Annotated in this window: 52 protein-coding genes and 1 other RNA gene (2 of these 53 cut by a window edge); 29 read left to right on the top strand and 24 right to left on the bottom strand. The window is 68.6% G+C overall.

Annotated features, from left to right (window positions below; genetic code table 11):
• Window positions 1–299, bottom strand: partial view of a LysR family transcriptional regulator gene (locus QTI20_RS22875; RefSeq protein WP_286554101.1) — the 5' portion only. The gene continues 586 nt to the left of window position 1, outside the view; 299 of the gene's 885 nt are visible here — the first part of the coding sequence; its start codon is at window positions 297–299; its stop codon lies beyond the left edge, outside the window.
• A gap of 109 nt (window positions 300–408) precedes the next feature.
• Between QTI20_RS22875 and QTI20_RS22870 the strand changes: the two genes are divergently transcribed.
• Window positions 409–1,167 (top strand): SDR family oxidoreductase, encoded by a 759-nt coding sequence (locus tag QTI20_RS22870; RefSeq protein ID WP_286554103.1) that lies wholly within the window; start codon window positions 409–411, stop codon window positions 1,165–1,167.
• A 19-nt stretch (window positions 1,168–1,186) separates the two neighbouring features.
• On the opposite strand, the gene QTI20_RS22865 is transcribed toward QTI20_RS22870, so the two are convergent.
• The 3 genes from QTI20_RS22865 to QTI20_RS22855 all read right to left on the bottom strand — a co-directional run bounded on the left by QTI20_RS22865 (window position 1,187) and on the right by QTI20_RS22855 (window position 5,367).
• Complete coding sequence (locus QTI20_RS22865; RefSeq protein WP_286554104.1) at window positions 1,187–3,574, bottom strand: TonB-dependent siderophore receptor; 2,388 nt, start codon at window positions 3,572–3,574, stop codon at window positions 1,187–1,189.
• 123 nt (window positions 3,575–3,697) lie between these two features.
• Entirely contained in the window at window positions 3,698–4,771 is a 1,074-nt protein-coding gene (locus QTI20_RS22860) for a FecR family protein (RefSeq protein WP_286554106.1), read from the bottom strand.
• A 74-nt stretch (window positions 4,772–4,845) separates the two neighbouring features.
• Window positions 4,846–5,367 carry a sigma-70 family RNA polymerase sigma factor gene (locus tag QTI20_RS22855; protein ID WP_286554811.1) on the bottom strand — a complete coding sequence of 174 codons (522 nt, stop codon included), beginning with the start codon at window positions 5,365–5,367 and terminating at the stop codon, window positions 4,846–4,848.
• Window positions 5,368–5,613: 246 nt separating this feature from the next.
• On the opposite strand from QTI20_RS22855, the gene QTI20_RS22850 reads away from it, so the two are divergent.
• From QTI20_RS22850 to QTI20_RS22815, 8 genes are all read left to right on the top strand, one after another.
• Window positions 5,614–6,291, top strand: coding sequence for a TetR/AcrR family transcriptional regulator (locus QTI20_RS22850; RefSeq protein WP_286554108.1), 678 nt, complete (start codon window positions 5,614–5,616; stop codon window positions 6,289–6,291).
• Window positions 6,292–6,364: 73 nt separating this feature from the next.
• A complete protein-coding gene (locus QTI20_RS22845; protein ID WP_286554109.1) occupies window positions 6,365–8,161 on the top strand; it encodes an acyl-CoA dehydrogenase C-terminal domain-containing protein in 1,797 nt (598 codons plus the stop codon).
• 49 nt (window positions 8,162–8,210) lie between these two features.
• Window positions 8,211–8,645: a DUF2147 domain-containing protein gene (locus QTI20_RS22840; RefSeq protein WP_286554111.1), complete on the top strand. Its 435-nt coding sequence runs from the start codon at window positions 8,211–8,213 to the stop codon at window positions 8,643–8,645.
• 121 nt (window positions 8,646–8,766) lie between these two features.
• Entirely contained in the window at window positions 8,767–11,166 is a 2,400-nt protein-coding gene (locus QTI20_RS22835) for a 3-hydroxyacyl-CoA dehydrogenase/enoyl-CoA hydratase family protein (RefSeq protein ID WP_286554112.1), read from the top strand.
• A gap of 51 nt (window positions 11,167–11,217) precedes the next feature.
• Complete coding sequence (locus QTI20_RS22830; protein WP_257624617.1) at window positions 11,218–11,643, top strand: endonuclease domain-containing protein; 426 nt, start codon at window positions 11,218–11,220, stop codon at window positions 11,641–11,643.
• The gene (locus tag QTI20_RS22825) at window positions 11,640–12,836 is read left to right on the top strand and encodes an acetyl-CoA C-acyltransferase (protein WP_286554114.1); all 1,197 of its coding nucleotides are present in this window, start codon (window positions 11,640–11,642) and stop codon (window positions 12,834–12,836) included. Before QTI20_RS22830 ends, QTI20_RS22825 begins: the two co-directional genes overlap by 4 nt.
• A 43-nt stretch (window positions 12,837–12,879) precedes the next feature.
• A complete protein-coding gene (locus QTI20_RS22820) occupies window positions 12,880–13,713 on the top strand; it encodes an acyl-CoA thioesterase (RefSeq protein WP_286554115.1) in 834 nt (277 codons plus the stop codon).
• A 4-nt stretch (window positions 13,714–13,717) separates the two neighbouring features.
• A complete protein-coding gene (locus tag QTI20_RS22815) occupies window positions 13,718–14,482 on the top strand; it encodes an enoyl-CoA hydratase (protein ID WP_286554117.1) in 765 nt (254 codons plus the stop codon).
• Between the two features lie 12 nt (window positions 14,483–14,494).
• On the opposite strand, the gene QTI20_RS22810 is transcribed toward QTI20_RS22815, so the two are convergent.
• From QTI20_RS22810 to QTI20_RS22785, 6 genes are all read right to left on the bottom strand, one after another.
• The gene (locus tag QTI20_RS22810; protein WP_219210796.1) at window positions 14,495–15,310 is read right to left on the bottom strand and encodes an ABC transporter ATP-binding protein; all 816 of its coding nucleotides are present in this window, start codon (window positions 15,308–15,310) and stop codon (window positions 14,495–14,497) included.
• Window positions 15,307–16,374, bottom strand: a complete 1,068-nt coding sequence (locus QTI20_RS22805) for a dihydrodipicolinate synthase family protein (protein ID WP_286554121.1) — start codon at window positions 16,372–16,374, stop codon at window positions 15,307–15,309. Before QTI20_RS22805 ends, QTI20_RS22810 begins: the two co-directional genes overlap by 4 nt.
• Before the next feature lie 28 nt (window positions 16,375–16,402).
• Window positions 16,403–17,263: a GNAT family N-acetyltransferase gene (locus QTI20_RS22800; protein WP_286554123.1), complete on the bottom strand. Its 861-nt coding sequence runs from the start codon at window positions 17,261–17,263 to the stop codon at window positions 16,403–16,405.
• Window positions 17,250–18,317 carry an NAD-dependent epimerase/dehydratase family protein gene (locus QTI20_RS22795; RefSeq protein WP_286554125.1) on the bottom strand — a complete coding sequence of 356 codons (1,068 nt, stop codon included), beginning with the start codon at window positions 18,315–18,317 and terminating at the stop codon, window positions 17,250–17,252. The genes QTI20_RS22800 and QTI20_RS22795 overlap by 14 nt, the downstream gene beginning before the upstream one ends.
• A complete protein-coding gene (locus tag QTI20_RS22790; RefSeq protein WP_183028839.1) occupies window positions 18,314–19,147 on the bottom strand; it encodes an ABC transporter permease in 834 nt (277 codons plus the stop codon). The genes QTI20_RS22795 and QTI20_RS22790 overlap by 4 nt, the downstream gene beginning before the upstream one ends.
• Before the next feature lie 124 nt (window positions 19,148–19,271).
• Window positions 19,272–19,949, bottom strand: coding sequence for a TetR/AcrR family transcriptional regulator (locus tag QTI20_RS22785; protein WP_286554126.1), 678 nt, complete (start codon window positions 19,947–19,949; stop codon window positions 19,272–19,274).
• Window positions 19,950–20,042: 93 nt separating this feature from the next.
• Between QTI20_RS22785 and QTI20_RS22780 the strand changes: the two genes are divergently transcribed.
• Window positions 20,043–21,038 (top strand): ABC transporter substrate-binding protein, encoded by a 996-nt coding sequence (locus QTI20_RS22780; protein ID WP_286554127.1) that lies wholly within the window; start codon window positions 20,043–20,045, stop codon window positions 21,036–21,038.
• A gap of 10 nt (window positions 21,039–21,048) precedes the next feature.
• Here the strand turns inward: QTI20_RS22780 and QTI20_RS22775 are convergent, their stop codons facing one another.
• Window positions 21,049–21,477 carry an acyl-CoA thioesterase gene (locus tag QTI20_RS22775; RefSeq protein WP_286554129.1) on the bottom strand — a complete coding sequence of 143 codons (429 nt, stop codon included), beginning with the start codon at window positions 21,475–21,477 and terminating at the stop codon, window positions 21,049–21,051.
• A gap of 38 nt (window positions 21,478–21,515) precedes the next feature.
• Here QTI20_RS22775 and QTI20_RS22770 point away from each other — a divergent pair, with 38 nt between their 5' ends.
• From QTI20_RS22770 to rnk, 11 genes are all read left to right on the top strand, one after another.
• Window positions 21,516–23,351: an ABCB family ABC transporter ATP-binding protein/permease gene (locus tag QTI20_RS22770; protein WP_286554812.1), complete on the top strand. Its 1,836-nt coding sequence runs from the start codon at window positions 21,516–21,518 to the stop codon at window positions 23,349–23,351.
• 134 nt (window positions 23,352–23,485) lie between these two features.
• On the top strand, window positions 23,486–25,156 hold the full coding sequence (locus QTI20_RS22765; RefSeq protein WP_286554130.1) for a hypothetical protein: 1,671 nt from the start codon (window positions 23,486–23,488) through the stop codon (window positions 25,154–25,156).
• 12 nt (window positions 25,157–25,168) lie between these two features.
• Window positions 25,169–25,891, top strand: a complete 723-nt coding sequence (locus tag QTI20_RS22760) for a hypothetical protein (RefSeq protein WP_286554131.1) — start codon at window positions 25,169–25,171, stop codon at window positions 25,889–25,891.
• A complete protein-coding gene (locus QTI20_RS22755) occupies window positions 25,888–26,373 on the top strand; it encodes a hypothetical protein (RefSeq protein WP_286554132.1) in 486 nt (161 codons plus the stop codon). The genes QTI20_RS22760 and QTI20_RS22755 overlap by 4 nt, the downstream gene beginning before the upstream one ends.
• Window positions 26,374–26,573: 200 nt before the next feature.
• Window positions 26,574–27,512: a 2-hydroxyacid dehydrogenase gene (locus tag QTI20_RS22750; protein ID WP_286554135.1), complete on the top strand. Its 939-nt coding sequence runs from the start codon at window positions 26,574–26,576 to the stop codon at window positions 27,510–27,512.
• An 11-nt stretch (window positions 27,513–27,523) separates the two neighbouring features.
• Window positions 27,524–28,504 (top strand): LysR substrate-binding domain-containing protein, encoded by a 981-nt coding sequence (locus tag QTI20_RS22745; protein ID WP_286554136.1) that lies wholly within the window; start codon window positions 27,524–27,526, stop codon window positions 28,502–28,504.
• Window positions 28,505–28,868: 364 nt separating this feature from the next.
• On the top strand, window positions 28,869–29,768 hold the full coding sequence (locus tag QTI20_RS22740) for a transporter substrate-binding domain-containing protein (protein ID WP_286554137.1): 900 nt from the start codon (window positions 28,869–28,871) through the stop codon (window positions 29,766–29,768).
• A 107-nt stretch (window positions 29,769–29,875) separates the two neighbouring features.
• Complete coding sequence (locus tag QTI20_RS22735; protein WP_286554138.1) at window positions 29,876–30,607, top strand: amino acid ABC transporter permease; 732 nt, start codon at window positions 29,876–29,878, stop codon at window positions 30,605–30,607.
• 1 nt (window position 30,608) lies between these two features.
• Complete coding sequence (locus tag QTI20_RS22730; protein WP_286554140.1) at window positions 30,609–31,298, top strand: amino acid ABC transporter permease; 690 nt, start codon at window positions 30,609–30,611, stop codon at window positions 31,296–31,298.
• A gap of 75 nt (window positions 31,299–31,373) precedes the next feature.
• Entirely contained in the window at window positions 31,374–32,111 is a 738-nt protein-coding gene (locus QTI20_RS22725) for an amino acid ABC transporter ATP-binding protein (RefSeq protein WP_183028859.1), read from the top strand.
• 353 nt (window positions 32,112–32,464) lie between these two features.
• Window positions 32,465–32,908, top strand: a complete 444-nt coding sequence (gene rnk, locus QTI20_RS22720) for a nucleoside diphosphate kinase regulator (RefSeq protein WP_286554142.1) — start codon at window positions 32,465–32,467, stop codon at window positions 32,906–32,908.
• A 69-nt stretch (window positions 32,909–32,977) separates the two neighbouring features.
• Here rnk and QTI20_RS22715 read toward each other — a convergent pair whose 3' ends face one another.
• The 3 genes from QTI20_RS22715 to QTI20_RS22705 all read right to left on the bottom strand — a co-directional run bounded on the left by QTI20_RS22715 (window position 32,978) and on the right by QTI20_RS22705 (window position 36,043).
• The gene (locus QTI20_RS22715) at window positions 32,978–34,012 is read right to left on the bottom strand and encodes a DctP family TRAP transporter solute-binding subunit (protein ID WP_286554143.1); all 1,035 of its coding nucleotides are present in this window, start codon (window positions 34,010–34,012) and stop codon (window positions 32,978–32,980) included.
• 175 nt (window positions 34,013–34,187) lie between these two features.
• Window positions 34,188–35,486: a TRAP transporter large permease gene (locus tag QTI20_RS22710; RefSeq protein WP_286554144.1), complete on the bottom strand. Its 1,299-nt coding sequence runs from the start codon at window positions 35,484–35,486 to the stop codon at window positions 34,188–34,190.
• Entirely contained in the window at window positions 35,483–36,043 is a 561-nt protein-coding gene (locus QTI20_RS22705) for a TRAP transporter small permease (RefSeq protein ID WP_286554146.1), read from the bottom strand. Before QTI20_RS22705 ends, QTI20_RS22710 begins: the two co-directional genes overlap by 4 nt.
• Before the next feature lie 207 nt (window positions 36,044–36,250).
• Here QTI20_RS22705 and pyrC point away from each other — a divergent pair, with 207 nt between their 5' ends.
• From pyrC to htpX, 4 genes are read left to right on the top strand one after another with little or no spacing between them, the layout of a single operon-like run.
• Complete coding sequence (gene pyrC / locus QTI20_RS22700; RefSeq protein WP_286554148.1) at window positions 36,251–37,291, top strand: dihydroorotase; 1,041 nt, start codon at window positions 36,251–36,253, stop codon at window positions 37,289–37,291.
• Window positions 37,288–38,160 carry an NYN domain-containing protein gene (locus QTI20_RS22695; protein WP_286554149.1) on the top strand — a complete coding sequence of 291 codons (873 nt, stop codon included), beginning with the start codon at window positions 37,288–37,290 and terminating at the stop codon, window positions 38,158–38,160. Before pyrC ends, QTI20_RS22695 begins: the two co-directional genes overlap by 4 nt.
• Complete coding sequence (locus tag QTI20_RS22690) at window positions 38,157–38,930, top strand: DUF3025 domain-containing protein (RefSeq protein ID WP_286554151.1); 774 nt, start codon at window positions 38,157–38,159, stop codon at window positions 38,928–38,930. Before QTI20_RS22695 ends, QTI20_RS22690 begins: the two co-directional genes overlap by 4 nt.
• A 54-nt stretch (window positions 38,931–38,984) precedes the next feature.
• Window positions 38,985–39,863: a protease HtpX gene (htpX, locus tag QTI20_RS22685; protein ID WP_286554153.1), complete on the top strand. Its 879-nt coding sequence runs from the start codon at window positions 38,985–38,987 to the stop codon at window positions 39,861–39,863.
• 70 nt (window positions 39,864–39,933) lie between these two features.
• Here the strand turns inward: htpX and QTI20_RS22680 are convergent, their stop codons facing one another.
• The 5 genes from QTI20_RS22680 to QTI20_RS22660 form a co-directional block, all read right to left on the bottom strand.
• A complete protein-coding gene (locus tag QTI20_RS22680) occupies window positions 39,934–40,872 on the bottom strand; it encodes a ProQ/FINO family protein (RefSeq protein WP_286554154.1) in 939 nt (312 codons plus the stop codon).
• Between the two features lie 55 nt (window positions 40,873–40,927).
• Window positions 40,928–41,554, bottom strand: coding sequence for a flavin reductase family protein (locus tag QTI20_RS22675; protein WP_286554155.1), 627 nt, complete (start codon window positions 41,552–41,554; stop codon window positions 40,928–40,930).
• A gap of 20 nt (window positions 41,555–41,574) precedes the next feature.
• On the bottom strand, window positions 41,575–42,129 hold the full coding sequence (locus tag QTI20_RS22670; protein WP_286554157.1) for a VUT family protein: 555 nt from the start codon (window positions 42,127–42,129) through the stop codon (window positions 41,575–41,577).
• Entirely contained in the window at window positions 42,129–43,796 is a 1,668-nt protein-coding gene (locus QTI20_RS22665; RefSeq protein ID WP_286554159.1) for an NAD(P)/FAD-dependent oxidoreductase, read from the bottom strand. Before QTI20_RS22665 ends, QTI20_RS22670 begins: the two co-directional genes overlap by 1 nt.
• Window positions 43,797–43,952: 156 nt before the next feature.
• Entirely contained in the window at window positions 43,953–44,564 is a 612-nt protein-coding gene (locus QTI20_RS22660; RefSeq protein ID WP_353507297.1) for a TetR/AcrR family transcriptional regulator, read from the bottom strand.
• 162 nt (window positions 44,565–44,726) lie between these two features.
• On the opposite strand from QTI20_RS22660, the gene QTI20_RS22655 reads away from it, so the two are divergent.
• Together QTI20_RS22655 and QTI20_RS22650 are read left to right on the top strand one after the other, a co-directional pair.
• Window positions 44,727–45,947, top strand: a complete 1,221-nt coding sequence (locus tag QTI20_RS22655; protein WP_286554161.1) for an MFS transporter — start codon at window positions 44,727–44,729, stop codon at window positions 45,945–45,947.
• Window positions 45,948–46,006: 59 nt separating this feature from the next.
• Window positions 46,007–46,624 (top strand): hypothetical protein, encoded by a 618-nt coding sequence (locus QTI20_RS22650; RefSeq protein WP_286554163.1) that lies wholly within the window; start codon window positions 46,007–46,009, stop codon window positions 46,622–46,624.
• A gap of 5 nt (window positions 46,625–46,629) precedes the next feature.
• On the opposite strand, the gene cysK is transcribed toward QTI20_RS22650, so the two are convergent.
• Complete coding sequence (cysK, locus tag QTI20_RS22645; RefSeq protein ID WP_219210733.1) at window positions 46,630–47,559, bottom strand: cysteine synthase A; 930 nt, start codon at window positions 47,557–47,559, stop codon at window positions 46,630–46,632.
• Between the two features lie 14 nt (window positions 47,560–47,573).
• Window positions 47,574–48,500 (bottom strand): DMT family transporter, encoded by a 927-nt coding sequence (locus QTI20_RS22640; RefSeq protein WP_286554164.1) that lies wholly within the window; start codon window positions 48,498–48,500, stop codon window positions 47,574–47,576.
• 108 nt (window positions 48,501–48,608) lie between these two features.
• Here QTI20_RS22640 and QTI20_RS22635 point away from each other — a divergent pair, with 108 nt between their 5' ends.
• Complete coding sequence (locus QTI20_RS22635; protein WP_286554165.1) at window positions 48,609–49,394, top strand: AraC family transcriptional regulator; 786 nt, start codon at window positions 48,609–48,611, stop codon at window positions 49,392–49,394.
• Window positions 49,395–49,412: 18 nt separating this feature from the next.
• Window positions 49,413–49,751, top strand: an RNA gene (rnpB, locus tag QTI20_RS22630) — RNase P RNA component class A.
• A 42-nt stretch (window positions 49,752–49,793) separates the two neighbouring features.
• Here rnpB and QTI20_RS22625 read toward each other — a convergent pair.
• The 3 genes from QTI20_RS22625 to QTI20_RS22615 form a co-directional block, all read right to left on the bottom strand.
• Window positions 49,794–52,115, bottom strand: coding sequence for a TonB-dependent siderophore receptor (locus QTI20_RS22625; protein WP_286554813.1), 2,322 nt, complete (start codon window positions 52,113–52,115; stop codon window positions 49,794–49,796).
• 172 nt (window positions 52,116–52,287) lie between these two features.
• Window positions 52,288–53,586 (bottom strand): sigma-70 family RNA polymerase sigma factor, encoded by a 1,299-nt coding sequence (locus tag QTI20_RS22620; RefSeq protein WP_286554166.1) that lies wholly within the window; start codon window positions 53,584–53,586, stop codon window positions 52,288–52,290.
• 955 nt (window positions 53,587–54,541) lie between these two features.
• On the bottom strand, window positions 54,542–55,724 hold the 3' portion of the coding sequence (locus QTI20_RS22615; RefSeq protein ID WP_286554168.1) for an ATP-dependent Clp protease ATP-binding subunit. The gene runs 1,646 nt beyond the window's last position; 1,183 of the gene's 2,829 nt are visible here — the last part of the coding sequence; its start codon lies beyond the right edge, outside the window; it ends in the stop codon at window positions 54,542–54,544.

The following is a 55,724-nucleotide window of genomic DNA, read 5'->3' as shown; positions in this document are numbered from 1 at the left end:
GCCGTGACCCGCACCGTGCCCGTGTGCTGCGACAGCGCGCGCCGGTCGATGCGGTGGAAGAGTTCGTCGACGCCGCCCACCGCCACGCGCGCGCGTTCGGCGAGCTGGCGCCCGAAGTCGCTGAGCTGCACCCCGCGCGTGCTGCGGTGGAACAGCGGCTCGCCCAGTTCGTCCTCCAGTTCGCGCACCGCGCGCGTCACCACCTGCGGCGAGACCGACAGGCGCACCGCGGCCTCGCGGAAGTTGGCGGCGTCGGCGGCGGTGCAGAACACGCGCAGGGCTTCGAGGCGGTTGGACATGGGTGTTCCTTTGCGAGGAATTCTGAAGGCGTGATGTCTTCATTTACGGGAATGCCTGGATTTTCCACACTGCATGCACTTCTTCATCCATGCAAGCAAAGGAATTCCCATGACATCCGTTCAAGACAACATCCGCGGCAAGGTCGCGATCGTCACCGGCGCGAGCAGCGGCATCGGCGAATCGATGGCCCGCCACCTGGCGGCCCGCGGCGCCAAGGTGGTGCTGGCGGCGCGCCGCACCGACCGTCTCGACAAGGTGGTGGCCGAGATCCGCGAGGCCGGCGGCGAGGCCATCGCGGTGGCCACCGACGTGGCCAGGCGTGCCGACCTCGAAAAGCTCGCCACCGCCACGGTGGAAGCCTTCGGCCGCATCGACGTGCTGGTGAACAATGCGGGCGTGATGCCGCTGTCGCCCATCGAGCGCCTCAAGGTCGACGAGTGGGACCGCACCATCGACGTCAACATCAAGGGCGTGCTCTACGGCATCGCCGCGGTGCTGCCGCGCATGCAGGCGCAGGGCAGCGGCCACATCCTGAACGTGGCGTCGATCGCCGGCTTCAAGGTGTTCACGCCCATCGGCACGGTCTACAGCGCAACCAAGCATGCGGTGCGCGCGATCTCCGAAGGCCTGCGCGTCGAGATGGGCCACAGCGGCGTGCGCGTGACCGTGGTGTCGCCCGGCGCGGTCGAGTCCGAACTGAAGTTCGGCAGCACCGATGCCGACGCCGCCGCGGGCGTGAAGGCCTTCTACGAGGCCAACCAGATCCCGGCCGACGCGGTGGCGCGCGCCGTGGTCTATGCGGTGGAGCAGCCGGCCGATGTGGACATCAACGAGGTGGTGGTGCGGCCGGTGTCGCAGGACTTCTGACCGGCCGCGGGCGCTCAGCTCAGAACTGCATCTGCGCCGAGAAGGCCACGCTGCGCGGCGCGCCCACGTAGTAGCTGTTGAGCCAGTAGCTCTTGTCGGCGAGGTTGGCCACGTTCAGGCGCAAGGTGAGCGGCTTGCCGGAAACCCGGGTCGCGTAGCGCAGGCCGACGTCGGCGGTGGTCACGGCCGGCAGGCGGTCGGTGTTGGGGCCGTCGGCCCATTGCCGCCCGGTGTAATAGACGCCGCCGGTCAGGCTCAGGCCGGGCACGGGCAGTTCGTATTCGGCATACACCTTGGCCAGCACCTTCGCCACGTTCACCGGCGCCTTGCCGTCGAGCTCGGAGCCCTTGACCTTGGCGTCCAGCGCCGTGATGCCGCCCACCACGGTCCAGCGGGCGCCGAGCCTGCCCGAGGCGTTGAGCTCGAGGCCGCGGTGGTTCTGCCGGCCGCTCTGCGTGTAGACGTTGTTGGCGTCGGTGAATTCGTAGGCCTTCTCGATGTCGAACAGCGCGGCGGTCAGCAGCATCTCGCCCACCGTGGCCTTGACGCCGATCTCCTTCTGCCTGCTGAGCATCGGGGCCAGGATGGCGCCGGCGTTGGCGGCGGTGTCGGGCGCCATGCCGCCCTGCTCCAGGCCTTCGATGTAGCTGGCGTAGCTGCTGAGCCAGGGCAGGGGCTTGTACATCAGCGAGACCGAGGGCGAGTCGCGGCGTTGGTCGTAGTCGGGTTGCGAGCGTGCGCCGCTGGCGTCGAGCGTCTCCGAGCGGATCGTGCTGCGGTTGAGGCCCGCGAGCAGCGACCATTGTTCGTTGAACTGGATCTGGTCGCCGACGAGGAGGTTGCCGTTGCGCACGCGGCCCGCGTCGTAGGTGCCGAGCAGGTTGGGCGGGAAGTCGGGCCGCGGCACGTAGGTGGGGGCGCTGAAGGGGTAGGGCCCTTGCCAGCCGGTGTTGGGGCTGTAGTTCGTGCCCCACGACCGGTCGCTGTACATGGTGTAGCCCACGGTCAGCTTGTGCGCGAGGGGGCCGGTGGCGAAGGCGATGTCGGCCAGTGCGGAGCCGGCCTCGAAGGTGTCGCGGGTGCGGCCCGAGTGGATGCGGATCTGGCTGAAGCCGTCGGGCGAGGCCACGCTGTTCATCGTGTGGTCCTGCAGCGGGCGGTCGATGTTGTCGCGCATGTAGGCGCCGCGCAGCGTGATCTGGTCGTTGAGCCGGTAGGTCGCCTTGGCCATCAGCTTGGTGTTCTCGAATTCGTCCTGCACCCAGGGCTGGCCCCAGTTCTTCCTGGCGTCGGGCGCGCGGCCGTGCGGCACGTCGCTGAAGAACCAGTAGGCCGAGGCGCCGGTGGTGCGGTAGTTGTTGGCGCTGGCATTGAACTCCAGCAGCAGGCGGTCGCTGACCTGCCAGTCGACCGCGGCGCTGACGAGTTCGCGCCGGATCTTCTGGTCGTCGACGGCGGTGCCGCCTTCCTGCTCGACCACGTTCAGCCGGTAGCCGGCGCGGCCGGCCTCGTCGATGCGGCCGCCGAAGTCGCCGTGGACGTAGCCCTGGCTGCCGCCGTAATTGCCCACCGTCACGCTGTGGAGCCGTTCGAGGGTCGGCCGCTTGTAGACGTAGTTGATCATGCCGCCCGGCGATGCCGCGCCGTAGAGAAAGCCCGAGAGGCCGTTGAGCACCTCGACGCGCTCCTTGTCCTCGAGCACGGCGGCATGGTTGTAGATGCGGCGCATGCCGTCCTCTGCGATGTTGGAGCCGTCGAAGCCGCGGATGCTGACCATCGGCGTCCAGCCCGTGACCTGCGGCGTGATGGTCCGTGTGGACGGATTGAGCTTGTAGACGTCGTCGGGCGACTGCGCCTGGATGTTCTGCAGCAGCTCGCGCGGCACCACGCTGACCGAGAAGGGCGTGTCCTGCAGGCGCATGCTGCCCAGCGCGCCGACCGAGGACACGGTGCTGGCGCGGTAGCCGGCGGCGGCCGTGCCCTCCTGCTGCAGCGCGGCCGTCGAATCGGCCTCGAGTGCGGCTGTGACCAGCACCGTCGGCAGCGTGCGCTCGCCCGAGGTCGGCGCGGTGGCGCGGATCACCACCGCGTTGCCGTCCACGCTCGCGCTCAGGCCGCTGTCGGCCAGCAGGCGGTTCAGCGCCTGCCGGGCCGTCAGGGTGCCCGCGACCGCGGGCGCGCGCTTGCCCGCGACCAGGTCCGGGTGGACCATCAGCTGCAGCCGGGCCTGGCGCGCGAGTTCGTTCAGGGCCGGGCCCAGGGCCTGGGCCGGCAGCGAGATGCTGAAGGTGGCTTCGGCCTGCTGGGGCGGGGCCGGCTGGGCCCGCACGGTCGGCGCGCTCCAGGCGGCGATGGCAAGGGCCGCCGCGAGGGCGGGCGTGGCGGGGCGAAAACGCGGGCGTGGCATGAAGCGGATCTCCGGGAGCAGGAAGTGGTGGAAGAAGAACTCCCCATGAAGACGCACCACGCGCGGGACAGTGGAGGTCCCGATCGAAAAATCCTGCGTTTTTTTATCGCCCGTTCCGTGCCCTCAGCGCGGCGCGATCTCGGTCGTACCGTCGTGGGCCTGCAGCTGCACCGGCAGCACCTGCGGCAGCGCCCGGGTGAAGGCGCCCAGCTGGCGCAGGTCGAAGCTGCCGTTGATGCGCATCGCGGCCACGGCCGGGTCGCGCAGCCGGAGCCGGGTCGGGCCGTAGCGTTCGAATTCGGCGACGGCCTGCGCCAGTGGCGTGTTCTCGAAGTTCACCCGGCCCTCGCGCCAGAGCATCGCGTTGGCGGGCGCGGCGTCGGCCGGCGGGCGCAGCGTGCCGTCGGTGCCGGCGGCAATGGCCCCGCCCGGGCCCAGCAGCACCGGCTGACCGGCCGCAGTGGGGTCGATGGGCGCGACGCGCACGCGGCCTTCCTGCACCGTCACCCGCACGTCGTCGGCACCCAGGCCCGCGCCGGTGTTGCGCACCGAGAAGCGCGTGCCGACCACGGTCACGCGCACCGGTCCGGCCAGCACGTCGAAAGGCCTGCCTGCATCGTGCTGCACGGTGAACAGCGCCTGGCCCTGGGGCAGCCGGACTTCGCGCCGCTGGCGGTAGAGCGTGACCTCGGCGCGGGTGGCGGTGTCGAGCACCAGCCGGCTGCCGTCGGGCAGCTGCACCTCCATCTGCTGGCCGCGCGCGGTGGCGAAGTGCTGGCTGTAGACCGGCTGCGCCTGCCAGTGCGACCAGCCCATCCAGCCCGCGACCATGGCGCAGGCCAGGCCGACCATCGCAGCCAGCGGCACCCAGCGGGGGCGGGCCGCCTGCGGGCGTCCGGCCGCGCGCACGGGGGGGCGGGGCTGGAGCGCCGCCACCTGTGCGGCGGAGAGCCGGTCCAGCCCCTGCCAGGTGCCGGCCAGCCGCGCGATGGCGGCGCGGTGCGCGGGCGTCTGCGCGAGCCAGGCCTGGAACGCGGCCTCTTCCGCCGGCGCCAGCCCATCCTGCCGCCGCACCATCCAGCCGGCCGCCGCGACATCGACCGGGTCCTGCGCCGCGAGGAAGTCCGCATGCTCGCGCGCCGGGGCCTCGCCCTCGAAGGGGGGCGGGGCGGGGCGGGCGGAAGGGGGCGCGTTCATGCGGGAGGTCTCGGGATGTAGACGCACGGGCGGCCGGAAAGTGGAGGTCGGCGGCCGCCGCGCTGCGCCCTCGATTATTCGTTCCGGGCGGCCCTCTTGCCGGCAGCGTCCAGCGCGTCCTCGCAGGCCTGGCAGGCCAGCACGCCGCGAATGATGTGCTGCGCCACCATGTTCTTCGAGATGCCCATGCGCTCGGCCACCTCCTGGTGCGAGAGCCCTTCGAAGCGGTTCAGCACGAAGGCCTCGCGGCAGCGCGGCGGCAGGGCCTCGATGGCCGCGGCGAGGGCGCGCGCATGCTGGGCATGGGCATAGGCCTCCTCGGGCTGCTCGTGGCGCGGGGCGGCCGCGCCCTCGGCGGCGTCGTCCTGTGCGTCGAGGTCTTCGTGGGCGCGGAACTGGCCGCGCCGGTGCCGGTCGATCACCAGGTTGCGCGCGGTGCGGTAGAGCAGGGCGCGCGCATTGGCGATGGCCTGGCCCGACTGCCGCAGCGCCAGCACGCGGGCGTAGCTCTCCTGCGCCAGGTCGGCCGCGGCATCGCGGTCGTTCACCGTGCGGGACAGGAAGTTCAGCAGTTCTCGGTAGTAGCGCTCGAGCACGATCACCAGGGCCAGGGGAGTGATGCGTTCCGTCGACTGCTGGCGTGGGATGTGGCGGCGGCTGACCTTGCGCGCGTCGTAGATGGGAACTCTTCTCATTATCATCGAGGACGACCGCCGCACCGCGCACAGGCGCCTCGCGCTCGCCGCCGCGAAGCCCTTCAGAAGTTGAGGGGCTCTTGCAGCCAAAAGTGCAAAGCCACGACAAAATAGAACGATCGTTCGTTTTTATTTCGGGGCTTCCACATGTCCGTCAACGCCGTTCCCGCCAAGCCCGCCAGGGTCGCCCAGAAGGGCCAGCAGACCAAGGCCGTCATCGTCGACGCCGCGCTGGCGCTGGCCGCGCAGATCGGGCTCGAGGGCCTGTCGATCGGCGCGGTGGCCGAGATCACCAAGATGAGCAAGTCGGGCGTGTTCGCCCACTTCGGCTCGCGCGAGGAGCTGCAGATCTCGGTGGTGCGCGAGTATCACGCACGTTTCGAGCAGGAGGTGTTCTTCCCGGCGCTGAAGGCCGCGCGCGGCCTGCCGCGGCTGCGCGCCATGTTCGCCAACTGGATGAAGCGCACCTCGACCGAGATCGATTCGGGCTGCATCTACATCAGCGGCGCCTCCGAATTCGACGACCGCCCGGGCCCGGTGCGCGATGCGCTGGTCGAGTCGGTCAGCATCTGGCAGGCCGCGGTGCTGCGCGCCATCGTGCAGGCCAAGAGCGAAGGCCACCTGCGCGCCGATGCCGACGAACGCCAGATCGGCTTCGAGATCCACGGGCTGATCCTCGCGCTGCACTACGAGGCGCGCTTTCTGCAGGTGCCCGGCTCCATCGCCCGCGCCAACACCGGCTTCGACAACATCCTCGCGCGCAGCGCCACCGCCGAGGCGCCCACACCGGCGCCCGCGGGGCGCCGCCTCAAGACCGTGCGCTGAGGCGCCACCGCTTTCCTTTTTCGCGTTCCTTCCTTTCCTCTTTCTTCCTCTTCTTCTTTTCCCGGAGTCCACGATGCCGCTCTACACCCCACCGCTGCGCGACATGCAGTTCGTCCTGCACGAAGTCCTCAAGGTCACCGACGAGTTCAAGGCGCTGCCGGTCCATGCCGAGACCGACATCGACACCGTCAACGCGGTCATCGAGGAGGCCGGCAAGTTCGCGGCCGAAGTCACCTTCCCGCTGAACATCGGCGGCGACGAAGAAGGCTGCGTGCTCGACAAGGCCACGCACGAGGTCAAGACGCCCACGGGCTTCAAGGACGCCTACGCCAAGTTCGTCGAAGGTGGCTGGGCCGCGCTGTCCTGCGACCCCAAGTTCGGCGGCCAGGGCCTGCCCTTCGTGGTCAACCAGTGCCTCTACGAAATGCTCAACAGCGCCAACCAGGCCTGGACCATGTACCCGGGCCTCTCGCACGGCGCCTACGAGGCGCTGGTGGCCCACGGCACCGACGAGCAGAAGAAGACCTACCTGCCCAAGCTGGTGAGCGGCGAGTGGACCGGCACCATGTGCCTGACCGAACCCCATTGCGGCACCGACCTGGGCCTGCTGCGCACCAAGGCCGAACCGCAGGCCGACGGCAGCTACCGCATCACCGGCAACAAGATCTTCATCTCGGCCGGCGAGCACGACATGGCGGACAACATCATCCACCTGGTGCTGGCCCGCCTGCCCGACGCGCCCAAGGGCAGCAAGGGCATCAGCCTGTTCGTGGTGCCCAAGTTCCACGTCAAGGCCGACGGTTCGCTGGGCGAGCGCAACCCGATCTTCTGCGCCGGTCTGGAGCACAAGATGGGCATCCATGGCAACGCCACCGCGCAGATCGTGATCGAAGGCGCCACCGGCACGCTGGTGGGCGAGCCCAACAAAGGCCTGGCCGCGATGTTCGTGATGATGAACGCGGCCCGCCTGGGCGTGGGCAACCAGTCGCTGGGCCTGACCGAAGTGGCCTACCAGAACGCGCTGGCCTATGCCAAGGACCGGCTGCAGATGCGCTCGCTGTCGGGCGTCAAGGCCAAGGACAAGGAAGCCGACCCGATCATCGTGCACCCCGACGTGCGCAAGATGCTGCTCACCGCCAAGGCCTATGCCGAAGGTGGCCGCGCGCTGCAGATCTTCTGCACGCTGCTGCTCGACAAGGAACACCACCATCCCGACGAGAAGGTGCGCAAGGACAGCGGCGAGCTGGTCGCGCTGCTCACGCCCATCGTCAAGGCCTTCATCACCGACAACGGCCACACCGCCACCAACGCCTGCATGCAGGTCTTCGGCGGCCACGGCTTCATCAAGGAATGGGGCATGGAGCAGTTCGTGCGGGACAACCGCATCAACATGATCTACGAAGGCACCAACACCATCCAGTCGCTGGACCTGCTGGGCCGCAAGATCCTGGGCAACAACGGCGCCACGCTCAAGAAGTTCGGCAAGCTGGTCGGCGCGCTGGTGGCCGAAGAGGGCGTCAACGAGAAGATGAGCGAGTTCATCACGCCGATCGCGGTGCTGGGCGAACAACTCACCAAGTTCACGACCGAGATCGGCTTCAAGGGCTTCCAGAACCCCGACGAAGTGGGCGCCGCCGCGGTGGACTACCTGCGCGTGGCCGGCCACTTCGTGTTCGGCTACCTGTTCGCCCGCATGGCCCAGGTCGCGCTGCGCGAGATTGCCGCCGGCAACACCGACCCCTTCTACGTCGCCAAGCTGCAGACCGCGCGCTTCTACTTCGCCAAGCTGTTCCCCGAGACCGCGACGCTGATGCGCACCGCGCGCGCCGGCAGCAAGGTGCTGATGGACACCGACGCCGCACTGGCCTGAGGCCAGCCCTTCCCATCCTTCTTCTTCTTCAACGCACCGGGAGACACGCATGAAAAAAACACTCGCGACCCTTCTGTTCGGCGCCATCGCGGCGTCGGCCATGGCCCAGAGCACCCCGGTGGGGCTGTGGCGCAACGTCGACGACAAGACCGGCGAGGCCAAGGGCGAGATCCGGATCGTCGAGGCCAACGGTGCCCTGCTCGGCCGGCTCAAGCGCTCGCTGAAGAAGGACACCAAGCCCGACGCCACCTGCGACGAGTGCCCCGACGACCGCAAGGGCAAGCCCATCGCCGGCCTGGAGATCATCCGCGGCGGCAAGAAGGCCGAAGGCAAGGAGGTCTGGGAAGGCGGCAAGATCCTCGACCCCGAGAACGGCAAGGAATACCGCGCGAGCTTCACGCCCATCGACGGTGGTCAGAAGCTGGAGGTGCGCGGGTACATCGGGCCGTTCTGGCGCACCCAGACCTGGAACAGAGCCAACTAGCCCACCCCCGTGGCGGCGCACTGCGTGTCGCCGCCTCCCCCTCAAGGGGGCCACACCAGCGGCCCGGCGGAGCCGGTTCCGCGGTGTGTCCCGAATCAACACCAAACTTCCAAGCGCTCTTATGTCCCGATTTCAAGTGAAGAAAGTCGCCGTGCTCGGCGCTGGCGTGATGGGGGCGCAGATCGCGGCCCATCTCGTCAACGTGCGCGTGCCCGTGGTGCTGTTCGACCTGGCGGCCAAGGAAGGCCCGAAGAACGGCATCGTCACGCGCGCCATCGACAACCTCAAGAAGCAGAAGCCCGCGCCGCTGGGCGACGTGGCCGACGCGGTGCTGATCGAGCCCGCCAACTACGACGACGACCTGGCCAAGCTGGGCGAGTGCGACCTCGTCATCGAGGCCATCGCCGAGCGCATGGACTGGAAGCTCGATCTCTACAAGAAGATCGCACCGCACGTGGCCAAGCATTCGATGCTGGCTTCGAACACCTCGGGCCTGTCCATCACCAAGTTGAGCGAGGCGCTGCCCGAAGCCCTGAAGCCGCGCTTCTGCGGCATCCACTTCTTCAACCCGCCGCGCTACATGTTCCTGGTGGAGCTGATCAACACGCCCACCACCCAGCCGCAGGTCCTCGACGAGCTCGAGGCCTTCGTCACCAGCACGCTGGGCAAGGGCGTGGTGCGCGCGCACGACACGCCCAACTTCATCGCCAACCGCGTCGGCATCGCCGGCATGCTGGCGACCTTGAAGGAAGTCGAGAAGTTCGGCCTCACGCCCGACGTGGTGGACGACCTCACGGGCAAGAAGCTGGGCCGCGCGAGCTCGGGCACCTTCCGCACCGCCGACGTGGTGGGCCTGGACACCATGGCCCACGTCGTGAAGACGCTGCAGGACAACCTCAACGCCGAGACCGATCCCTTCTACGCCAACTTCGCCACGCCGCCGGTGCTGGCCAAGCTGCTCGAACTGAAGAACCTGGGCCAGAAGACCAAGGCCGGTTTCTTCAAGAAGGTCGGCCGCGACATCCTGCGCTTCGACCTGGCGAGCGGCGACTACGTGCCCGCCGGCGAGAAGGCCGACGAGGTCTACGGCCGCATGCTGAAGAAGCCCGCGGGCGAGCGGCTGAAGCTGCTGCGCGAGAGCGAAGGGCCGCAGGGCCAGTTCCTCTGGGCCATCCTGCGTGACGGCTTCCACTACGCCGCCGTGCACCTGGCCGAGATCGCCGAGAGCGCACGCGACATCGACTTCGCCATGCGCTGGGGCTTCGGCATGAAGCAGGGCCCGTTCGAGCTCTGGCAGGAAGCCGGCTGGTCGCAGGTCGCCAAGTGGGTGCAGGAAGACATCGATGCCGGCAAGGCGCTGAGCACGGCACCGCTGCCGAAGTGGGTGTTCGAAGGCCCGGTGGCCGAGGCCGGCGGCGTGCACACGCCCGAAGGCTCGTGGAGCGCGTCGCAGAACAAATTCGTGCCACAGCGCAAGCTGCCGGTGCATGCGCGGCAGCTCTTCCCCGAGAGCGTGCTCGGCGCGAACGCGGCCGATGCCAATACGGCCGGTACCACGATCAGCGACGAAGGCGACGTGCGTGTCTGGACGCTCGACGGCGAAGTGCTGATCGCCAGCATCCAGTCGAAGATGCACGCCATCAGCCCCGACGTGGCCGAGGCGCTGGGCGCCGCGGTCGACCTGGCCGAGGCCGAGTACAAGGGCCTGGTGATCTGGTCGCCCGACGAGGTGTTCTCGGTCGGCGCCGACCTGCAGGCCATGCTGCCGGCCTTCGTGGTCGCGGGCATCGGCGCGGTCGAAGGCGCGGAAGAAGAGCTGCAGAACACCATGCTCAAGATCCGCTACGCCAGCGTGCCGGTGATCTCCGCCGTGCGCGGCATGGCGCTCGGCGGCGGCTGCGAACTGGCCGTGTACTCGGCCAGGCGTGTCGCGGCGATGGAAAGCTACATCGGCCTGGTCGAAGTCGGCGTGGGCCTGATCCCCGGTGCGGGCGGCCTGACCTACATCGCGCGCCGCGCGGCCGAGAACGCATCGGCATCGACCGGCACCGACCTGCTGCCCTTCCTCACCGAAGGCTTCACCGCCGCGGCGATGGCCAAGGTCGGCACCGGCGCGCTCGATTCGAAGAAGCTGGGCTACCTGCTCGACAGCGACGTGATCGTGCCGAACAAGGACGAGCTGCTGTACGTGGCGCTGCAGCAGGCCAAGGCCATGGCCGACGCCGGCTACCGCGCCCCGCTGCGCCGCAGCTTCCGCGTGGCAGGCCGCAGCGGCGCCGCGACCATCAAGGGCCAGCTGGTGAACATGCGCGACGGCGGCTTCATCAGCGCGCACGACTTCCACATCGCGAGCCTGATCGCCAACGTGGTGACTGGTGGCGACGTGGACGCGGGCTCGCTCGTGACCGAGGAATACGTCATGACGCTGGAACGCAAGGCGTTCTGCTCGCTCATCGTGCATCCGAAGACGCAGGAGCGGATCATGGGGATGCTGAGCACGGGGAAGCCGGTGCGGAACTGAGCGGATCCCGCGTTTCTCCTTCGCCCTCCGGGGGAAGGCAGGGATGGGGGCATGCAGCCGATGCAAAACCAATCCACCTCCAAAGCTCAGCAGAACGCCCGCGTCCTGCGCCGCGGGATGACCGACGCCGAGCGCAGGCTCTGGAGCGGTCTGCGCAACGAGCAGTTGGGCGTGAAGTTTCGTCGGCAGCATCCGCTGGGCCACTACATCGCCGACTTCGCCTGTCTCGGTCCGAAGCTGATCGTCGAACTCGACGGGTCGCAGCATCAGGCGCAGCAGGACCACGACGCACGACGCGACACCTTCCTGCGTGCGCAGGGCTTCGAGGTGCTGCGCTTCGGATCGAACGATCCCTTTGTCAATCTTGAAGGGGTGTTGCAGGTGATCGTCAATCGCATCGACGAATTGACGGCCGCCTGCCCCCATCCCAACCTTCCCCCAGAGGGGGAAGGAGCCACATCCAGGAGTTCTCCATGAAACAAGTCCAAGACGCCTACATCGTCTCCGCCACCCGCACCCCCATCGGCAAGTCGCACCGCGGCTACTTCCGCAACTACCGGCCCGACGACCTGCTCGCGACCACGCTCAAGGCCGCGCTGGCCGCCGTGCCGGGCCTCGACCCCCAGGCCATCGAAGACATCATCTGCGGCTGCGCGATCCCCGAGTCGCAGCAGGGCCTGAACATCGCGCGCATCGGCGCGGTGCTGGCCGGCCTGCCCAACAGCATCGGCGGCATCACGGTCAACCGCTTCTGCGCCTCCGGCCTGTCGGCGGTGCAAATGGCGGCCGACCGCATCCGCGTGGGCGAGGCCGACGTGATGATCGCGGCCGGCGTCGAGAGCATGAGCATGGTGCCGATGATGGGCAACGCGCCCTCGCTGTCGCCCTCGATCTTCGAGCGTGAAGGCGACGTGGGCATCGCCTACGGCATGGGCCTGACGGCCGAGAAGGTGGCGCAGCAGTGGAAGGTGAGCCGCGAAGCGCAGGACGAATTCGCGCTCGCCTCGCACCAGAAGGCGCTGGCCGCGCAGCAGGCCGGCGAGTTCGCCGACGAGATCACGCCCATCGAGGTGACCGACCGCACGCCCGACCTCGCCACCGGCGAAGCGATCGCCAAGCGCCGCACCGTGTCGCTCGACGAAGGCGCTCGGCCCGACACCTCGATCGAGGGGCTGGCCAAGCTGCGCACCGTGTTCGCGGCGCGCGGCACGGTCACGGCGGGCAACAGCTCGCAGACCTCCGACGGCGCGGGCGCGCTGATCCTCGCGAGCGAGAAGGCGGTCAAGCAGTTCGGCCTGACGCCGCTGGCGCGCTTCGTGAGCTTCGCGAGCAAGGGCGTGCCGCCCGAGATCATGGGCATCGGCCCGATCGAGGCGATCCCGGCCGCGCTGCGCTATGCGGGCCTCCAGCACGAGGACATCGACTGGTTCGAGCTCAACGAGGCCTTCGCGGCGCAGTCGCTGGCCGTGATCCGCACGCTGGGTCTCGACCCGTCCAAGGTCAACCCCATGGGCGGCGCGATCGCGCTCGGCCACCCCTTGGGTGCAACGGGCGCTATCCGCTCCGCGACAGTCGTGCATGCCTTGCGGCGCAAGAATCTGAAGTACGGCATGGTCACGATGTGCGTGGGCATGGGCCAGGGCGCCGCCGGCATCTTCGAGCGGGTCTGATCCCCGCGGGGTCCGGCGCCGCCGATCGAACAGGAGACAGGCAGTGACAACACAACACGTATTCGACAAGGCGCTCGCGCTCCAGCACAGCGACATCCGCGCCGGGCATTTCACGGGCATGACCAGTCCCGACTACTGGAACATGGTCGGGCCCTTCGGCGGCATGACGGCCGCGATCGCGCTGCAGGCGGTGATGCAGCATCCCGACCTGCTGGGCGCGCCGATCGCATTGACGGTCAACTTCGCGGCCGCGATCGAGGCCGGCGCCTTCGACGTGCAGGCCACGCCGGTGCGCACCAACCGTTCGACCCAGCACTGGACGGTGCAGATCACGCAGGCCGGCATCGACGGCGCGCCGCAGATGACCACCACCGCCACCGTGGTCACGGCCGCGCGCCGCGACACCTGGGGCGGCACCGACCTGACGATGCCGGAGGTCGCGCGGCCCGACACCCTGGCGCGGATGGAAGCCGCGCGTGCCGGCGTGGCCTGGTTCGCGCAGTACGACATGCGCCCGGTCAGTGGCGCGCCGCCCTCGACCTGGGACGGCGGCGGCGACCACAGCCAGACCCGGCTCTGGGTGCGCGACGCGCAGGCCCGCGCGCTCGACTTCCCCTCGCTCGCGGCCATGAGCGACGTGTTCTTCCCGCGCGTCTGGCTGCGCCGCGCCAAGCCGGTGCCGGCCGGCACGGTCTCGATCACCACCTACTTCCACACCGACGCGGCGCAGATGGCCGAGGTCGGCAGCGGCTATCTTCTGGCCTGTGCGGCCGGGCAGCAGTTCCGCAACGGCTTCTTCGACCAGAGCGCGCAGCTCTGGAGCGAAGCCGGCGTGCTGCTCGCCACCTCCAACCAGATCGTTTACTTCAAGGAATGACCCCATGAGCGACATCCTCGTCCACGCCGAAGCCGGCGTGATGACCCTGACCTTCAACCGCGTCGACAAGAAGAACTCGATCACCGGCGCGATGTACGGCGAACTGGCCGACGCGCTGGCCCGTGCCGAGCAGGACCCGGCCGTGCGCGCGGTGCTGATCCAGGGCGACCCGACCATCTTCAGCGCCGGCAACGACATCGGCGACTTCCTCAACGCGCCGCCCGCGACCACCGAGTCGCCGGTGTTCCGTTTCCTGCGCGGCATCGCGACCTTCCCCAAGCCCATCGTCGCCGCCGTCTGCGGTCCGGCCGTGGGCGTGGGCACCACGATGCTGTTCCATTGCGACCTGGTCTACGCGGGCGACAACGCGGCCTTCTCGATGCCCTTCGTCAACCTGGGCCTGTGCCCCGAGGCGGCCTCCAGCCTGCTGGTGCCGCAGATGTTCGGCTACCACCGCGCGGCCGAGGCGCTGCTGCTGGGCGAGCCCTTCATGGCCGAGGCCGCGCTCGAGATCGGCCTGGTGAACCGCGTGGTGCCGCCGACCGAAGCCAACGGCATCGCCCAGGCCCAGGCTCGCAAGCTCGCGGCCAAGCCGCTCACGGCGCTGATCGAGACCAAGCGCCTGCTCAAGAAATCGCAGCAGGCCGCGGTGATCGAGCGCATGGACGAGGAAGGCCAGAGCTTCGGCCGCATGCTGCGCGAGCCGGCGGCGCGCGAAGCATTTGGCGCGTTCATGGAAAAGCGCAAGCCCGACTTCTCCAAGCTCTGATCGGCGGCGTCGTTATTCGACGCCCAGCAGGTCGTACACCCTGCGCACATAGTCGCCGAAGGCCGGACTGGTCTTGAGGTGCAGCCGGCGCGGCGCGGGCAGGTCGATGGGGAAGAAGTCGGCCATGCGCGCCGGGCCGGCCGTGAGCACGGCGCAGTGAGTGCCCAGGAACACGGCCTCCTGGATGCTGTGGGTCACGACCACGAAGGTCTTGCCGGTCTCTTCCCAGATGCGCAGCATCTCGAGGTTCATCTTCTCGCGCGTCAGCGCGTCGAGCGCGCCGAAGGGCTCGTCCATCAGCACCAGCTTCGGGTCGTGGATCAGCGCCCGCGCGATCGCCGCGCGCTGCTGCATGCCGCCCGAGAGTTCGTAGGGCAGCTTGTCGGCGAAGCCGGTGAGGCCCACCATCTCCAGCAGTTCGTGCGCGCGCACCCGGGCCTTCTTGCGGTCCAGGCCCAGGATGTCGGCCGGCAGCATCACGTTCTCGAGGATGGTGCGCCACTTGAGCAGCACCGGCTGCTGGAACACCATGCCCACGTCGCGGCCCGCGTTGAAGGGCGCGCCGCCGGCGCCGCCGCCGATCTGCAGCGTGCCGCCGTCGTGGCCGTGCAGGCCCGACAGGATCTTCAGCAGGGTCGACTTGCCGCAGCCCGAGGGCCCGACCAGCGACACCATGTCGCCCTCGTGGATGTCCATCGACACGTCGGACACCGCGAGGAATTCCTCGGTCCTGCCGCCCGCCTGCTTCTTGCGGTAGACCTTGCGCAGCTGCTGCATGCGAATCAGCGGTGCGCCGGTCGCGACGCGCTCGCGCAACACGGCGCTCATGCCAGCCACCGTGCCAGGTTGTCGCGCACGAAGGCGTCGTCGGCCAGGTCGCCGTGCAGGCGGTAGACGCGGTCGATCTCCTCGCTCTGTCCTGCGCCCATGCCCTCGGCCGGGTCCAGGCACCAGATGCCCTCGAGCAGGCCCTGGCGCCGCAGCACCTCGTGGCAACCCGCGATGCAGCCGTGGAAGTTGTTCTTCACGTCGAAGAAGGCCGCGTTGCAGTCGGTCACGCGCGAGTCGAGGGCCAGCAGCGCGGGGCTCAACGCGCCGCCGTGGGCCGCGATCTCGGCCTTGATCTGCGCCAGCTGCTGCACCGCGCTCGCGGTCCAGACCGACCAGTGGCCCAGCAGGCCGCCGCGGAAGCGCACCTGTACCTGGGCGCCGTCGCGCATGGCGCTGAAGGGCAGGGCGAGGTCGAGCACGATGTGGTCGTCGTTGCCGGTGTAGAGGAAGACCCGATCCTCGGCGCGTGCATCGACCACGCCGCGCACCACGTCGATGGTGCGGTAGCGGTTGAAGGGCGCGACCTTGATCGCCAGCACATTGGGGATCAGTGCGAAGCGGCGCCAGAAGTCGCTCGACAGGATCGGGCCGCCGACCACGGTCTGCAGGTAGAAGCCGATCAGCGGGATCTCCTCGGCCACGGCCTCGCAATGCGCGATCAGTTCGTCCTCCGAGGCCGAGGCCACGGCCGCGAGGCTCAGCAGGCCCGCGTGGTAGCCCAGGCCGACGGCCGTACGCGCTTCGGCGCGCGCCTGGGCGGTGGGGCCGCACAGGCCGGCGACCATGGCCATGGGGCGGTCGGTCCAGGCGGCGCGGTCTTCGGCCGCGGCGCGCAGCACGGTCTCGTAGAGGCCGCGTTCGCGGATGCTGAACTGGGTGGTGTGCACGCCCACTGCCAGGCCGCCCGCGCCGGCGTCGGTGTAGTAGCGGGTGAGCGCGCGCTGGCGGCGGCGGTCGAATTGGCGCTCGGCGTCGAGCGCCAGCGGGTGGGCCGGAATCACCGTGCCCTGCGCCAGCAGCGCCAGAACGTCGGCGGGAAGATCGGATCGTTGCAAGGCCATCGAAACTCCTGGAAAGGTGAAGGGGCGCTCAGCCGTACTCGGGGCCGGCGATGGCGTGGAGGAAGGCGGTCTGGCCATGGGGCACGGGTTCGCCCAGGGCCATGCGCACGAAGCCGCGTTGCGGCGTGAAGCCGGCGGCCGCGAGCTGCTCGCGCAGCAGCGCGCGCATGTCGGGCACGTCGACCATCAGCGGGCCGGGCGTGCCCTCGGCGATCTCGGCCAGCAGCCGCGCGGCGGCGGCCTCGTCGGTCGCGATCAGCGGGCCGATCTGGTGGGCGATGCGGCCGGCGCGCACGATCGCGAAGCCCTGCGCATGACGCTGCAGGCGCGAGCCCGCGCGACCGGCCAGGTGCGCGAGCACCTCGCCGCGTGCCAGGCCCAGGGCCTCGGCGTCGAGGGCGGCCAGAGGCGCGAGGCCGGCCGGTTCCTGCCGTGCGAGTGCTGCGGTCGGCGCGGTGGCGGGGCGCTGCCAGCGCGTGAGGCGCCACAACGGCGAGAAGCCGTACTGCGTGTAGAGCCGCTCGCCCGCGGGCGTGGCGTCGAGCAGCGCGACGCGGCCCTGGCGCCGCACCTCGCGCAGGCATTGCTCGAAGACCGTGCGGCCCAGGCCTTGGCCGCGCAGCGCGGGCGCGACCAGGATCATGCTGATCCAGGCGCCGGTGTCGCCCATCGGCAGCACCGCGCCGCTGGCGACGATGCGGCCATCGTGGCCCTCGCCGTCGCGCACCGCGAACAGCGTGCCCTGCTGCGCGAACAGCGCCCAGTCCTCGGCGGTCTGGTTCCAGCCGCTCTGCACCACCAGGGCGTCGAGCATCGCCAGCGTCTCGCGGTCGAGCGCGCCGAGCGTCTCCACCACGTGCACCGGCGCGTCGAGCTCAGTACTTGCCATCGCGCGACTCGAACTTGGTCGGCTTGCCGTAGAGCCGCTGCTCGCGCGCGATCCAGTCGGCGACCCAGCCCAGCTGCTGCGACAGCGGCACCTGCGGGTAGCCGAACAGGCGCTCGGCCTCGCCGGTGTTCATGAGCCAGGCGGTGGGCGCTTCGCTGCCAGTGATCTGCACCGGTTTGCCGAAGCGGCGGCCGAATTCCTCGGCGAGCCAGCGGATCGAGGTGGTCTCGGGGCCGCTCACGTTGATCGGCGAGGTCGGCACCGTGGCCACGGCCAGGCAGCGCAAGGCCTGAGCGTTGGCGTCGCCCTGCCAGATCACGTTGACGTGGCCCATGGTCACGTCCACCGGCTCGCCGCGCCAGACCTTCTGCGCCACGTCGGCCAGCACGCCGTAGCGCAGGTCGATCGCGTAGCTCAGGCGGAACAGCCGGCCCGGCGTGCCGTGCTGCTGCGAGAAATACTCGAACATGCGCTCGCGGCCGACGCAGGAGTTCGCGTACTCGCCGGGCGGGCTGGGCGGCAGGTCTTCAGCCGCGCCCTGGCCCGTGACCGGCACGAAGGGGTACACGCAGGCGGTGGAGAAGGCCACGATGCGCGAAGCGCTGAAGGCCTGGGCCACCAGCGCGGGCACGTGCACGTTCATGGCCCAGGTCAGCGGGTTGTTGGCGTCGCCGCCGAACTTGCGACCGGCCATGAAGACGACGTTGGCGCATTTCGGCAGCGCGGCCACGGCCGCCGCGTCGAGCAGGTCGCAGACGATCGTTTCGATGCCGTGCGCATGCAGCATCTCGCGCATGCCGGCCTCGCTGAAGCGCGCGACCGCGATCACGCGGCGCCCGGCGGGCAGGGCGTTGCGCGCCAGCCGCGCCAGCGTCGGGCCCATCTTGCCGCCCACGCCGAGGATCATCAGGTCGCCGTCGAGGCGCGCGAGGTCGTCGATGAGTTCGCGCGAGGGCGTGGCCAGGTAGTCCTCGAGCGCCTGTTCGGTCTCGAAGTGCATGGGGAAGGCGCGTGTGTCGAGCATGGCGGCGGGCGTGGTGTTGGAGGTGGTCATTGGATGCGGGCGTCCTGGGTGATGAAGAAGCGCTCCAGCAGCAGGACCAGCAGGTAGAGCAGCACGCCGAGGCCGGTGATCAGCAGCACGGCCATGAAGACGGCGGGGGTGTCGAGCGAGGCCTGCACCTGGATCATCAAATAGCCCAGGCCCTTGTCGGAGGCGATGAATTCGCCCACCACCGCGCCGGCGACGGCCAGGATGGTGGCGACCTTCATGCCCGAGAACACGTAGGGCAGCGAACCCGGCAGCTGGATGTAGCGGAACAGCTGCCAGCGCGAGCCCTTGAGCGCGCGCACCAGGTTCAGCAGCTCGGGCTCGGTCTCGTTGAGCCCGCGGATGGTGGTCAGCAGGATCGGGAAGAAGCAAAGGCTGAAGGTGATCAGGATGTTGGGCCCGATGCCGTAGCTGAACCACACGATGATCAGCGGCCCCATCGCCACCTTCGGGATCATGTTGAGCGTGACCAGCAGCGGGAAGGCCAGCAGCATCAGGCGCCGGCTGGTGATGAACAGCAGCGCGCAAAGAATGCCCAGCACCAGGGCCAGCACGTAGCCGCCGAAGACCTCGAGCGCGGTCACGCCGGTGTTCGACAGCCAGTGGTAGTTGCCGTTCCCCAGCGTGGCCAGCACGCGCGAGGGCGCGGGCAGGATGAAGGTCTGGATCGAGAACACGCGCACCGCGAGCTCCCACAAGGCCACGCCGGCCAGGTGGACCCCGACGATGGCGGCCCAGCGCTGCCAGGCGGGACTGTCCTGGCTGCTGTCGGAGCCGCCCGCAGCCTGGATGGCGGGCGGGTCGGCGGCGGGTGCGGTGGCGGAGGCCGTCATGGGTGCGTCTTCCTCGGGAGTGCGGGTCGAATCCAAATCATAGGATTCGACCGATGCACTGTCAACCAACTGGTTGATAAATTATCGAGAAAGACGCCGGCGGGCTCGCCGGGCCCTCAGCGGCTCAGGGCCGCAGCGCGTTGAGCGCGAAGGCGATCACATGGCGCCGCCGCTGCACCAGCGCGCCGCGCGAGCCCAGCGGCTTGCCGAAGATGGCCGACAGCGTGTGGTTGTTGGAGAAGAAGAAGTAGGAGATGCCGGCGATCGAGATGTAGAGGTTGATCGCGTCGAAGTCGTTGCGGAACACGCCCTGCCGCACGCCGCGCTCGAGCGTGGCCTCGAGCATCTCGATGAAGGGCGAGTGCATCTTCTGCAGCCGCTCCGAGCCCAGGATGTGCTGGCCCTGGTTGCGGTTCTCGTCGGTCAGCAGCGCGATGAACTCCGGGTGCTCGGCCAGGTAGTCGAAGGAGAAGCCGATCAGCTGCGTCATGGCTTCCACCGGCTCCAGCGCGCCCAGCGACAGCGCCTGCTCCTTCTCGCGGATCGCCGCATAGACCGATTCGAGCGCCACCAGGTACAGGCCCTGCTTGCTCTCGAAGTAGTGGTAGACCAGCTGCTTGTTGGCGCCGGCCGTGCGCGCGATCTCGTCGACCCGCGCGCCAGCGAAGCCGTTGCGCGAAAACTCGGCCACCGCGGCGGCCAGCAGCGCCTCGCGCGTGGCGGCGGCGTCGCGGCGCGCGGCGCCTTCGGCCGGGGCGGCCTTCTTGGTGCGGGGGGCGGTGGTGGAAGGGGAGGGGGCCATGCGTACTGCTCGTTCTGTTGTATTGATTGTCAACCAAACAGTTGGTAATATGAATTCTAGTCCTGATCCACCCCTTCATTCTGGAGCGATCCCATGCGAGCACGCGCGTCTTCCGTCTTCTTCTCCGCCCTGTGCGCCCTCGGGCTCGCCGGCACGGCCTCGGCCGCGGACCCGATGAACCTGATGCTCAACTGGACGCCGACCGCGGACCATGCGCCGATCTACTTCGCCAAGGCCAAGGGCTGGTACACCGAGGCCGGCATCGACCTCAGCATCGAGGCCGGCAAGGGCTCGGCGCTGTCGGCGCAGCGCGTGGGATCGGGTGGCGCCAACCTGGGCATCGCCGACCTGCCGACCGCCATCCAGGCCGTGGGCAAGGGCGCCGACCTGAAGGCGATCATGGTGATCTACGCCAACAGCCCGCAGGGCTTCTACTGGCTCAAGTCCTCGGGCATCAACGGGCCCAAGGATTTCACCGGCCGCAAGATCGGCAACCCGCCCGGCGACGCCGCGCGCCTGATGTGGCCGGCCTTCGCCAAGAAGACCGGCATCGATCCGGCGGGCGTGAACTTCGTCAACCTGAGCCCGCAGGCCAAGGTGGGCGCGCTCAAGAGCAAGTCGGTGGACATCATCAGCGACTTCTACAACGAGCACGACCTCAAGGTGCGCGAGTTCGGCCCCGACCTGGGCTTCGTGGCCTGGCGCACGGTGGGCGTGAACGTCTACGGCAACTCGCTGTTCGTGAACGGCGCTTACCTCAAGGCGAACCCCGAGCGCGTGCGCAAGTTCGCGGCCGTCACGCAGCGCGCCTACGCGGCCTGCGTGAAGGACTTCGCCCCCTGCCTCGATGCGCTGACCGCCAGCGTGAGCGGCCTGACGCCCGACAACCAGCGCGACCAGTGGGAACGCATCAAGCAGCTGATGCGCGACGACACCACCACCGGCGTGGCGCTGGGCGCCTTCGACGGCGCGCGCGTCAAGACCGACTACGAGCTGGTCAAGGAGATGATCGGCATCGAGAAGGCCTTCGAGCCGGCCACGCTGTTCACCAACGAGTACCTGGACAAGTCGGTGCGCATGAGCAACTGAGGAACAGGGCTCAGGCCGGCGTCGCCGCGATCGGCCGCGGCCGGCCGTGGTCGTCGATCGCGACGTAGGTGAAGGTGGCCTCGGTCACCTTGATGTAGTTGCCCTGGGCCTTGAAGCGCTCGGCGAAGACTTCGACCGTGACCGTGACCGAGGTGCGCCCGATGCGCACCAGCTTGGAATAGAAGGACAGGATGTCGCCGATGCGCACCGGCTGCTTGAAGACGAACTCGTTGACCGCCACCGTCGCCATCCGGCCCAGCGTGTAGCGCGCCGGGATCACCGAACCGGCCAGGTCGCACTGGGCCATGACCCAGCCGCCGAAGATGTCGCCGTTGGCGTTGCAGTCGGCCGGCATCGGAATGACCTTGAGCACCAGCTCCATGTCGGTCGGCAGGCTCTTGAGCACAGCAGCCACGTGGGTGTCGGGAGAATGGGACATGGGCACAATCGAAGCAAATAACAGCCAGATTGTCCCCCATGCGCCGCAGCGGCGAAGCCCTTTCCTCTCCCCACACAGCCCCCGGCGGCGCCCCGGCGCGGGCCGACCGTTCCGACTGGGCGACGCTGCGGCGTCTCTTCCCCTACCTCTGGGACTACAAATGGCGGGTGCTGGCCGCGCTGACCTTCATGGTCGGCGCCAAGGTCGCCAACGTCGGCGTGCCGGTGCTGCTCAAGAACCTGGTCGACACCATGACGCCCAAGCCCGACATGGCGCAGGCGCTGCTGGTGGTGCCGATCGCGCTGCTGCTCGGCTACGGCCTGCTGCGCTTCTCGACCTCGCTGTTCGGCGAGTTGCGCGAGCTGGTGTTCGCCAAGGCCACCGAGGGCGCGGCGCGGCGCATCTCGCTGGAGGTGTTCCGCCACCTGCATGCGCTGAGCCTGCGTTTCCACCTCGAGCGCCAGACCGGCGGCATGACGCGCGACATCGAGCGCGGCACGCGCGGCGTGCACTCGCTGATCTCGATGTCGCTCTACAGCATCGTGCCCACCGTCATCGAGCTGGCGCTGGTGCTGACCATCCTGGGCGTCAAGTTCGATGCGCTGTTCGTCTGGATCACCGGCGCGGCGCTGGTGCTCTACATCGGCTTCACCGTGACCGTGACCGAGTGGCGCACGCAGTTCCGCAAGACCATGAACGAGCTCGACACCATGGCACAGAGCCGCGCGGTCGATTCGCTGCTGAACTACGAGACCGTCAAGTACTTCAACAACGAGGAGTTCGAGGCCAGGCGCTACGACGCCAGCCTCGACCGCTACCGCAAGGCCGCGATCAAGAGCCAGCGCACCTTGTCGATGCTCAACGTGGGCCAGCAGCTGCTGATCGCGGTGAGCCTGGTGCTGATGCTGTGGCGCGCCACCTCGGGCGTGGTCGAGGGGCGCATGACCCTGGGCGACCTGGTGATGGTCAACGCCTTCATGATCCAGCTCTACATCCCGCTCAACTTCCTGGGCGTGATCTACCGCGAGATCAAGCAGAGCCTGACCGACCTCGACAAGATGTTCGTGCTGATGGAGAAGGAGCGCGAGGTGCAGGATGCGCCGGGCGCGAGCGCGCTGGCGGGCACCGACGCCACCGTGCGCTTCGAGGACGTGAGCTTCGCCTACGAGCCCTCGCGGCCGATCCTCCGGCATGTGAGCTTCGAGATCCCGGCCGGCAAGACGGTGGCGGTGGTGGGGCCGTCGGGCTCCGGAAAATCCACGCTGGCACGGCTGCTCTACCGCTTCTATGACGTCCAGCAGGGCCAGATCACCATCGGCGGCGAAGACATCCGCCGTGTGACCCAGGCCAGCGTGCGCCAGGCCATCGGCATCGTGCCGCAGGACACGGTGCTGTTCAACGACAGCATCGCCTACAACATCGCCTACGGCCGGCCGGGCGCGACCACCGAAGAGATCGAGGCGGCCGCCAAGGCCGCGCGCATCCACGACTTCATCGCCGCCACGCCCAAGGGCTACGCCACGCCGGTCGGCGAGCGCGGCCTGAAGCTGTCGGGCGGCGAGAAGCAGCGGGTGGCGATCGCGCGCACCCTGCTCAAGAACCCGCCGATCGTGATCTTCGACGAGGCCACCTCGGCGCTCGATTCGGCCAACGAACGCGCGATCCAGTCGGAGCTCAAGAGCGCGGCGCAGAACAAGACCACGCTGGTCATCGCGCACCGGCTCTCGACCGTGGTCGATGCGCACGAGATCCTGGTGCTCGAGGCCGGCGTGATCGTCGAGCGCGGCACCCATGCGGAACTGCTGGCGCGCCAGGGGCGCTATGCGCAGATGTGGGCGCTGCAGAAAATCGAGGCGACGCCGGTCAATCTTTGAACACATTTCTCATCGCTTTGTAGCTTCCTCAGAGGGAAGTAGCATGCGCCAAAACGGATGGTGTGCGGCGGCATGGCCCGCTGTCATTTCATCCGGGATGTGCATGCTTCAGCCATCACAGGGAGCCTCAAAGAATGGGCGATTACAGACACCAGGCCGATCAGAGCCTGCCGCCGCGCTATGGCAATTCACCCGGCGCCGACTACTTCGGAGGGGTCAGCCAGATCCATCCCGCCAAGGGCAGCCGGCCTGATCTGTACGGCACCGTGCTGCCCAACGGCGACCGGGTCTACAACCTCGATGCGCAGGTGGCGGCGCACTACACGATCCACCAGCAACTTGCCGACCCCGAGGTGCCGCGCACGACGGGCGCGAATTCCTACGCGGACACCATCGCCCAGCGCCACGACATCGAATGCTGGTATGCGGCCGACCAGCGCGACCGCATGCTGCAAGGCCACAAGGCATTCGAGCGACCCGGGCGACCTGGCGAATACCGCACCTGGGCCGAACTAAGTGGTTGGGAGCAGGGCACCAACGCCATGGCCTTGGCGGCAGCCGCTCGTTACCACGACATTCGCACTACCGCCGAAATCGAGTTCCTGCACGGCCTGCAGGACTGGAAGCCCGAAGGCGCCGCCGCCGGCTATTTCAAGAACAAGGGCGTGGCCGGATTCGAAGCGTTGGCAGGCAGCTACCCCGCGTCCTCTCAAGAACGCATGCTGGGCGAGATGCCCGCCCTGCGCGACAAAGGGGGGCGCGTGGACTTCGACCCCCTCTCGATGGTGGGCCACGCCATGGGGGCCTCGGGCCTCAAGAAAACCGAGTTCGAACAGTTCGCCACGCTGCCCCTGAGCGACCGCGAGCGCGACTTCTTCCACCCCAGCATCGACAGCATCAAGCAGCATGGCGCGCCGGTGTGGGAGCCCCACCCGGACCATCCGGCCGACCAGGCAGGCGCGATGGCGCATGGCCGCTTCAGGCTCGCCTATGCCGACGCGCAAGGCCACCGCATCGAGAAGGTGCTCGACCTCGACCAGGGGCGGCGCTTCAGCACGACGATGAGCGATCCTGTGACCGGGCAGACCTTGAGCATTGAAACCAAGACGCCGACCGGACCGCTCGTTGCGCAAAACTACTTCACGCCGAGTTACGCCGTCGAAACGCGCAATGGGCAGGGAGAGCTTCTTGCGCAGAGGACGCTGCCCGAGGGGAAGAACGACCATCCGCGGGTGGATGGCAGTCCGTTGTATCGGGAGGCGCTCCGGGATCTGGAGATGAAGTATCGGGAGATTGAAAATGCCCTGAAGCCTGATCGCCGCAGTGTTCTTGATGACGTAAAAGTCGACATCAAAGCCCAACACATACAAGCCCAACAAAACTACCTCGCCAAAGACCACCCGCTGCACCTGGACGTGGTGCCGCATCCGCACGGTAAACCAGCCAAACCAGTTGAAGCACCTACACCGCCCCCGGAGCGACCCACCGTTGCGCCACTGTCCTCATCACGGCAGCCCGCTTCAGACGACAAGGCTTCAGCCGCATCCATCACCCCGGAAAGCGCCATCGGCGAGCGGTTCAAGGCGCTGGTCAACGCCATCGAACGCAAAGACGACAAAGCCTATGACCAAGTGATTCAGGCGCAGCAGGCATCGCCTGAATGGCAGAAGTTTCAGCAGCAAAACCATGACTACGAACAGGCCCTGATTGCGCAGCAGCAACGTGAGCGCGAGCAACAACTCGCGGCACAGCGGGAAGAAGACATCCGTCAGCAGCAACAGCGTGGCCCGGCCATGGGTCGTTGAGGAGAACGCGCCATGAAAAATGGATTGCAAAAGTGGCCCGTTGCCGTACTGGCGGTGTCGGCCCTGGCAGGCTGCGCCATGGTTGGGTACGGCGAATGCTTTAGCCGCTGCGGTGGCAACATGCCTACGAGCTACGGGGCGCCGGCTGACCCCACACGGGGTGCGTTGTTGGGGGGCACCGTTTATGGCTCAACGGAGAAATACACCATTCAAGGATTCTCCACTCTGGAGCGTATAGGCGAGCAACCGGGCGCAGCCAAGGTCAATGCACAAGCCTATGTGCCAAACGTCACTGCACAGGAAGCTCAAGGCAGTGCTTGGTTCAACGCGGTATTTGGTCGTGACTACATTGATCCAGTCACTTTGAGGTCAAGGGAGGGGCTCTTTCCTGCTGACGCCCCGCTAGTTCCCCCCGGTATATACAGGCTATCCGCCCGAGCCAGCGTTGTGGAAAAGCTGACGCTCTCCGGTAAGTACTACCCGTTCCGCAGTCCGCCCCAAAGCACAACCATCGTGGTCGAAGCGGGCAAGTGGACCGTCCTGGAGCAAAAAATACACGTTGATGAAAGCACCGAACCGATGACCATCACCGTCGACTATTGGCAAGCGGGCAAAGAAATGCTTCCGCTCATGCGAAAAGGCGGCGGTTCCTCCTTCAGCCCCGAATTCGTGATTGCCGACCCCTTGCCCCCTTCGGCACCGTCGGCCTCACCCCTCGAAACGGGCGCACCATGACCCCCGAAAAACTGCAAGAGCTCGCGCTGAACCTGTCGAGCGTGACCGAGCACCTGCGCCGACAGAACGAGGGCGCCGCGGCGCGGATCGCACACGCCAGCCAGCAGCTCGACCAAAGCGCTTCGCGTCTGTCGGCCGATGTCAACGCCGCGCATCGCGAGGGGCAGAAGAACATGCAGCGCGAGCTGACGAATGCGGAGCAGTTCTTGCAGAGGGCGCAGAGCCAGCTGCTTACGGCCCAGAAGGCATGGCTGTGGAAAGTCTCGCTGGCGCTGCTTGCGATGGCCGTGCTGGTCGTGGGTGGCAGCAGCTACTGGGTGTGGCGCAATGCCCAGGCGCTGCAGGAGATCGACTACAACCGACAGGTCCTCGGTGCCATCGCCGCGGGCGACCTGAACCTGTGCAACCAGCGCCTGTGTGCCAAGGTGGCACCGAAGGCCGACAAGTTCGGCGATGGCTATGTGGTGATCGGCAACCGTTAGGCACAAGAATGCCCGGCCGATTCCGGGCTCTCCAAGGCGGCTGGACGCTTTTTCAGGGACGATGCGTGCCCGCGCTGCCACCGCCTTGCCTCCGCATGGAAAATGCTCCCGTCGTCCGAGACGGTGACAAGCTGAGGCCATCGAGGCCGGAGCCTCCGTCCAGCGGGCGCACCACACTCCTCATTCGGAACCCATCACAAATGACGACCAAGATTCCCCTGCTGGTGCTGAGCCACGTCTCGCACGAACACCAGGCCGTGCTCGCCGAGCACTTCGACCTGCGCTATGCCGCCGAGCCCGCCGAGCGCACGGCCGCCATCGCCGAGCGCGGTGCCGACGTCCGCGCGGTGCTGACCATCGGCGTGACCGGCCTGACCGCCGACGAGATGGCGGCGATGCCGGCGCTCGAACTGGTGTGCTGCATGGGCGCGGGCTACGAGAAGGTCGACGTGGCCGCAGCCCGCGCGCGCGGCATCGTGCTGGCCAACGGCCAGGGCACCAACGACGACTGCGTGGCTGACCATGCCTTCGGCCTGCTGATCTCGGCGGTGCGCAACTTCCGCCAGCTCGACCGCCTGTGCCGCGACGGCGTCTGGCGCCTGGCCATTCCGCAGCCGCCCAATGTCTCTGGCAAGCGCCTGGGCATCCTGGGCCTGGGCACCATCGGCCAGAAGATCGCCAAGCGTGCCGCGGGCTTCGACATGGCCGTCGGCTACCACAACCGCAAGCCCAAGGAAGGGGTGGCGCACCGCTACTTCGACGACCTGCATGCGCTGGCCGAATGGTGCGACGTGCTGGTCTGCGCGGCGCCGGGCGGCGCGGCCACGCACCACATCATCGACGCGCGCATCCTCGACGCGCTGGGCCCCAAGGGCTTCCTGGTGAACATCGGCCGCGGCAGCGTGGTCGACACCGAGGCCCTGGCCACGGCGCTGCGCGAAGGCCGCATCGCCGGCGCCGGGCTCGACGTCTACGAGAGCGAGCCGCTGCGGCCCGAGCCGCTGATCGGCCTGGACAACCTGATCCTCACGCCGCACCTCGCGGGCTGGTCGCCCGAGGCCACGCAGGCCTCGTTCGAGCGTTTCCTCGCCAACGCCGAAGGCCACTTCACCGGCCGCGGCGTGGTCACGCCGATATAGGATCGGCGCTTATGGAAACCAAGTGGCTCGAAGACTTCGTCAGCCTCGCTGAAACCCGCAGCTTCAGCCGCTCCGCCCAGCTGCGCCATGTGACGCAGCCGGCTTTCTCGCGCCGCATCCAGGCGCTCGAGGGCTGGGCCGGCACCGACCTGGTGGACCGCTCGTCCTACCCCACGCGGCTCACGCCCGCGGGCCAGACGCTCTACGGCCAGGCGCTCGAGATGCTGCAGGGCCTGCAGAGCACGCGCGCCATGCTGCGCGGCCATTCGGCCGCGGCGCACGACGTGATCGAGTTCGCGGTGCCGCACACGCTGGCCTTCACCTTCTTCCCGGCCTGGGCCACCACGCTGCGCGAGCACTTCGGGCCGCTCAAGAGCCGGCTCATCGCGCTCAACGTGCACGACGCGGTGATGCGCCTGGTCGAGGGCAGCTGCGACCTGCTGATCGCCTACCAGCACCCCTCGCAGCCGCTGCAGCTCGACACCAACCGCTACGAGATGGTGGTGCTGGGGCAGGAGGTGGTCGCACCCTGGGTCAAGCCCGATGCCGAGGGCGCGCCGCGCTACCGGCTGCCGGGCCGCCAGGGCCAGCCGCTGCCTTACCTGGGCTATGCGCCCGGGGCCTACATGAGCGGCATCGTCGACCAGCTGATCAAGGAATCGGATACCGCGATCCACCTCGACCGCGTCTACGAGACCGACATGTCCGAAGGCCTGAAGGCGATGGCGCTCGAGGGCCACGGCATCGCCTTCCTGCCGCAGAGCGCGGTGCGCAAGGAGGTCAAGGCGCGCCGGCTGGTGAGCGCGCTGCCGCCCGAGATCGACCGGCTCGAGGCCACGATGGAGATCCGCGCCTACCGCGAGCGCCCGGTGGCCGTGCCGGCCAAGTCGGGCCGCGCCGCCGCCAAGCCGCCGCACGACGAGGTCGCGCCGCCCAAGCGCGCGCTGGATGCGCTGTGGGCCTATCTGGTCGAAACGCAGCCTGTCAATTGATTATTTGCTGCACCGCACAAACTATAAGTCATATGCATAATGACGCGCGCATACGGCATTGGTCAGGCCGTCGCGCGCCGCATACAGTCCCGCCTGCTTTGCTGTCACACGGCGGGAAAGCAGTGCATGTGTGTTCTTTTTCGCGCTGAGGCCGATGTCTTGCCTGCGGGCGCGCGAAGCAGGCACAAAGACTGCTTAATCCCCTTCATGTCATGCGTCAGCGGTGCGTTGCACCAAGGCGGTATCGAAGGCATTCGCGCCGCGCCAGGCGGGTGCGGGGTCGTGCACCGGGTTGGACCGGGTGCCCCTGTCCGCGCGACTGTCTAAAATTTGGCTCTGTTTCAGTTTCACTCAGGAGTTTCGTATGAAGAAGCAAGTATTGGCGTTGACCATCGCCGTCATGGCCGCCGGCGGTGCGTTCGCGCAAGCCAACGACACCCTCGCCAAGATCAAGGCCTCGGGCAGCATCACCGAAGGCGTGCGCGAATCCTCCGGACTTTCCTACACCCTCGGTAACGGCCAGTACACCGGTTTCCACTACGACATCTGCGCGAACATCATCAAGGATCTCGAGAAGCTCGTCGGCAAGAAGCTGGAAACCAAGTACCAGCCCGTGACCTCGCAGAACCGCGTGCCGCTGGTGCAGAACGGCACCGTCGACCTGGAATGCGGCTCGACCACCAACAACGCCACCCGTGCCAAGGACGTGTCCTTCGCCGTCACCACCTACGTCGAGGAAGTGCGCATCGCCGTCAAGGCGAACTCGGGCATCACCTCGATCAAGGACCTGAACGGCAAGACCGTGGCCACCACCACCGGCACCACCTCGGTGCAGACCCTGCGCAAGAACGAACGCGCCGGCGGCATCGACTTCAAGGAAGTCTTCGGCAAGGACCACGCCGACAGCTTCCTGCTGCTGGAATCGGGCCGTGCCGACGCCTTCGTGATGGACGGTTCCATCCTGGCTTCGAACATCGCCAAGTCCAAGGCGCCCAACGATTTCAAGATCGTCGGTGAAGTCCTGAGCGTCGAGCCGATCGCGATCATGATCCGCAAGGACGACCCGGCCTTCAAGAAGGCCGTGGACGACAGCATCAAGGCCCAGATCAAGAACGGCGACCTGGCCAAGCTGTGGGACAAGTGGTTCATCCAGCCGATCCCGCCGTCGAACGTGAAGATCGGCCTGGCCCTGTCGGACGCGACCAAGAACGCCTGGGCGAACCCCAACGACAAGCCGATGGAAGACTACGCCGCGAAGAAGTAATCGCTTCGCAGGTCATTGCGCCAACGCCCGCCACATCCGGCGGGCGTTTCTGTTGAAGCAGGGCGCGCTTCACATCGAATCAGTCGACAACAACAAGGAGAGTCCCGATGGGATCAAACTGGGATTGGCAGGTCTTCTTGCAGGATCCGGGCGGGAAATTCCCGACCTATTGGCAATGGATGCTTTCGGCCTGGGGCTGGACGCTGTCGGTCTCGCTGCTGGCGCTGATCGTCGCGCTGGTGCTGGGCTCGCTGGTGGGCATCATCCGCACGCTGCCCGACAACCCATGGCTCATTCGCCTGGGCAATGCATGGGTCGAACTGTTCCGCAACATCCCGTTGCTGGTGCAGATCTTTCTCTGGTACCACGTCATTCCGGCGCTCGTGCCGCCGATGAAGACCGTGCCCAGCTTCATCCTGGTCGTGCTGGCGCTGGGCTTCTTCACCTCCGCGCGGATCGCCGAGCAGGTGCGTTCCGGCATCCAGGCGCTGCCCAAGGGCCAGCGCTACGCGGGCATGGCGGTGGGCTTCACCACCTTCCAGTACTACCGCTTCGTGATCCTGCCGATGGCGTACCGCATCATCATTCCGCCGCTCACGAGCGAGACGATGAACATCTTCAAGAACTCGTCGGTGGCCTTCGCGGTGTCGGTGTCCGAACTCACCATGTTCGCGATGCAGGCGCAGGAGGAAACCTCGCGCGGCATCGAGGTCTACCTGGCCGTGACGGCGCTCTACGTGGTCTCGGCCTTCGCGATCAACCGGCTGATGTCCTTCATCGAAAAGAAAACACGCGTTCCGGGCTTCATCGTCTCGGCCAGCGGCGGCGGGGGCCACTGACATGTTGAACCTCGATTTTTCCTTCTACAACTGGGAAGTCATCTCCAACTTCGTGTTGAAGGGCTTCTACTTCAGCGTGATGCTGACCCTGATCGCCACCATCGGCGGCGTGTTCTTCGGCACCCTGCTGGCGCTGATGCGGCTGTCGGGCAAGAAGTGGCTGGACGCGCCCGCGGCCATCTACGTCAACGGCATGCGCAGCATCCCGCTGGTGATGGTGATCCTCTGGTTCTTCCTGCTGGTGCCGGCCTCGTTCTACAGCCTGTTCGGCTCGATGGGTGCCAACTACCGCTCGGAGATCTCGGCGGTGATCACCTTCATCGCCTTCGAGGCGGCCTACTTCAGCGAGATCATGCGCGCGGGCATCCAGTCGATCCCGCGCGGCCAGGTGAACGCGGGCCAGGCGGTGGGCATGACCTACAACCAGAACATGCGCCTGGTGATCCTGCCGCAGGCCTTCCGCAACATGCTGCCGGTGCTGCTCACGCAGACCATCATCCTGTTCCAGGACACCTCGCTGGTCTACGCCATCGGCGCCTACGACCTGCTCAAGGGCTTCGACACGATGGGCAAGCAGTACGGCCGCACCGTCGAGTCCTACCTGCTGGCCGCGGTCGTCTACTTCATCCTGTGCTATTCGCTCTCCTGGATGGTGAAGCGCCTGCATAAGAAAATTGCGATCATCCGCTGACCCTGCCGTCTTCGCGCACCGCGGTGACCCGCGGTGCGATGAACACACTCATAGGAGTTTGAAATGTCCGAAAAAATGATTGAAATCAAGAACGTCTCCAAGTGGTACGGCCCGGTGCAGGTGCTCAACGACTGCTCGGTGAACATCTCCAAGGGCGACGTGGTCGTGGTCTGCGGCCCGTCGGGCTCGGGCAAGTCGACGCTGATCAAGACGGTCAACGCGCTCGAGCCCTTCCAGAAGGGCGAGATCACCGTCAACGGCATCCCGCTGCACGACCCCAAGACCAACCTGCCCAAGCTGCGCTCCAAGGTCGGCATGGTGTTCCAGCATTTCGAGCTGTTCCCGCACCTGTCGGTGACCGAGAACCTCACGATCGCGCAGATCAAGGTGCTGGGCCGCTCGCCCGACGAAGCCAAGACCCGCGGCCTGAAGATGCTCGACCGCGTGGGCCTGATGGCGCACAAGGACAAGTTCCCGGGCCAGCTCTCGGGCGGCCAGCAGCAGCGCGTGGCGATCGCCCGCGCGCTGTCGATGGACCCGATCGTGATGCTGTTCGACGAACCCACCTCGGCGCTCGACCCCGAAATGGTGGGCGAAGTGCTCGACGTGATGGTCACGCTGGCCAAGGAAGGCATGACCATGATGGTGGTCACGCACGAGATGGCCTTCGCGCGCAAGGTCGCGAGCCGCGTGATCTTCATTGACGTGGGCGGCCGCATCCTGGAAGACTGCGAGAAGGACGAGTTCTTCAACCACCCGGAACACCGCCAGCCGCGCACCAAGGAATTCCTGAACAAGATCCTGCAGCACTGAGCCAGCGGATCGCAGGCACCTCGCTGCACCAGGGCCCCGCATGCGGGGCCTTTTTCTTTGGCGCGCCCGGTACCTGATGCGGCGCAAGGCTATTGCCCGCGTCCGGGCCGCGCCGGCCTACGATGTGGCCATGCGTTCCATCGCGTTCTCCCTCGGCTGCGTTCTCGCTCGCCGGCTCGTCTCGAGCCGTCCGGCGACGCGTCCGCGCGCGGAGCTTCGCCGCATGCCGCCGGCTCGAAGTGCTGCTGCACATTCCTGAGCCCGGCGATCCGCTTCCTTCCTCTCCCCATTCCCGCCACTGGATCGCCGGGCGCCCTCCGTCCGGCGTTGTGCATTTCTTCCAGGAGCGTTCCATGGTCCAACCCCTTTCTTCCTCTTCTTCTTCTCCCGTCGCGTCCGCGGTCATTGCCGGTCGCACCCTGACCGAACTCGATCACGCGCGGCTCGCCAAGTACGCCGACGCCGATGCGGCCTACTCGCCGGCCATCCAGGCGGTGCTCGACAACGCCGACCTGGTGTCGCCGACCGAGATCGCGGCCGACGTCGTCACCATGCGTTCGCGCGTCAACGTGGCCGAGCTGGCCGGTGCGGGCGAGCGCACGCTGACGCTGAGCTACCCGCAGGACGCCGACCCCGCCACCGGCTGCATCTCGGTGCTGTCGCCCGTCGGCACCGCGCTGCTGGGCCTGCGCGTGGGCGACGTGGCGAACTGGGTCGCGCCCGACGGCTCGGGCGGCGCGCTGCGCATCGCGGGCATCGCCTTCCAGCCCGAAGCCAGCGGCGAGTATTTGCGCTGAGCAAGCCGCAGCGCACGTCCACGCAAAAGGCCCCGCATGCGGGGCCTTTTGCGTTGCGGCGCGGGCGCCTTACTTCTTGCGCGCCTCGATGGCCTTCTCGGCCTTGGCCATCAGGTCGTTGCCGACCGTGGGGCGCCACTTGGCATACACCGAGCGCGTGGCCTTGACGAAGGCTTCGCGTTCTTCCGGCGTCAGCTGCGTCACCGTGACGCCCATGCCGGCGATGTCCTTGAGCACCGGCTTGTCGGCCTCCACCAGGCCCTTGCGCGCGATCGCGATCTCCTGCTTGCCGGCGTCGATGGCGGCCTGCTTCACGATGGCCTGGTCGGCCGGCGTCCACGAGGCCCAGATCTCCTTGTTGACCACGAAGATCAGCGGGTCGGCCACATAGCCCCAGGTGGTGACGAACTTCTGGCCCACGTTGTGCATCTTGAGCACGGTGAACAGGAACAGCGGGTTCTCCTGGCCGTCGACCGCGCCGCTGGCCAGCGCTGGCTGCGCATCGGCCCAGCTCATCTGCGTCGGGTTGGCGCCCAGCGCGGTGAACAGGTCGGCGAACAGCGGCGAGCCGACCACGCGGATCTTCATGCCCTTGAGGTCGGCCGGCGACTTGATGGGGTGCTTGGAGTTGGTGATCTCGCGGTAGCCGTTCTCGCCCCAGGCCAGCGGCATCACGCCGGCCTTGTCGATGATCTTGAACAGCTCGGCGCCCACTTCGCCCTGCGTGAGCGCGTCGACCGCCGCGTAGTCGGGCATCAGGAAGGGCATCGAGAAGATGTTGAGCTGCTTGACCTGCGGCGACCAGTTGATGGTCGAGCCCACGGCCATGTCGATCACGCCCTGGCGCAGGGCGCTGAACTCGCGCGTCTGGTCGCCCTGGATCAGCGACACGCCCGGGTACAGCTTGATGTTGATGCGGCCCTGGGTGCGTTCCTTCACCAGGTTGGCCCAGATCTGGCCGGCCTGGCCCCAGGGCGTGGGCGGGCCCAGCACCAGCGACATCTTGTACTCGGCCTTGTACGCCGCTTGCGCCATGGCGCCGGTGGTGAAGCCGAGAGCGGTCGCGGCGAGCGCGAGGCCGAGCAGGGTGCGGCGGAATTTCATGAGTGCAGTCTCCTTGGTATGAACGGAAGCGGGATGCCAGTGAACAGCCGGACGCGGAAGGCGCAGAGCGTTCGCGGAAGTCGCAGAAAAGAAGATCAGGAAATCTGGTGGTTCTTCTGCGACCTCTGCGTTGCTTTTGTCTGCCTTCTGCGTCCGGCTGCCCGTATTCGATGAATCAATAGCCGAGCTTGGCGGGCAGCCACAGCGCGAGCTGCGGCCAGATGATCACGGCCACCATCACCAGGAACATCGCGAACAGCATCCAGCCGACCCAGCGCACGGTCTCTTCCATGCGCACGTTGGCGATGCGGCACGACACCATCAGGTTGACCGCGAGCGGCGGCGTGAACTGACCCAGCGCGACCTTGAGCGTGAGGATCACGCCGAACCAGACCGGGTCCCACTTGTAGTGCTGCACGATGGGCCACAGCAGCGGCACGAAGATCAGGAAGATCGACACGCCGTCGAGGAACATGCCGACCGTGATCAGCAGCACGATCAGCAGTGCCAGCACGCCGTACTCGCCCAGGCCGGAGTTGACGATGGCCGTGGCCACCGGGTCGATCACGCCCAGCGTTGACAGCGAGTAGGCGAAGATGCCCGCGAGTGACACCACCAGCAGGATCACGGCCGAGAGTTCGCCCGATTCGCGCAGGATCACGAACAGGTCGCGCACCTTGATGGTCCGGTAGATCACCATGCCCACGAACAGGCCGTAGAACACCGCGACCACCGCGGCCTCGGTCGGCGTGAACCAGCCGGCGCGCATGCCGCCAAGGATCAGGATCGGCGCCGCCAGGCCCCAGGTGGCTTCGCGAAAGCTCTTCCAGAACGCGGGCCGCGGCATGCTGGCCTCGAGCGCGCCCATCTTGTGGCTGCGGGCCATCCAGACCGCCGGAATGATCAGCGCCAGGCCGGCCAGGATGCCGGGGATCATGCCGGCCGCGAACAGCGCCGGCACCGAGGCACCGGGCACCAGCACCGAATACACGATGAAGGCCACCGAAGGCGGGATCAGGATGTCGGTGGCGGCGGCGGCACCCACCACGCTCGCCGAGTAGGCCGGCGGGTAGCCGGCGCGCGACATCGCGGCGATCATCACCGCGCCCACGGCGGCGGCGTTGGCCGGGCCCGAGCCCGAGATGCCGCCCAGGAACATCGCGACCAGGATCGCGACCATCGGCAGCATGCCGGGGCCGCGGCCGACCATCGCGACCGCGAAGTTCACCAGCCGCAGCGCGACGCCGGAGCGGTCGAAGATCGAGCCGACCAGCACGAACATCGGGATGGCCAGCAGCGGGTACTTGCCCAGGCCGGCGTAGAAGTTCTGCGGCACGGCCAGGAGGCCGAACCACTGGGCGTCGGCGTTGGCCAGCGCGATGCAGGCCGCGCCGGCCAGGCCCAGCGCCGCGCCGATCGGCACGCCGACCAGCATCAGCACCACGAAGGCGACGAACAGCAGGGTGGCGATCATTTCGATGCCTCTTCGCCGTCATCGCGGCGACCACGCCGGATGAACAGGCCGATGGCCCGCAGCGCGATCGCGGTCGACACGATGGGCAGCCAGATCGAGTACCACCACTGCGGCACGCCGATGCCCGGCGAGGTCTCGTCGAAGCGGTAGTCGTCCCAGACCATGCGGGTGCTCAGCGCCGCGATCAGGATGAACAGCGCCGCCACCAGCACCGCGCCGAACTGCGACAGCCGCTTGCGCCGCGCCATCGAGCCGCTCTCGGAGAAGTACTCGATGCGGATGTGGCGGTCGCGCGCCACCGCGGCCGAGCCCGCCACCATGGCCAGCAGGATCATCAGGAAGACCGAGAACTCCTCGGTCCAGGCGAAGGAGGAGTCGGTGAAATAGCGCACCAGCACGTTGGCGAAGGTGATGCAGGCCAGCAGGCCCATGATCACGACGGTGGCCCAGTCCTCGATGGCCAGCGGCACCTTGGCCGGTTCGTCGGCGGCTTCGATCTGCGGGGGGAGGGGGCTGGTGGCGTCCAGCAGGGCGCCGGACTCGGGTGGGGAGGACATCGGAGGAGGGCGGAGGTCTGCGAAACGGGTGGATGTTGGAGTCGTTGTGTCACCGGGGCAGGCACCGGAAACGCGGTCCGTGCACCTTGCCGCGAGCAAGGCTGCAAAGATCGTAACGACTTGCAGCCCCGGCTCCATCGGGGGTTTCCTTAGCTGCGCGACCCCGCCGCCGGCGGGCGCCGCACGGGCCGATGGGACAATCACGGCATGACACGCACCGCCGACACCCTCACGATCACCCGCCCCGACGACTGGCACCTGCATGTGCGCGATGGCGCCGCCCTCGAAGCCGTCGTGCCGCATTCGGCCCGCCAGATGGGCCGCGCGCTGATCATGCCGAACCTGCGCCCGCCGGTCACGACCGCGCAACATGCCCTCGACTACCGCGACCGCATCCTGGCCGCGGTGCCGGCCGGCGCGGCCTTCGAGCCCGTGATGTCGCTCTACCTCACCGACCGGCTGCCGCCCGAGGAGATCGCGCTGGCGGCCGAAGCCGGCGTGCGCGCGCTCAAGCTCTACCCGGCCGGCGCCACCACCAACAGCGATGCCGGCGTGACCGACCTGCGCCACACCTACAAGACGCTCGAGGCCATGCAGAAGCACGGCCTGCTGTTCCTGGTGCACGGCGAAGTCACCGACCCGAGCATCGACCTGTTCGACCGCGAGGCGGTGTTCATCGACCGCGTGCTGATCCCGCTGCGGCGCGACTTCCCCGAGCTCAAGATCGTGTTCGAGCACCTGACCACCAAGGAAGGCGCCGACTACGTGCGCGCCGCCGACCGCTTCACCGCGGCCACCATCACGGCGCACCACCTGCTCTACAACCGCAACGCGATCTTCACCGGCGGCATCCGGCCGCACTACTACTGCCTGCCGGTGCTCAAGCGCGAGACCCACCGCGTGGCGCTGGTCGAGGCTGCCACCAGCGGCAGCGACCGCTTCTTCCTCGGCACCGACAGCGCGCCGCACGCCTCGCACCTCAAGGAGCATGCGCTGGGCTGCGCGGGCTGCTACACCGCGCTGACCGCGATCGAGCTCTACGCCGAGGCCTTCGACAACGCCGGCGCGCTCGACAAGCTCGAGGGCTTCGCGAGCTTCCACGGCCCCGACTTCTACGGCCTGCCGCGCAACACCGACACCATCACGCTGCGCCGCGAGCCGTGGACCGTGCCCGAGACCGTGCCCTACGGCGAGGCCGAACTCAAGCCCCTGCGCGGCGGCGAGTCGCTGCCCTGGAAGCTGGTATGAACGCCGCCCCGAAGGTCATGCTGCTGATCGACGCCGACAACGTCTCGGCCGACGTGATGGAGCAGGCGGTGCAACTGGTGTTGAAGGAACACGGCGCGCTGCACGTGCGCCGCGCCTACGGCACGCCCGAGGTCGCGCTCAAGCACCAGGCGCTGTTCAAGCGGCTGTCGGTGCGGCCGATGGTCAACCTGGCCGCGGGCAAGAACAGCACCGACATCGCGCTGGCCGTCGATGCGATCGACCTGGCCATCGCCGAGCGGCCGCAGATCGTCTACCTGGTGTCTTCCGACTCCGACTTCGCGCCGCTGGTGATCCGGCTGCGCGAAAAAGGCTGCCGCGTCTGCGGCATCGGCCAGCAGGGCAAGACCGGCGACGAGACCGTGGCCGCCTACGACGCCTTCACCGACCTGCAGCACCATGCGGCGCGCCCGCAGCCGGCGGCGGAAGCCGCGCCCCGATCGCGGCGCGCACAGCCTGCAGCCGAGGCCGCGCCCCGCCCGGCGCGCAAGACCGCGGTGAAGGCCGTCGCCAAGCCGGCGGCCCGCACGGTCGCGCCTTCACCGGCACCCGTGGCCGCGGCCAAGACCGCACCGGCCAAGAAGGTCGCGCGCAAGACCGCGGCCCGCAAGACGGCCGCCGTGCCCCAGCCGGCGCCGGTGTCCGAAGCGGCCGAGTTCATCCTCGCGGCCGTGCCCGCGCTGCGCAGCGGGAACGAGGTGCAGCTCAACGACGTGGCGCAGGCGCTGCGCGCGGCCGGCCTGCTGAGCAAGAGCGGCAGTTCGCTCAAGCTCTTCGACAAGCTCACGGCGGAGTTCGCGGTGCTGCAGCACCCCGACCGCATCCGCTGGACGGGCGCAACGCTGCCTTGAGCCTGCCGGCGGTCGACTGGGCGCAGCCCTGGTTCGCGCCGTACCGCGCCCGCGGCGACGCCGTGGCGCAGGCCGCCCTGCAGGCCTCGGTAGCGACGGCGCTGTCGGCCTCGCGGCCCGACAACGCGCCCGTCTTCGTGCCGCAGGAGGCGCTGCCCGCGGGCCAGGCCTACGAGGCCCACATCTTCCAGACCCGCAGCGTCCCGACGCGCGACAACCTGCACGACTTCTTCAACGGCCTCGTGTGGTGCGCGTTTCCGCACAGCAAGCGCCGGCTCAACGAACTGCAGGCCGCGGAGATCGCCCGGGCCGGCATCGGCGCCACGCGCGGTCCGCTGCGCGACGCGCTCACGCTGTTCGACGAGAACGGCGCGCTGCTCGAGGCGCCGCCGGTGCTCTGGCAGGCGCTGGTCGAGCGCGACTGGCGGCGGCTGTTCGTGACCGAGCGCGCGCGCTGGCAGGAGGCGCGGCTGTGGCTGTTCGGCCATGCGCTGCTCGAGAAGCTGGTGGCGCCACGCAAGGGCCTGACCGCGCACGTGCTGCGGCTGCCCGCGGGCGCGTCCTGCGCCGGCGACGCCGCGCTCGCCGCGGCGCTGGACCCGGCGCACCTGGCGGCCAAGCCCTTCGCGCCGCTGCCGGTGCTGGGCGTGCCCGGCTGGTGGCCACAGAACTCGAACTTTTGCTTTTATGATGACTCCGACGTCTTTCGTCCGCGCAGGCCCGCAGAACAAGCGACAACACCATCGGGCCCGCGCCGCCGCAACGCTTGAAGCGGGCCGTCCGGCCCCCAACTGAGCGGCAGATTTCCCCACGGAGAAACCAACTTGAAACGCATTCTTCTGTTCGTCCTGACCAACGTGATGGTGGTCGCGGTGCTGGGCGTGGTCGCGAGCCTGCTCGGCGTGAACCGCTTCCTCACGGCCAACGGGCTCAACCTCACGGCGCTGCTGGGCTTCGCGCTCGTCATGGGCTTCGGCGGCGCGATCATCTCGCTCCTGATCAGCAAGCCGATGGCCAAGTGGACCGCCGGCCTGCGCATGATCGACAACCCCCAGACGCCCGACGAGGCCTGGATCGTCGGCACCGTGCGCAAGTTCGCCGACAAGGCCGGCATCGGCATGCCCGAGGTCGCGATCTTCGAGGGCGAGCCCAATGCCTTCGCCACCGGCGCGTTCAAGAACTCCTCGCTGGTCGCGGTGTCGACCGGCCTGCTGCAGGGCATGACGCGCGAAGAGGTCGAGGCCGTGATCGGCCACGAGGTGGCCCACATCGCCAACGGCGACATGGTCACGATGACGCTGATCCAGGGCGTGATGAACACCTTCGTGGTGTTCCTGTCGCGCGTGATCGGCTATGCGGTCGACTCCTTCCTGCGCCGCGGCGACGACCGCAACTCGGGCCCGGGCATCGGCTACTACGTGAGCACCATCGTGCTCGACATCGTGCTGGGCTTCGCCGCCGCGATCGTGGTGGCCTGGTTCTCGCGCCAGCGCGAATTCCGCGCCGATGCCGGTGCGGCCGAACTCATGGGCCGCAAGCAGCCGATGATGAACGCGCTGGCCCGCCTGGGCGGCATGCCGGCCGGCGAGCTGCCGAAGGCGGTCGAGGCCATGGGCATCACCGGCGCGATGGGCAAGCTGTTCGCCACCCACCCGCCGATCGAGGAACGCATCGCGGCGCTGCAGAACTCGCAGCGCGGCTGAGCGACAGGCTTCGCTTCTCACCACGAAAAAGCCGGCGCTGGACGCCGGCTTTTTCATGCGCGTCGGGCGCTCAGGCGGCCGGGGTTTCCGCCGCCGGGGCCGTGTCGTCGGCGGCCGGGGCGGCTTCGGCGGCGGCTGCAGCAGCCGCGCGCTTCTCGTCCTCGGCCTTGTCGCGGCGCACCCGGTTCAGCGTGCGCGCGACCTCCTTCGGGTCCATGCCGTACATGTCGGCGAACTCGGCCTCGGTCTTGCCGCTGGCCTCGAAGGCGCGCACCAGCGCTTCGCGCTTGGCGGCCTGGCGGCCCAGTTCGGCCAGCGCGTCGTCGAGGGCCGCGTTCGATGCGTCGTCGCGTGCGCGCACGCGCTCGGCATAGACCTCGCGGCCCACGCCCGAGGCCTCGATCGCCGCCATGATGCGTTCGCGCAGCTGCGGGCCCAGGTCTTCCTTGGTGCGCGCCTGGCGGCGGCGGAAGGCCTCGAGGATCGCGTGGTGGATGTGCTCGGGCGCCACCGGCTCGACCGGGTGGCCCTGCAGGTCATGGCGCGGATGGCCGGCGGCCACGCATTCCAGGTAGCGGGTCGAGCGGGCATGCAGGCCCACCGCGAGCTTCAGGTCCTCGGCCTTGAACTCGTCGCCGTGGGCGGCCAGCAGTTCCTGGTAGATGCCCAGCTTGAGCGGCAGGAAGCGCGCGCCGAAGAGCTTGGGGTAGAGCTCGAACAGGCGTTCGAGCACCGGGTGCACCTTGCGCGCGGCCTGCTGCTGCGGCTTGCGTGGGGCATTCGGCTGCTTCGCCGCCGGTTGCGCGGCCTGCTGTTGTTCCGGGTCGGTCGCCGCTGCGCCATCGGCCGGGCGTGCGCGCCGGCCGCGGCCGCCGCGTCCGCCGCGCGAGCGGGGCGGGCGGCCGGTCGATTCCGGCTGTGCCGCGGGCGCTGCGGTGTCGGCGGCCGGCGCTGGCGCGGCGACGGCCTCGGCCGGTGCGGAGGTGGTGGTTTCGGGTGCGTCTGTCATGGTTCTGTTCGGGGTGAGGGCCGCACCGAAGTGCCGCAAAGCGAAGGGCCCGCGCTCAGCGCGGACGGAACATCTTGAAGAGATTGTCGGGGGTCACGGAAAAGTAGTCGGCCGGGCCGCCTGCGCGCAGGATCGGTTCGGCCGCCGCCGTGTCGTAGATGCCGTTCTTGAGCAGGTGGCGCGCGATGTGCACGCCCACCACTTCGCCCAGCACCAGCCAGGTCTGGACGGCCTGGCCGTCGGCGCCCTGCAGCTGCACGATCTGCGTGAGCCTGCACTCGAAGGACACCGGGCTCTCGGCCACCCGCGGCGCGGCGATGCAGCGCGAGGCCACGGGCGTGAGCCCGGCGAGCTCGAACTCGTCGACTTCGGGCGGCACCGCGGCACACGAGGCGTTCATGCGCTCGGCCAGCGGCCGGGTCGCGAGGTTCCAGCCGAACTCGCCGGTCTGGCGGATGTTGTGCAGGCTGTCCTTGGCGCCGATGCTGGCGAAGCCGATGATCGGCGGCGTGTAGTTGAAGCCGTTGAAGAAGCTGTAGGGCGCGAGGTTGCGCCGGCCTTCGCTGTCCTGCGAGGAGATCCAGCCGATCGGCCGCGGCCCGACCATCGCGTTGAACGGGTCGTGCGGCAGACCGTGGCCCTTGGCGGGTTCGTAGAAGTGGAAATCGGTGTCGTCGGCCATGGCCTTCTCCTTCCTGTGTTTCAGCGGCCGGTCGCCTGCGCCGGGCCCGCGCCGACCGCGCGGCCGATCAGCAGCCGGAAGGGCAGCAGCATCAGCACGCCGACCGCCAGCTTCACGCCCAGGTCGCCCAGCGCCCAGGTCAGCCAGGGGCCGTCGGTGCCCGCGAAGGCGATGCCCCAGAACACCGCGCTGTCGAGCACGGCCGCGATCACCGTCGCCACCAGCGGCGCGCGCCACCAGGTGCCGCGGCGTAGCCGGTCGAAGATGCCGATGTCGAGCAACTGCGAGGCGATGAAGGCCAGGCCCGAAGCCAGCGCGATGCGCACCGGCGCGAGCGCCAGCGAGGCGATCACCGCGACCGCGAAGCCGATGTAGGCCACGCGGCGCGCCGGGGCGGGTCCGAAGCGGCGGTTGATCAGGTCGCTGACCAGGAAGGCCACGGGGTAGCTGAAGGCGCCCCAGGTCAGCCAGTCGTTGATCGCGAACTGCACCAGGATGTTCGAGGCCAGCACCACCGCCGCCATCGCGAGCGTGGCGCCGGCGAACTGCGCGGCGGAGGCCTTGGGAAACGCCATCAGGCCGCCTTCGGCAGGCGCTCGGCGTCCTGCAGCACGGCGCGCGCCACCGCCTCGGCGACCTTGATGCCGTCCACGCCGGCCGACAGGATGCCGCCCGCGTAGCTCGCGCCTTCGCCCGCCGGGTAGAGGCCGCGGGTGTTGAGGCTCTGGAAGTCCTCGCCGCGCGTGATCCGGATCGGCGAGGAGGTGCGCGTCTCGACGCCGGTCAGCACCGCGTCGGGCGTGTCGAAGCCCTTGATCTTGCGGCCGAAGGCCGGGAAGGCCTCGCGCATGGCCTCGATCGCATAGGCCGGCAGCGCCTGGTGCAGGTCGGTCGGCGTCACGCCCGGCTTGTACGAGGGCACGATGCTGCCGAGCGCGGTCGAGGGCGTGCCGGCGATGAAGTCGCCCACCAGTTGGCCCGGCGCGCGGTAGTCGCTGCCGCCGAGCACGAAGGCCTTGGATTCGAGCTGGCGCTGCAGCACCATGCCGGCCAGCGGCGAGCCGGTCTGGCCGTTCTCCCAGCCGGGGTAGTCCGAGGGCTCGATGCCCACCACGATGCCCGCGTTGGCATTGCGCTCGTTGCGCGAGTACTGGCTCATGCCGTTGGTCACGACGCGTCCCGGCTCGCTGGTGGCCGCGACCACCGTGCCGCCCGGGCACATGCAGAAGCTGTAGACCGAGCGCCCGTTGCTCGCGTGATGCACCAGCTTGTAGTCGGCCGCGCCCAGCAGCGGGTGGCCGGCATGGCGGCCCCAGCGCGCGCGGTCGATCAGGCCTTGCGGGTGCTCGACGCGGAAGCCGATCGAGAAGGGCTTGGCCTCGATGTGCACGCCGCGGGCATGCAGCATCTCGAAGGTGTCGCGCGCGCTGTGGCCCAGCGCCATCACGACATGGTCGCAGCGCAGCTCGCTCGAGCTGCCGGTCTGCTGGTCGCGCACCGTGAGGCCGCGCAGGTGGCCGTCCTCGATGTGCACGTCGGTCACGCGCTGCTCGAAGCGGATCTCGCCGCCCAGGCCCACGATCTGCTCGCGGATGTTCTCCACCACCTTCACCAGCTTGAAGGTGCCGATGTGCGGGTGCGCGACGTAGAGGATCTCGGGCGGTGCGCCGGCTTTGACGAACTCTTCCATCACCTTGCGGCCCAGGAAGCGCGGGTCCTTGATCTGGCTGTAGAGCTTGCCGTCGGAAAAGGTGCCGGCGCCGCCTTCGCCGAACTGCACGTTCGACTCGGGGTTGAGCACGCTCTTGCGCCACAGGCCCCAGGTGTCGCGGGTGCGCTGGCGCACGGTCTTGCCGCGTTCCAGCACGATCGGCTTGAAGCCCATCTTCGCCAGCATCAGCGCCGCGAAGATGCCGCAGGGGCCGAAGCCGATCACCACCGGACGGATCGGCAACTCGGCCGGCGCCTGCGCGCTCGGCCGGTAGACCATGTCGGGCGCGGTCGTCACGCGCGGGTTGCCGGCCAGCTTGGCCAAAAGGCGCGCGTCGTCGGCCGGGTCGGCCAGGGTCACGTCGACGATGTAGACCTGCAGCAGGTCGACCTTGCGGGCATCGAAGCTGCGCTTGTGGACGTGGATGTTGGCGATCGCCGCGGCGTCGACGCCGAGCAGGCCCTGCACGGCATGCGCGAGCGCATCGGCGGGCGGATCGAGCGGGAGCTTGATTTCTGAAAGTCTGAGCATGGGAATGGGCTTGTGGTTATCAAGCAGGGCCCGAATCTTAGACCCATTGGCCTTCCCCTGGCTGACAGCCGCCTTCCGCGGCCGAGGGGCAGGCGCGCTCAGCGCCGTGCGTTCGCGCGCCAGCTGCCGTGAAAGCCCGAAGGCGCGCGGCGCGGATCAGCGCTGGCGTGCGCGCGCCGCGTCCCAGAGCGTCAGCACCTGCGTGATCGCCGCGTCGAGCAGCGCATGCCGGGCGCCGTCGCGCGCGCGGATCGACAGGCCCAGCAGGAAGCTGTCGAACACCGCGGCCAGCGATTTGGCATCGGTCGTGGCCGACAACTCTCCGGTCTTGATGCCGCGCTCCACGCAGGCGAGGATGCCTGTGCGCGTGCGGTCGCGCGAGTCGCGCAGCGGCTGCGTGATCGCCTCCTGGCCCGGACCGCCGACATAGGCCGCGCCCAGCGCCACCATGCAGCCGCGCGGATGGCCGGCTTCGCATTGCATCCTGGCGGAGGTGCGCAGCGCCTGCTCGATGGCGTCGCGCGGTGCCAGCGCTTTGTCGAACAGCGCCTGCGTGACCTGGCCGTGGGTGGCGAGGTAGCGCGCCATGGCCTCCTCGTAGAGCGCCTCCTTGGAGCCGAAGGCCGCATAGAAGCTGGGCGCCGAGATGCCGCCGCCGATGGCGGCCTTGAGCTGGCTCAGCGAGGTCGACTCGAAACCCTGTTCCCAGAACAGGTGCATGGCCTGGGTCAGGGCCGCGTCGCGGTCGAAGCTTCGGGGGCGGCCCATCTGTGCCACGGCGGTCTCCTGGTTGCAAATCCACTTCAATACTAGTCGATACAAAAGTCGTTGACAAGCCAGCGGCGGGCGACCTACATTTGTACCGATCGATATATATGTCGTGACCGCGGTCCTCGCGGCTTCTTCGCAACCCTTCACTTCAGGAATCCCATGTCTTCGTCCCGAACCGCGCCGCCCGCGCGCATGCCCGCCAACGAGCGCGCCGAACCCCTGCCGCTGGCCGCCCTGCTGGCGCTGGCCATGACCGGCTTCATCTGCATCGTCACCGAGACCCTGCCGGCCGGCCTGCTGCCGCAGATCGTCGAAGGACTGGGCGTGTCGGCCTCGCTGGCCGGCCAGATGGTCACGCTCTATGCGCTGGGCTCGCTGCTGGCAGCCATCCCGCTGACCATGGCCACGCGCCGCTGGCGCCGCCGCACGGTGCTGCTCGCGACCATCGTGGGTTTCCTGGTCTTCAACACGCTCACGGCGCTGTCCTCGAGCTACGCGCTCACGCTGGTGGCGCGCTTCTTCGCCGGCGCCTCGGCGGGCCTGGCCTGGGCGCTGCTCGCGGGCTATGCGCGGCGCATGGTCCTGCCGCACCAGCAGGGCCGGGCCATGGCGGTGGCGATGGTCGGCGCGCCGGTCGCGCTGTCGCTGGGCGTGCCGCTGGGCACCTGGATGGGCGCGCTGCTGGGCTGGCGCACCACCTTCGGCGTCATGTCGCTGCTGAGCCTGGGCCTGATCGCCTGGGTGCTCGCCAAGGTGCCGGACTACCCGGGCCAGGCGTCGGACGCGCAGTCCCTGCCCCTGGGGCGCGTGCTCACCACACCGGGCGTGCGCCCCGTGCTGGGCGTGGTGCTGGCCTGGATGCTCGCGCACAACCTGCTCTACACCTATGTCGCGCCCTTCGTGGCGCCCTCGGGCCTGGGCGATGCGGTCGACGTCGTGCTGCTGGTCTTCGGCGCCGCGGCGCTGCTGGGCATCTGGATCACCGGCCGCGTGGTCGACCGGCACTTGCGGCGCGCGGTGCTGGCCAGCCTGGGTGTGTTCGCGCTGGTCACGCTGCTGTTCGGGCTGTTCGCGTCGCTCCCGCTGGCGATCTTCGTCGGGGTCGCTGCCTGGGGCGCGACCTTCGGCGGCGCCGCGACCCTGCTGCAGACGGCGCTGGCCGACACCGCCGGCGAGGGCGCGGACGTGGCGTTGTCGATGAACGTCGTGACCTGGAACAGCGCGATCGCGGGCGCGGGCCTGCTGGGCGGCGTGCTGCTCGATCGGGTGGGCGTCGCGTCGCTGCCCTGGGCGGCGCTGGCGCTGGTGCTGGTCGGCTTGGTGATCGCCGGCGCGGCGCGCACGCGCGGCTTCCCGGCCCGGCGCGCAACGCACGGCTGAGGCGGTCGGCCTGCGCGGGCCGGCGACAATCGGCGCTCTCCCGAAGAATGAACGCACCGATGCCGCTCCCCACGTACCTGCTCCTTTCCCTCGCCGACGCGTCGCCCGCAGCGGACGGACCGCCGCGCTGCCTCAACAGCGCCGGCCGATGGGCGGTCCAGGGCTTCGCCTCGCTGCCGCTGCTGGTGTGGCCCGCGGCGGAGGCGGCACAGGCCGCGGCCGAACGCGCCTCGGCGGCGCGCGGCGCCCGGGTTGACGTAGTCGCGCGCACCGAGGCGGGCTGGACCGAAGGGCGCGAGATCGTGGCCTTCACCGAACTGCACGAGCCGGCCCTGCTGGGCGCCTCGGTCCACAGCGCGGCCAAGGCCCGGCGCCTGCGCACCGAGGCCGAGAAGCTCGAGGCCTTCTGCGTGATCGTGCGGGCCGCCTCGACGGCCGCCGACCAGGCCAGCTTCGCCGAAGTGGGCCGGGCGGCGGCGAAGGCGCTGCGCGCCAGGTTCGGCGGCGGTTCGATCACCTCGGCCTTCGCCTGGGTGGCGGGGCCGGCCGGCCAGGAGACCTTGAAGAGCCTGCTGACCGGCGAAGTGGAGGCCAGCGGCCCGCTGTCGATCGCACAGCTCGCCGAGGCGGTGGCGCTGGCGCAGAAGGCCGAGTGCCTGCGCGAACAGGCCGGCTGAAACCCTCAGGCCGGCAGGAAGCCTTCGACCGACAGGTAGCGCTCGCCGGTGTCGTAGTTGAAGCCCAGCACCACGGCATCGTCGGCCAGTTCGGGCAGCTTCTGCGCGATGGCGGCCAGCGTGGCGCCCGAGGAGATGCCCACCAGCGTGCCTTCCTCGCGCGCCGAGCGGCGTGCCATCTCGCGCGCCGGATCGGCATCGACCTGGATCACGCCGTCGATCAGGCCCATGTCGAGGATCTTGGGCACGAAGCCCGCGCCGATGCCCTGGATCGGGTGCGGTGCCGGGCTGCCGCCCGACAGCACCGGCGAGGCGACCGGCTCGACCGCGTAGACCTTGAGCTTGGGCCACCTGGCCTTGAGCACCTTGGCCACGCCGGTGATGTGGCCGCCCGTGCCCACGCCGGTGATGATGGCGTCCAGGCCCTCGGGGAAATCGGCCGCGATCTCCTCGGCCGTGGTGCGCACATGCACCGCCACGTTGGCCGGGTTGTTGAACTGCTGCGGCATCCAGCTGTCGGGCGTGCTCGCCACCAGCTCCTCGGCGCGCGCGATCGCGGCCTTCATGCCGCCGGCGCGCGGCGTGAGGTCGAAGGTCGCGCCGTAGGCCAGCATCAGCCGGCGGCGTTCGACCGACATCGAGTCGGGCATCACCAGCACCAGCTTGTAGCCCTTGACCGCCGCGACCATCGCGAGGCCGATGCCGGTGTTGCCCGAGGTCGGTTCGATGATGGTGCCGCCGGGTTTCAGCGCGCCGGATTTCTCCGCGTCCTCGACCATCGACAGCGCGATGCGGTCCTTGATCGAGCCGCCGGGGTTGGCGCGCTCGGACTTGATCCAGACCTGCTGCGTGCCCTTGGCCGTGCCCGCGAACAGCCGCTGGATCCGGATGTGGGGCGTGCGGCCGATGGTGGCGAGGATGGTGTCGGCTTTCATGGGTGCGGTCTCCTTCAGGGTCGGTCTTTGCGGACCGCCATTGTGGCGCCGGCCGGTGGCTTCCATGTGGCGAACGGGGCTTTCCAGAGCTCGGCCAGCAGCACGCCGCCCACCGTCAGCACGCCGCCGATCGCGTGGTAGCCCTCGAGCGTCTCGCCCAGCGTGGCGGCCGCGATCAGCGCGGTGAACAGCGGCATCAGGTTGAAGAACATGCTGGTGCGGCTGGGGCCGAGCCGGCCCACCGCATGCATCCACAGCAGCGGCGCGGCCATCGAGGCGAACACGCCCGCGAACAGCACCAGCGGCAGGTTGGTGGCCGACAGCCCCATGCGCGGCGACAGCAGGTAGACCGGGAACAGCGCCACCGCGGCCACCAGCACCTGCAGGTACATCAGCTGCAGCGGCGGCACCTCGCGCAGGTTCCAGCGCTTGAGCAGCACCACGTAGAGCGAATAGGCCAGCATGGCCAGCAGCATCAGCCCGTCGCCCGCGCCGATGCCCGAGGCGAGCAGGGCGTGCAGGCTGCCTTCGCTCACCACGATCAGCACGCCGACGATCGACAGCAGCGAGCCCGCCACCGCGCCCGGCGTGAGCCGCTGGCGCAGCATCGGCACCGACAGCCCGAGCACCAGCAGCGGCGTGAGCGACGCGATGATGCCCATGTGGGTGGCGCTGGTCATGTAGGCCGCGTAGTAGGCGAGGCTCTGGTAGACCACCATGCCCAGCAGGCCCAGCACCACGATGCGGCCCAGCGCGGGTCGGACCGCCTGCCGGTTGCGCAGCGTCGCGCGCAGCGCCAGCGGCGTGAGCAGCAGCGCGGCCAGCAGCCAGCGGAAGAAGCTGATCTCGGCGGGCGCGATCAGGCCCGCGGCCATCTTGCTCACGACCGTGTTGAAGGACCAGATCACCACCGCGATCAGGGGAAATGCATAGCGCCACATAGGGATTCCTTGAAGGGGTCCTATGATCGGTTCGTCTGTCCTGAGGCATATAGCGCATTCAGGACATTCGGTCCGGCGTTTCGGACCTTCTGCACCCCATCGCCCGCCATGGCCACCCAGCAGCTGCGCATCCAGGACGTCGAGGGCAAGCCCGGCCCCTTCTATTTCCGCTACGACGAGTTCGACGCGGACAGCGTGGCGGCGGCCCACGGCCACAGCTGGGGCCATCTCAACTACGCGGCGCACGGCACGCTGCAGATGGACACCGAGGGCCTGCGCATGCTGTCGCCGCCGCAGTACGCGGTCTGGATTCCGCCCGACGTGGTCCACAGCTGCCACCTGCGCCATGCGATCGCCTACCGCGCGATCTATGTCGAGCGCGCGCTCTGCGCCCGTTTGCCGGCCACGCCCTGCACGGTGCGCGTGGGCCCGATCGTGCGCAGCATCCTGGCCGACTTCGCCGCGCGCGCGCTCCTCGAGCCGCGCACCGAGGCCGACCTGCGGCTGGCCCACGTGGTGGTCGACCAGCTGGCGCAGGCGCCGCAGCAGCGCTGCTACCTGCCCGATGCGCAGTCGCCCGCGCTGGTCGCGGTGCTCGATGCGCTGCAGGCCGCGCCGGACGACCACCGTTCGCTGGCCGACTGGGCGCAGCAGGTGCATGTCACCGAGCGCACGCTGGCGCGGCACTGCCAGCGCGAACTGGGCATGAGCCTGGGCGAGTGGCGCCAGCGCCTGCGCTTCTTGCGCGCCGTCGATGCGCTCGAGGCCGGCCACACGGTGCAGCAGATCGGCTTCGACCTGGGCTACGGCACCGCCTCGGCCTTCATCGCGATGTTCCAGCGCGAGGCCGGCACCACACCCGAGCAGTACCGCAAAGAGTTCTGCGGAATGTGAGGCGATAATCCCCCGCGTGAAGCGCGCCAGACCGCCGCTGGTGCAATTCCCGAAAGGGAGCACTGGAGGAACGTCCGGACTGCACAGGACAGCGCAGGAGCTAACGGCTCTCCACCGTGAGGTGAGGATCAGAGCAACAGAGACGAGTCGGTGAAGGGGCAACCCGGATCCGGGTGAAACGGGCAATCTCTGCGCGCAGCAACACCAAGTAGGCCAGTATCGAGGTGGTTCCGCTGAGCTGGCGGGTAGGTGGCATCGAGCCGTCTGGTGACAGACGGCCCAGAGTAATGGCGGTCACGCCGGCATTCCGCAAGGAGCGCCGGTGCACAGAATCCGGCTTATCGGCGCGCTTCACACTTTATTTTTCCGGCCCGCAAGCTGCGGGCCGCAGGCAGGCCCCTAGAACCGGTAGCGCGCCGTCACCGTCGCGCTGCGCAGGTTCCCGCGGTAGCACTCGCCGTGGTAGCAGATGGCCTTGTAGTCCTTGTCGAACAGGTTCGACACGTTGAGCGCGAGCCGCCACGGCCCCTGCTCGTAGTGCAGCGCCGCGTCGACCAGCGTCACGCCGCGCTCGAAGGACGTGTTGTGTTCGTCGTTGGCGCGCCGGCCGATGTAGCGCACGCCCGCGCCCGCGCCCCAGCCGTTGCCCAGCGTGTGGTCGAGCCAGGCCGAGGCGGTCTGCCGCGGCACCAGCGGCGGGATCTTGCCGGCTTCGTCGGGGTCGGCGCTCTCGAGCACCTTGGTGTCCATCCAGGTGTACGAGGCCAGCGCATTCAGGCCCGGGAGGATCTCGCCCTTGGCCTCGAGCTCGAGGCCGCGCGAACGCTGCCTGCCGATCTGCCGGCCTTCGAAGTTCACCGGGTCGTAGGTGACCACGTTGGTCTTGCGCAGGTCGAACACCGCGGCCGTGACCAGCGTACGGCTGCCCTCGGGCTGGAACTTCACGCCCGCCTCGACCTGCTTGCCGCGCATCGGCTTGAACGGGTTGTTGTCCGCGTCGGCACCGCTCACGGGCAGGAAGGATTCGGTGTAGCCCACATACGGCGCCCAGCCGTTGCCCGCGAGGTAGGTCAGCCCTGCGCGGCCGCTGAAGGCATCGTCGCTTTTCTTCGTGACGGCGGCGTGGAGTTGGTCGTCGGTGACCGAGCGCACATGGTCCTGGCGCCCGCCCAGCGTGACGACCCAGCGGTCCGCGAACTTGATCTGGTCCTGCGCGTAGAGGCCGATCTGCCGCGTGGTCTGCCTGTAGTGGGCCAGCGGGTCCTGCGGCGTGTCGACGTGCTGGCCATAGACCGGTGCCAGCAGGTCCAGGGCGGGCGCCGGCCCGATGAAGCGCCGCGCGGTGCCGCGCTGCTCGCTGAAGTCCACGCCGAACAGCAGCGTGTGCGCGACCTCGCCGGTGCGCAGCTTGCCCTGCACGTGGGTGTCGAGGCTGGCCTGGTTCACCGGGTCGTCCCAGCTGCGGGCGACGCGCGAGATGCTGTGCGCGTCGGCATCCACTTCGTCGACCCACACCGTGCGCCGGCTCAATGCCACGTGGCTGTAGCGGAAGTTCTGGCGCAGGGTCCAGCTGCCGTCGAGCGCGGTCTCGAAGTTGTAGCCGACGGCGCTCTGGCGCTGCTTCATGCGGCTGAAGCTGTAGTCGCCCATCTTCACGTCGGTGAGCACGTTGTTCTGGCTGAAGTAGTAGGTGTCCTCCTGCGACTTGTTGTCGAGCACATTGGCATACAGCGTCAGCGAGGTGTCGGCATGGGGTTGCCAGCGCACCGAGGGCGCGAGGTAGCTGCGCCGGCGGTTGAGCTTGTGGCCGTCGGGGTAGCGGTCCTGGTCGTTGCTGTCGAGCGCCACGCCGATCAGCCGATAGCTCCAGTCGGAATCGGCGCCGAAGCGGTCGCCGATGTCGAAGGCCAGCTGCTTGCGGTCGAAGCTGCCGACCTGCGCCTCGATCTCGCGGATCCGTTCGCCCGTGGGCTGCTTGCTCACGCGGTTGATGACCCCGGCCGCATCGCCCTGGCCGAAGGCCATCGAGGCCGGCCCGCGCAGCACCTCGACGCGTTCCAGCGCATAGGGCTCGGTCAGGAAGCGGTTGACGCCGAACAGCGCCTGCGAGAGCCCATCCAGGTAGGTGCTGTTGGAGGTGTCGAAGCCGCGCAGCAGCATCAGGTCCCAGCCGCGGTTGTCCGGGCCGTAGATGCCCACCGTGATGCCGGGGCTGTAGCGGATGGCCTCCATCACGTCCTGCACGCCGCGCGCGTCCATCTCCTCGCGGCCGATCACCGAGACCGATTGCGGCACCTCGAGCAGCGGCGTGTCGGTCTTGGTGGCCGTGGCGCTGCGCCGCGCCACATAGCCGTTGACCGGGCCGGTGGCCGTTTCGGGGCTGGCCGCCATCACGGTGACGGTGGCCAGCGTGGTGCCGCTCGATGCATTCGACGCGCGCTCGATCACCAGCGTGTTGCCGTCGATACGCCCCGACAGGCCGGTGCCCTGCAGCAGCTGCGCGACGGCCGCGTTGGCGCTGAGGCTGCCCTGCACCGCGCGGCCCTGGTGGCCCTGCAGCAGCGCGGGCGCGGCCATCAGCTGAAGATGGGCCTGGCGCGCCAGCTGGCCCAGCGCCTGGTCCAGCGGCTGGGCGGGGATCGCGAAGGCGATGGCCGCGCGCTGCGAGGGCGCCGGCGCAGCGCCGGTCTGGGCCTGGCCCTGCGGGGCGGCCAGGGCCATGACGGCCACGGCGATCAGGCGGCGGGCGCCAGCGTGAAGACGGGGAGGATGATCAGCAGCAACAGCAGGCATTCGGGTTTCTCGGCTCGTTCGGGTCCATCGACATCCCGCGCCCCGAAGTCGGTCGGCGCGGGCTCATGGATTGCTGAAACGTACGAACTTCCGGAATCCCTCAGCCGCGCCCTTCGATCACCAGCGAACGCCCCGGCCCCCGCTCGCGCACCTGCACCGGCAGGCTGCCCGGCAGCAGCCGCAGCCAGGCCCGGCTGTCCGCGATGCGCACCCGGCCCACCACCGGCAGCTGCGCGACCTCGGGCGCCACCTCGATCGGCTGCGTGCCATAGCGCGCGAGCCGCGCCACCACCTCGCCCAGCGGCGTGTGCTGGAAGTCGAGCCAGCCCTCGCGCCAGGGCGCCACCGCGGCCGCATCGCCGTCGCGGCTGACCGTGAGCTGCGCGCCTTCGATGCGCACGCGTTCGCCGGCCCCCAGCACGCACTGCGCGCCCGTGCCGCTGCGCACCCGCACCTGGCCGGACTCGACCGCCACCTGCAGGTCGCCCGTGTTTTCCTGCAGCGCCACTTCGAAGCGCGTGCCCAGCACCGTGACCTCGTGCGCGCCGGCCGCGATGGTGAAGGGCCGCTGCGGGTCGCGCGCCACGTCGAAGAACACGCTGCCGGCCAGCAGCCGCGTGCTGCGCCGGGCCGCGTAATAGGCCACCTCCAGCTGGGTGGCCGCATCGAGCGTGAGCCGGCTGCCGTCGGGCAGCGTCTGCTGCCGGATGCGCCCGGGCGCGGTGGCCAGCGTGAGCGACTGCTCTGGCACGTACCGGCGCCAGGCCTGCCAGACCCCCGCACTGCCCACGCCCATGCCCGCCACGCCCAGCAGCGCCGACAGCGCACGCCGCCGCCCCGTGCGCGCCGGCGGCACCGCCTCGCCGCGCCAGCGGTGCAGCGCGGCCTCGACGCCGTCCATGGCGCGCATCACCTCGCGCTCGATGGTCTTGACCGACACCCCGTGCTGCGCCGCGAGCTCGGCATGGCTCGCGCCGTCGAGCCGGTCCGCCAAAAAGATGTCGCGGCTGCGCGCCGGCAGCGCCGCCAGCGCCGCGGCCACCGCATCGAGCGCCTGCCGATGGCCCAGCCGCTCGGCGATGTCGGGCGTCAGCGGCTCACGGAACGGCGCTTCGCCCTCCGCGCGCTGCGGCGTGAAGCGCTCGTGGCCGCGCTGCCGCCGGCGCAGATGGTCGATCGCGATGTTCTCCGCCACCGTGTAAACGTAGGCCCGCGCGGCGGGAGCCGGCGGCGCCTCATCGCCGGCCGCCCCGCGCTCGGCCAGCCGGATCCAGGTGTCGTGCGCCAGCTCGCGCGCGTCCTGCGCACTGCCCGTGCGGCGCGCAATGAAGCGCACCACCTCCGGATAGCTTTCCTGGAAAGCCGAGAGCAGCGGGGTGGGAGAGAGTTGGGCGGACATGGGCGGGAGGAGGGCACGCGGATCGCGCTGGCATTATGACGAGAATGGTTCTCATTTGTGAATGCTTTGTGTGGCGCGCGTGGGTGGGTGTCGTGTGGGTGCTGCAGGGAGCGCCATGCTGCTGAAGGCTTGGGCGACGATGTGCAGGGCCGCAATAATTTCCTCGTTCGTAGTGCAAAGGGCGAGCGCGGAGCGGTGTTCTTCAATTTCACCGAGTAGTGCCTAGGCACCTGGCTTATGGACTCGCGGTTTACTTGTGGAATCTCTATCCGCGCACGTCCGAAGGCGCATGGAGCGACAAAGCGGCAGGGGCAGTTGCGACACTTCATCGCGGTGCGGCAGTTCTGGCTGTTGGCGAGTATGCAGGGCGGGTTTTCGTTTGGGATTCCCAGGCCATGCCGACGGACTATTTCCGTCGGTAGGCGAAGATGCTTTCGCGGCGGGAGGTGTTGGAATTGCCGGTGCAACGCAGCAATGCTTCCTAGACAAATACACGGCTGAGAGCTGGTGACCCGGGCGCGCTGGCGGGGTCAAGCTCGGCGGCACCTAGGAAGGATGCTTGAGGTCAACAACGGGCCTTTAGGGTGCCTAGCGGAACTTCTGCTTTGCAGCGGTTGCCGCCGTTCGCGTGTTGAGCCCGACCGGGTCCTGCCGGGAAAAAGGGGCCTTTGCAAGTGACGGCTCCCGATCGTCGAGGATGCGCGCGCTCAAGATTGAAGGCGAACTATCCACGGCTGTTGATCGAGACAATGCTGCGCGCGCTCAAGGGCAGCTTTGCATCAGCGGTGGCTTCCTATCCCCGCCGACCGCCGTTCTTCACGCTGTGATGTTGGTTGCGGTCCCTCAGGTGCGCGGACTGTCTCGAATCGAGCGGATCCCGTTGTAGAAGTGTTGCTCCAATAGGTGCTGTACCGATACGAATCCACTGTGCACCAACAAATGCCCGCTGCCCGGACTAAATTCGCGCCTCCCCGACCTCCGCTTCGGCTTGCACTTCCCCCTCCACTTGCGCTTTCGTCCCTCCTGCGTCGGCGCGCCGCTTCGGGCCAGCGGTTGCGTCGGACACCTTGTCGATGCGAAGCGCCTTTTGGATCGGGTCGTAGCCGAGCTTCACGCTCTGTCCCGCCGACACCTCGCCCTTGAGCAGGGCGGTCGCCAGCCGCGATTCGACCTCCGAGCGCAGCTTGCGCTTGAGCATGCGGGCGCCGAACTCGGGGTCGTAGCCGATCTCCGCCAAGTGGTCGACCAGCGAGTCGTCGAACGTCAGCTGCACCTTCTGCGCGGCGGCGGTGCGCGACACGCGTTGCAGCTGCAGCCCGACGATGGCATGGATCTCCCGCTTGCCCAGCGCGTGGAAAACCACGACCTCGTCGACACGGTTGAGGAATTCGGGCCGGAAGTGGTGGCGCAGCAGTTCCATCAACCGGTCGCGCAGTGCCGGGTACGCGAGAACTTCGCGATCTTCGGCCTTGAGGTTGCGCTGGATCACTTCCGAACCGAGGTTGCTGGTAGCGATGATGATGGTGTTGGTGAAGTCGATCACCCGTCCCTTGCCGTCGGTGAGGCGCCCCTCGTCGAACAGCTGCAAGAGGATGTTGTGCACCTCCGAATGCGCCTTTTCGATCTCGTCGAGCAGCACCACGCTGTAGGGCCGCCGCCGCACGCGCTCGGTGAGTTGGCCACCTTCCTCGTAGCCCACATAGCCGGGAGGCGCGCCGACCAGCCGGGCGACCGTGTGCCGCTCGGCATACTCGCTCATGTCGATGCGCACCAGCGACTCCTCGCTGCCGAAGACCGTGGCCGCAAGCGCCTTGGCCAGCTCGGTCTTTCCGACGCCGGTGGGGCCGAGGAAAAGAAAGGTCGCGGTGGGCCTGCCTGCTTCGCCGAGGCCGGCTCGCGCCAGGCGCACGGCTTCGCTGACCGCGTGCACCGCCTCTTCCTGGCCGACCACGCGGTCGCGCAGCCGGTCTTCGAGTCGCAGCAGCTTCTCGCGGTCCTCGGACGTGAGTTCGGACACCGGCACGCCGGTCAGCGCCGAGACGATCTGCGCCACGTCTTCCACGCTCACTTCGGAGGAGCTGGTGCCACGCCGCTTCTTCCAGGCCGCAGTGACGTCCTCGAGCTTCTTCTCGTCGCCC

Source organism: Variovorax sp. J2P1-31 (assembly GCF_030317215.1).
Classification (GTDB): Bacteria; Pseudomonadota; Gammaproteobacteria; order Burkholderiales; family Burkholderiaceae_C; genus Variovorax.
Note: the sequence above shows the minus strand (reverse complement) of the source record. Positions and strands in the feature narration are given on the sequence as shown.

Excerpts from the sequence above, each read along its gene's own strand:
- QTI20_RS22870 (WP_286554103.1), top strand. The coding sequence starts at position 409 with ATGACATCCGTTCAAGACAACATCCGCGGCAAGGTCGCGATCGTCACC.
- QTI20_RS22865 (WP_286554104.1), bottom strand. The coding sequence starts at position 3,574 with ATGCCACGCCCGCGTTTTCGCCCCGCCACGCCCGCCCTCGCGGCGGCC.
- QTI20_RS22860 (WP_286554106.1), bottom strand. The coding sequence starts at position 4,771 with ATGAACGCGCCCCCTTCCGCCCGCCCCGCCCCGCCCCCCTTCGAGGGC.
- QTI20_RS22850 (WP_286554108.1), top strand. The coding sequence starts at position 5,614 with ATGTCCGTCAACGCCGTTCCCGCCAAGCCCGCCAGGGTCGCCCAGAAG.
- QTI20_RS22845 (WP_286554109.1), top strand. The coding sequence starts at position 6,365 with ATGCCGCTCTACACCCCACCGCTGCGCGACATGCAGTTCGTCCTGCAC.
- QTI20_RS22840 (WP_286554111.1), top strand. The coding sequence starts at position 8,211 with ATGAAAAAAACACTCGCGACCCTTCTGTTCGGCGCCATCGCGGCGTCG.
- QTI20_RS22835 (WP_286554112.1), top strand. The coding sequence starts at position 8,767 with ATGTCCCGATTTCAAGTGAAGAAAGTCGCCGTGCTCGGCGCTGGCGTG.
- QTI20_RS22830 (WP_257624617.1), top strand. The coding sequence starts at position 11,218 with ATGCAGCCGATGCAAAACCAATCCACCTCCAAAGCTCAGCAGAACGCC.
- QTI20_RS22825 (WP_286554114.1), top strand. The coding sequence starts at position 11,640 with ATGAAACAAGTCCAAGACGCCTACATCGTCTCCGCCACCCGCACCCCC.
- QTI20_RS22815 (WP_286554117.1), top strand. The coding sequence starts at position 13,718 with ATGAGCGACATCCTCGTCCACGCCGAAGCCGGCGTGATGACCCTGACC.
- QTI20_RS22810 (WP_219210796.1), bottom strand. The coding sequence starts at position 15,310 with ATGAGCGCCGTGTTGCGCGAGCGCGTCGCGACCGGCGCACCGCTGATT.
- QTI20_RS22805 (WP_286554121.1), bottom strand. The coding sequence starts at position 16,374 with ATGGCCTTGCAACGATCCGATCTTCCCGCCGACGTTCTGGCGCTGCTG.
- QTI20_RS22800 (WP_286554123.1), bottom strand. The coding sequence starts at position 17,263 with ATGGCAAGTACTGAGCTCGACGCGCCGGTGCACGTGGTGGAGACGCTC.
- QTI20_RS22795 (WP_286554125.1), bottom strand. The coding sequence starts at position 18,317 with ATGACCACCTCCAACACCACGCCCGCCGCCATGCTCGACACACGCGCC.
- QTI20_RS22790 (WP_183028839.1), bottom strand. The coding sequence starts at position 19,147 with ATGACGGCCTCCGCCACCGCACCCGCCGCCGACCCGCCCGCCATCCAG.
- QTI20_RS22785 (WP_286554126.1), bottom strand. The coding sequence starts at position 19,949 with ATGGCCCCCTCCCCTTCCACCACCGCCCCCCGCACCAAGAAGGCCGCC.
- QTI20_RS22780 (WP_286554127.1), top strand. The coding sequence starts at position 20,043 with ATGCGAGCACGCGCGTCTTCCGTCTTCTTCTCCGCCCTGTGCGCCCTC.
- QTI20_RS22775 (WP_286554129.1), bottom strand. The coding sequence starts at position 21,477 with ATGTCCCATTCTCCCGACACCCACGTGGCTGCTGTGCTCAAGAGCCTG.
- QTI20_RS22770 (WP_286554812.1), top strand. The coding sequence starts at position 21,516 with ATGCGCCGCAGCGGCGAAGCCCTTTCCTCTCCCCACACAGCCCCCGGC.
- QTI20_RS22765 (WP_286554130.1), top strand. The coding sequence starts at position 23,486 with ATGGGCGATTACAGACACCAGGCCGATCAGAGCCTGCCGCCGCGCTAT.
- QTI20_RS22760 (WP_286554131.1), top strand. The coding sequence starts at position 25,169 with ATGAAAAATGGATTGCAAAAGTGGCCCGTTGCCGTACTGGCGGTGTCG.
- QTI20_RS22755 (WP_286554132.1), top strand. The coding sequence starts at position 25,888 with ATGACCCCCGAAAAACTGCAAGAGCTCGCGCTGAACCTGTCGAGCGTG.
- QTI20_RS22750 (WP_286554135.1), top strand. The coding sequence starts at position 26,574 with ATGACGACCAAGATTCCCCTGCTGGTGCTGAGCCACGTCTCGCACGAA.
- QTI20_RS22745 (WP_286554136.1), top strand. The coding sequence starts at position 27,524 with ATGGAAACCAAGTGGCTCGAAGACTTCGTCAGCCTCGCTGAAACCCGC.
- QTI20_RS22740 (WP_286554137.1), top strand. The coding sequence starts at position 28,869 with ATGAAGAAGCAAGTATTGGCGTTGACCATCGCCGTCATGGCCGCCGGC.
- QTI20_RS22735 (WP_286554138.1), top strand. The coding sequence starts at position 29,876 with ATGGGATCAAACTGGGATTGGCAGGTCTTCTTGCAGGATCCGGGCGGG.
- QTI20_RS22730 (WP_286554140.1), top strand. The coding sequence starts at position 30,609 with ATGTTGAACCTCGATTTTTCCTTCTACAACTGGGAAGTCATCTCCAAC.
- QTI20_RS22725 (WP_183028859.1), top strand. The coding sequence starts at position 31,374 with ATGATTGAAATCAAGAACGTCTCCAAGTGGTACGGCCCGGTGCAGGTG.
- rnk (WP_286554142.1), top strand. The coding sequence starts at position 32,465 with ATGGTCCAACCCCTTTCTTCCTCTTCTTCTTCTCCCGTCGCGTCCGCG.
- QTI20_RS22715 (WP_286554143.1), bottom strand. The coding sequence starts at position 34,012 with ATGAAATTCCGCCGCACCCTGCTCGGCCTCGCGCTCGCCGCGACCGCT.
- QTI20_RS22710 (WP_286554144.1), bottom strand. The coding sequence starts at position 35,486 with ATGATCGCCACCCTGCTGTTCGTCGCCTTCGTGGTGCTGATGCTGGTC.
- QTI20_RS22705 (WP_286554146.1), bottom strand. The coding sequence starts at position 36,043 with ATGTCCTCCCCACCCGAGTCCGGCGCCCTGCTGGACGCCACCAGCCCC.
- pyrC (WP_286554148.1), top strand. The coding sequence starts at position 36,251 with ATGACACGCACCGCCGACACCCTCACGATCACCCGCCCCGACGACTGG.
- QTI20_RS22695 (WP_286554149.1), top strand. The coding sequence starts at position 37,288 with ATGAACGCCGCCCCGAAGGTCATGCTGCTGATCGACGCCGACAACGTC.
- QTI20_RS22680 (WP_286554154.1), bottom strand. The coding sequence starts at position 40,872 with ATGACAGACGCACCCGAAACCACCACCTCCGCACCGGCCGAGGCCGTC.
- QTI20_RS22675 (WP_286554155.1), bottom strand. The coding sequence starts at position 41,554 with ATGGCCGACGACACCGATTTCCACTTCTACGAACCCGCCAAGGGCCAC.
- QTI20_RS22670 (WP_286554157.1), bottom strand. The coding sequence starts at position 42,129 with ATGGCGTTTCCCAAGGCCTCCGCCGCGCAGTTCGCCGGCGCCACGCTC.
- QTI20_RS22665 (WP_286554159.1), bottom strand. The coding sequence starts at position 43,796 with ATGCTCAGACTTTCAGAAATCAAGCTCCCGCTCGATCCGCCCGCCGAT.
- QTI20_RS22660 (WP_353507297.1), bottom strand. The coding sequence starts at position 44,564 with ATGGGCCGCCCCCGAAGCTTCGACCGCGACGCGGCCCTGACCCAGGCC.
- QTI20_RS22655 (WP_286554161.1), top strand. The coding sequence starts at position 44,727 with ATGTCTTCGTCCCGAACCGCGCCGCCCGCGCGCATGCCCGCCAACGAG.
- QTI20_RS22650 (WP_286554163.1), top strand. The coding sequence starts at position 46,007 with ATGCCGCTCCCCACGTACCTGCTCCTTTCCCTCGCCGACGCGTCGCCC.
- cysK (WP_219210733.1), bottom strand. The coding sequence starts at position 47,559 with ATGAAAGCCGACACCATCCTCGCCACCATCGGCCGCACGCCCCACATC.
- QTI20_RS22640 (WP_286554164.1), bottom strand. The coding sequence starts at position 48,500 with ATGTGGCGCTATGCATTTCCCCTGATCGCGGTGGTGATCTGGTCCTTC.
- QTI20_RS22635 (WP_286554165.1), top strand. The coding sequence starts at position 48,609 with ATGGCCACCCAGCAGCTGCGCATCCAGGACGTCGAGGGCAAGCCCGGC.
- QTI20_RS22625 (WP_286554813.1), bottom strand. The coding sequence starts at position 52,115 with ATGGCCCTGGCCGCCCCGCAGGGCCAGGCCCAGACCGGCGCTGCGCCG.
- QTI20_RS22620 (WP_286554166.1), bottom strand. The coding sequence starts at position 53,586 with ATGTCCGCCCAACTCTCTCCCACCCCGCTGCTCTCGGCTTTCCAGGAA.